Here is a 57,671-nt window from a genome sequence, read left to right on the forward strand (position 1 = left end):
AAAATAAAGTGGAAATCAACTTCAAAAGAATGAGGCGAATGATATGATTGAAATTACTCCTGAACTGGTACGTCAATTAATCCATAGCCAATTTCCCAAGTGGAAAGAGTTAACAATTGCACCCGTAGAAAAAAGCGGACATGATAACCGCACCTATCGACTGGGAAACGATATGACTATTCGCTTGCCGAGTCATGAACGTTACGCCTCTGCTGTGAAAAAAGAGATGACATGGCTTCCTGTTTTCAAGCCTTTACTATCCTTGCCAATCCCGGCCCCTGTTGCAGAAGGTGAACCTACGGAGGAATATCCCCTTCCCTGGTCCATCAACCGCTGGATTGAAGGTGAGACTGTCTCACATGACAATATCGTTGATCTGAACACATTTGCTGAGGATCTTGCAAATTTCCTGACAGAATTAGAAGCAATCGATGCAAGCGAAGGGATACCAGCAGGCATTCAAAACTTTCATCGCGGAGGAAACTTGGCGGTTTACGATTCGGATACCCGATCCGTCATTGACGGTTTATTCGGCCAATACGATCAAAAGCTGTTATTGGAAATATGGGATCTTGCCCTTGCCACAAGGTATGAATCGACACCGTTATGGCTGCATGGTGACGTTGCAGTAGGCAATCTGCTCGTGCAAGATGGGCGATTATGCGGCGTAATTGATTTTGGAACGATGGGCGTCGGCGATCCTTCAAGTGATTTGGTAATGGCTTGGAATTTTTTTAATGATACAAGTAGAGACATTTTCCTCGGGCGGATGAACGCTGACCCAGATATGATAAACCGTGCACGTGGTTGGGCTTTATGGAAAGCGCTTATCACCTATGCTTGGAATGAACCAGATACGGAGTCATCGAACTGGGGAAAACGTGTTATCGATGTTATTATTCGGGACTATAACTCACTTTAAATTCAGAAAAGCACCTGAAGATGCATATAAAAACCGGATTCCTATTAGCGGAATCCGGCTTACTATTAATTCGTATATATTATGACCAACTATGCCAGTCTCATTTTGAAATCCTGATATCCGAATTCCCGAACGACTTCGCAATCGCCGTCTTTTCTTTTTACCGCAATAGCTGGCAGCGGCATGCCGTTGAACGTATTCGTTTTGACCATGGAATAGATCGCCATGTCTTCAAAGACCAAACGGTCGCCCTCTTGCAAAGGTTGATCAAATGAATAATCTCCAATGACATCACCGGAAAGGCACGTTTGCCCGCCAAGACGGTACAGATGCGGTTTCTCTCCTACTTCTCCTGAGCCTACCAGCGGCGGACGATACGGCATTTCCAGCACGTCTGGCATGTGGCAAGTGGCTGAGGTATCCAAAATGGCAATGTCCATGCCGTTTTTGTGGAAATCCAGCACGGAGGTCACCAGATAACCTGCATTCAGCGCAACTGCTTCTCCCGGTTCCAGATATACTTCAAGGCCATATTTGTCCTGCATGCGTTTAATGCATGCTTCCAGTCTTGGAATATCATAATCTTCCCGCGTAATGTGGTGACCACCGCCGAAATTGATCCATTCCATTTGCGGCAGCCATTGTCCGAACTTCTCTTCTACCGCGTTAAGTGTTGTTTCCAGATCGTCGGAATTTTGCTGGCACAACGTATGGAAATGCAGTCCGGAGACGCCCTCCAGCAGCTCTGCTTGGAAATCCTCTTGCTTCGCTCCAAAGCGGGAACCCGGAGAGCACGGATCATAAATCTCGTGCCCCTCCTGGGTAGAGCATTCAGGGTTGATGCGCAAGCCGACCTTACGGCCAGCCTGAAGCGCCTTATCCTTGAATTTTGCCAGTTGGGAGAATGAATTAAAAATAATATGGTCGCAGATGGAGAGAATCTCGTCGATCTCTTCTGCGCGGTATGCCGGAGCAAAGACATGATTCTCTTTACCCATTTCCTCGTGGCCCAGGCGTGCTTCATACAAGCCACTCGCCGTTGCACCGCTCAAGTATTCTCCGATCAATGGATACATCGCAGTCATGGAGAATGCTTTTTGAGCGAGCACGATTTTGGCACCTGTACGCTGCATAACACCGTTCAGGATTTTCAGGTTTTTCTCGATAAGCCCCTCGTCAACAACAAAACATGGCGTCGGTAATTGCTCAAACCGCATTTTAACGAACAAGCTCCGATTCTTTAACTTCTTCTGGCAGCTCATCAACGAGTACCGGGTTGAAGTCTTCTACCCATGGAAGACCCCATTTGTTCAACTCTTCCATGAATGGATCCGGGTTGAACTCTTCAACATTGTATACGCCCGGTTTGTTCCATTTTCCAGTCATCACCATTGCTGCACCGATCATTGCTGGCACACCTGTCGTATACGAAATGGCTTGGGAGCCAACCTCTTTGAAGCACTCTTGGTGATCACAGATGTTGTAAACGTAGTATGTTTTGTCTTTGCCGTCTTTTTTCCCTTTGAAAATACAACCGATGTTCGTTTTACCGACAGTACGTGGTCCAAGGGACGCCGGATCAGGCAATACAGCCTTCAGGAATTGCAGCGGAATGATTTGTTTACCTTCGAACTCGATCGGTTCGATCGAAGTCATGCCCACATTTTCAAGAGCTTTCAAGTGAGTAAGGTAGCTTTGGCCAAATGTCATGAAGAAACGGATACGTTTCAGACCAGGAATGTTTTTCGCCAGAGATTCCAACTCTTCGTGGTACAGCAGGTACATGTCTTTTTCGCCAACTTCCTTGAAGTCGTAGACACGTTTGATTTCCATCGGTTTGGTTTCGATCCATTCGCCATTTTCCCAGTATCTTCCGTTAGCCGAAACTTCGCGGATGTTGATTTCCGGGTTGAAGTTGGTTGCGAACGGATAGCCATGGTCGCCGCCATTGCAGTCCAGGATATCGATGTATTCGATTTCGTCGAAATAGTGCTTCAGGGCGTATGCAGAGAATACGCCAGTTACGCCTGGGTCAAAACCGCTGCCGAGTAGTGCAGTAATTCCTGCTTTTTCAAAACGCTCTTTGTAATCCCATTGCCAGCTGTATTCGAATTTTGCTGTATCTTCCGGCTCATAGTTTGCTGTATCCATGTAATGCGTTTTGGTTGCAAGGCACGCATCCATGATTGTCAGATCTTGATATGGCAGAGCCAGATTCATTACGATATCCGGTTTCACTTCGTTGATCAGGGCAATCAGTTCATCTACATTGTCCGCATCCACTTGTGCTGTCGTAATTTTCGTTTTGCCACCGTCCAGCTTGGCTTTGAGTTCATCACATTTGGATTTTGTACGACTCGCGATACAAATTTCCTCAAAAACTTCGCTATTTTGAACGCATTTGTGTACTGCCACAGAAGCCACGCCGCCGGCGCCGATGATTAGTGCTTTTCCCATTTTCCATTCTCCTATCCCAATATGTAGATTTTTTTTGTTTTTTTGATTAAAACGTCCGTTTCAAGGTCTTCTCATTTTCCAACTTCCGTCTGTTCCTGATACAACAAAAAAAGCAAGGTGAAAAATGCCGCAATCGCGCATCATCACACTTGCTTGTCGATATACATCGTGAAAAAACGTAAAGTCTCCATGACCAAAAAAGTTCCCAAGAACTCTTCTAGCGGAAAGCTCCCTCATGTATATCAATATTAGATCAGAGTCTATATAGCAAATAATTCGCCTTTACCACTCTTATTGACCGTTTCACAAGTTGATGTGCAATTGCACTGGTTGTAAAGTAACCAACTTATAAAATTTGAGCTTTTAACTCAATCAATAAGGCAACATGAAGTTGCCAATCGGCGTTTGACCCGGCTGTCCGTATGGCCTTGACTCCCTAGAGGAAGTGGTCAAAATTATCTGCTGGAAAGTTCTCAATCCAATTGATACATTGGCTTTCCAAAATCACAGGTTAAACAATATCAAACACTCCAAGAAAAATCAAGGCATAATTTGAAAAATATTTTTTCCTCATTTTGGACTGACCTCATCCTGGGTTGGCAGCTCCCTTTTTCGCTCAACTTTCCAGATCTCTTTTAGTATTTCGAATTGATTACTCAGCTGGTTAAATGCATGTTTGTCGTTTGTACAATGTAGCACTAACGAATGACTGGAAATCATCATCACGTGAAGAAAGCTCGTTCATAATTGATATAAAGACATTTCTCAAAGAAATGCACGTTTTCCCTGCTGTTTCAAACACGATAAGTTATCAATGAATTTATATTTATCAATAGGCATTTGTATAGTTACTAAAGATAGCGTATGTTTACACCATTAACCATTTATATTCTTCGACTATTATTTGTACTTATTTACTTGTAGATTGACTATCTCATTCTTCTATTTCGATCTTTCCCGCTACGATTTGAGGTGGATCAGATTGTCCGACAACATAAAACCCTTCTTCATTTACTTTTGGTGAGACTTTAACTTTGTCCCCCACTTCGAGCTGCTCATAGAGCTCGGTATCTTCCACAATATAGGAGATGACCTTAATCTTCTTTTCTCTGAGAGCAGCAAGATTACTGTCAGCTTCTTCTTGAGGTATATTTTCCGCTACCAGGATTCGTTCTTCTTCCTTCAGTATGATATAATCCCCTGTTTCGTTTGCTGAGAAGAAATAGCATCCACTAAGTGAACATAGGAGAGTTAATACAATCGCACCTATGACCGGTTTTCTCAATCGTACTCCTCCTCACAATACAGCTACCTTCTATATAAGACGTTGAAAGTGGAACGTTTGTTGCTTTTTCACCAAACAGCTGCTAACAAATAAAGCCGCAAATATGCGGCTTCGATGCATTCGCTTGAAAATGCTCAAGTACAACTTTACCTACTGTCCCGACATCTCCAAAAGATGGTGAGCTATGCGCAGATTGTCGGCAAAGATCGGCTTCAATTTCTGTGCCATGGTCGTCCGTATGATACCTTGATCCACGAGCCGTGCAATTTCATTCAACAGGTTTCTATTTTTCTAAAATCTGCATGGTCATCGTGGTAATGCGACTTAGCTTTTCCTTTGACACCGATGTCCGTGCCATCACTCTTAATCCTGTTAGAGCATTGTGCAAATACTCAGCTAATTCCTGTGCCTCATATCGATCTGTGAACTCCCCATTTTGTTGTCCCCACGTAACAATCTCCACAAGCAGATGCTCAACTCTTTCGAAGCCTCCAACTGCCTTGGCATCGACGTCTTCATCCCGACAAGCCATTTCCACAGCAGAATTGACGAACATGCACCCAGGTGGAGCATCCTCTTCACCGTTACTCATATAATCAAAAATGAACTGAAGTGCTTCCTTCGCTGTCTTCGATTGCTTGACGCCCGCCCCCAATTTGGCATCGGTTCGGTTCTCGAAGCGCTCCATTGTTTTAAAGAATAAGGTTCGTTTATCTGTAAAAGTATCGTAGATACTTCTGCGATGGATGCCCATGTGCTCGACAAGATCACTCATCGATGTCTTCTCATATCCCTGTTCCCAGAAAAGCTTCATGGCTTTTTCCAGCACTTCGTTTTCTTCAAATTCCTTGCTTCTGGCCATTTAAAGTCCCTCCAATCATCAACCATCACAAGTATATCATTTTGAGAATGATCGATGAAGAATATTGATGGAGTTTTAATTCTGGCTTGGTATCAGGTTAAGAAGATCGTTTAGAATACAACTCCTATTCACGAACCCTGATTTTTTAAAAACAGTCGTTCTATAAACACTAGATTGGTTTGTTTTTCCTGTGAATTCACCCTAACATTATGAGAACGATCAGTAAGTGTTTTTTACCGATTGTTCTCATAATCATTCGGATTGTTTGTGTCCATAGGTATGAGTTTAATATTGTGTGAGCAGAACGGTTTTATTCGTGTTCTTAACCGAAGTAACTCTACTGTAATAGTAAATTGCTAGGAGGAATCAAGATGGGACAATATGTACAGGTAGAAGACAAAGTTAAAATCTATGTTGAAGATATCGGTGAAGGCGTTCCGGTCATCTTCCTTCACGGCTGGCCAGCCAACCATCTCATGTTCGAATATCAATATACATTGCTGGCTTCTCATGGTTACCGGTGTATTGGGATCGATATCCGTGGATTTGGCAAATCCGATGCGCCATGGGAAAGTTATTCTTATGACCGGATGGCAGATGATCTTCGTACTATTATTGATGAACTTCGCTTGGAGCATGCAGCTCTAGTTGGTTTCTCCATGGGTGGCGCTATAGCTTCACGCTATATGGCACGTCATCAGGGCTACGGTATTAAAAGATTGCTGCTGGCCGGTGCTGCCACACCTGTATTTACCCGCCGCCCAGGTATAGAGTATGGTATGGATCCGGATGAGGTAACCTCGCAGCTCATCAACGCTACTTACGAGAACAGACCTGCAATGCTCAATAAATTCGGTCTGAAATTCACGAAAACAAAATCTAATCCGGGTATGCTGGTGTGGCTGGAATCTCTTTGTTATCAGGCATCTCACCATGGTACCATCAAAGCCGCAGCCTCATTAAGAGACGAAGATCTTCGAAATGATCTGGCTTCCATTAACATACCGACAGTTGTGTTCCATGGACAAAAAGATAAAATTGTTGAGCCTGAGCTAGGAGAATTAACGGCACAAAGCATCGCAAATGCTCGCTTGGTGAAGTTCGAGGATAGCGGTCATGCCATGCTCTTCGACGAGCCGGAAAAGTTCAACCAGGAATTGTTAACCTTCCTTGATGGAATGAGTTCAGAATATGTGCAGCTCAAAACGATTGAATCGCCCCGCAGTCTGTAGTAGCGGGCTTTAATATGATGAAGTAGCCAATTAAGATGGCCTCCTGTTTGTATTAACAAACAAGGGGTCTTCTTTTTTAGTTATAGATATGGCTAACTATTATTTTGAATCCATTCACATAAGATAGACAATGCAAAAAAAAGAGCTTGAATTTTATTTCTTAGTCATGTATTTCTTTTTGTAACAATGAGGGTGTGTAAACGTAACGGATTATGGTGGTAGATACTAAGTACGAGATATGGTTTTCTATTGTGAATTTTTCATATGATGAAATGTCATAAAATTAGTCTTTGTATCAGAATTAAAGGCTGGATTTCGTCACGTTCTTTATACTTTTTCAAAAACACTCCTGTTGCTGGCTGAAATTATCAAGCAGTTTTTGGCTGCGAGCGAGTCAGAATGAACGTTTCCGATCTAAACAAGTGAATGGGTGATTTCAAACCTTTGTCCGTATGTTTTGTTTGTAATAGTGAAAGATAGAATTCGATGTGTTTAGTTGATTAGAATTTTTTAATATCGGAGGGTTTCCTTAATGAAGAAACTGTCTCGTGGCTTATTAACTGTAGTTATTAGTGGAGTCTTACTGCTATCTGCATGTGAAAAATCAAGTGAAGCTTACGTTCCTACCAGTAATGAAGAATCGATCAGTGACACAAGTCCAACACCTTCAACCAGCAATACACCAGTAAGTCAAACACCGACATCAAGTACTTCCCCAACAGAATCAGAAATGTTAATTAATCCAGAAGGTTTGGAATTCAAAGAGATTTCAGCGGTAAATTTTGAAAAAGGTATATTCATTGATTTTGACCGATATAAAAAAAGCTTTTTTAACGATGATATTATCTCAAAATTCAAAAGCAATATTGAAGCCGTTGTGGAGAATGATAAAGAAAAATTCAGAGAAAATCTGTATGAAGGTTCTCGGAAAGAATCAATCTTTTTCAGTGAAGAAGACGTTCAATATATGTTTTATGATCTGGATCTCCTGGAGAAAATAAAAATTGATGGACGTGAACAAATTCGAGTGGGCATTCAATATGCCAAGAAATATGCTGATGAGCGTATTGAGAATACAGCTATTACTTACTTCTTTACAAAAAACAAAGAAGGCGAATGGCGTATTGAAAATATCGATTAGTGTTTGATGTAAGAGCACTATAAATGTAAACAAAAAAGGGAGCAGTTGCTTTTGCAGCCTGCTCCACTTACCGAATTAGTTTTAATGTAGATAAGGAATGAGATACTTCAACGTCTTCTTTTTTTAACCTGTTTACTCATCAAAACGCAAGGTGAACACGAGCGCCCATTCCGTTTTGCTTAGTGAATCCTCTGAAAGATCTGGGGCATTTATTTGGTTTGCACTTGTAGCGTGCATACCAAGCACATGAACAGGCTGTTCACCTGTGAACGTCTGTGTTCCCGTATTCTGAATCAAAGCGCTTGCTTTCAACTCTGGATTCCAGGGAAGAGTAAAAGTAGCTAAGCCTGACCCCGTTTTGATTTTGATTATACTCAATTTTTTTGTTCCTCTGTAGAGACTGAATCAATCGATATGATTAAATCAATTTCATTGCTTTTCTCTTGCCCCTCCAAACTGAAAAACAAATCTCCAATCGATCCTGCCGAATCAACTTTCTTCCCATTCTCCCAAATGTCCATATCAAGCCTGGCATAGGGTTTACTTCCCTCATACGCTAATTTAAATGCACCCGACATCATGCCAAGAAAAGGTTTAAACCTCGCTGCTTCCCCTTGGGACAGATCAATGGGAGTTAGTGTTATACGGTTAGGTTTCGAATGATCTGGTGTGATTGTCTCAGTCTTTTCTTTAGAGCAGCCCGTCAATACGAGCAAGAAAATACAAACAAATGAAATTATCCGCAATTCACCACTTCCTTCATTTTAATATTTTTGCAAAAGCTGAATCGCTATATTTACTTGCACAAACCTTTATCCAAATAATAAGATTATAACATACATTTTTTTACAATTTAACCAATTAATATCAAGGAAGGAGTTGGTTATAATTCAAGAAATAATAATGATGGTAATAAGTTTATTTTTATTCGCACTTTTAATGTGGAAGCATAGAAATGTATTGAAAAAGCTATCACCTAAACAGATTCTCCGGGTTACTGTTACTTATGTATTTGCAATTTTGATTGCGTTTATTTGTATTTACATAGGCGGAAATTGGCTAGCAGATTTCATCCCAATCAAATTTATCAGCGTTGGCGCATTCATTCTGATCATAGTAGTAACACTCTCCCTCATACATTTCTGTTTAAGAAAAATTTTATCTAAAATAACAAATGGGATATTAGGTTCTTAATAGATCTCTAATTATAGTTTTGAATCATGATTACCAGGTCCACTCTGAAATTAAAAAAAGCAGCTGATCATAACGATTCAGCTGCTCACATTTAAGCTGTGATTTCTTCGACATTGATATCAACACTGAGAGGTTTACAAGCGTTGACAAAAGCTGAAAATAATCTATGACTATGATCATCGACTTTATAACTGTATTCTGGGTGCCATTGCACAGCCAACACAAATTTTTGGTTCGGCATAACCACAGATTCGACCAGTCCATCTTCAGCAGCTGCCGCTGCAGTTAACTTGTCTGATAACGTCTTGATCCCTTGGTGATGATAACTATTCACTCGGATAATATCTGTTTGTACAATATCATGCAGCAAATTATCTTTTTCAATATGTACCTGATGCACAAGATTGGTATATGGCGGGCTTTGTTTATGGTTAACTGGATCGCTCACATGAACCTGTGTAGGGATGTCCTGATACAAAGACCCACCCAACATTACGTTAAATAATTGTAGTCCGCGGCATATGCCAAAGGCTGGTTTATCGAGCTCTATTACTTTTTGAAAAAGGAGTGCCTCCATCATATCGCGTTCAATACATAACTCCCCACAGGTATCCTCTACCCTTTCATGATAAAGCTCCGGATTGAGATCATGTCCGCCCGTGAACAGAAATCCATCAAACGCATTAGCAAGTGCTGCAATAATCTCGAGGTTTTGGGTCAACGGGAGCATGACCGGAATTCCACCCGTCTCTTCAATGGCGTTCATATAATCTGGAAGCATCCAGTAACTTTCTTTGTTTGAATCATATAACGGCAGGACACCGATCATGGGCTTTTTCATTGGTTTACCTCCTCATTGGTTGAATGCATGGAGATCGCATTTGTGGATTGGGAAATCTTTTCATTCATTTTATCAGAACTCCTCCTATACAAACTCACTAAATTGTTGCACTTTCCTACTATTAAAGTTCTCAGTCTCCGAGCACAAGTAAATCTAGATTTGATTAAAAATAAAAAGACCCAATGTATGCTGAAGTACCATACACTAGGTCTAATCCAAAATGTTTAAATCTACGCCGCGTTTGAAGTGGTTGCTTCTTCCGAATTCAATTGGATGGAACGCTGGCATATTCTCGTAATGGTAAAAGCCAGCAAAGCTAGGACCACAGCAACCGGAGGTACCCAGTTCACACCACCCAAATTGACGGCAATCCCCCCGACTCCGGAGCCGAGCGCAATCCCCACGTTAGCCGCCACAGGCAGCAATGTGGACGCGAACGCTTTTGAATTCGGAGCGATCGCTCCAGATACGTCGAACAAATACAGTTGGGATGCCGCGCTCATGGAAGATGAAAGGCATCCGATCAGGAACAGGAACGCCAATCCGAGCCACAGATTGGACACGGCAAAACTCAGTCCCAAGAAGATAACCGCTTGAATCACGAACAGCCACTTGAGCTTGGGCAAGAAATTGCCCTTGGCTATTTTGGCACCGATCCAGTTGCTCAGAATGCTGCAGGCTCCATAGATGAGGAGTACGGCACTAACCCACCGTGCAGGCACACCCATGGACTCACTCAGAATCGGGGTAATATACGTGAACGTTACGAAGATACAGCTGTTTCCCAGTACCGGGATCAGACAGGCTAGTAAGATCCGCGGCTTCAAAAAGAGAGCCATCTGATCGCTGAACGAACCGGCAACGGTTGTCGTGCGGCGTGGAAGTATCCGGAACATGAACACAAACGGCACGACACCGATACATGCGGTAACGACAAATGTCATGGACCAGCTCAGATGCTGTCCGATGAACGTACCAAGCGGAACACCTAGCACATTCGCGATGGAGAAGCCGCCCAAAATCCACGCGATAGCTTCTCCTCTCCGCTCCCGGTTCACTGCGTCGCTTGCGATCGAGATCGAAAGCGATATCGTAAGTCCACAAGCAACGGCTGATATGATGCGAATCGCCATCAAGGAAGTGAACGTTGTTGAAAACACAGTCAACACATTCAGAGCAAGCACAATGGCAAATCCAATTAAAATCGAGCTTCTTCTGGATATTTTCGCCAAGGAAGCCACAGCGAATGGTGTACCGACTGCATAGGCAATGGCAAAACCGGAAACAAGAGCACCCGCAGCAGCGAGGGACACTTTCATGTAACTTTCAATTTCCTTCAATACACCCACGATCACATACTCGGTTGTTCCCAGTACAAAGCTGACCAGCGTAAGTGTTAAAATAAGTAAATTCTCTCTTGTTCTAGTCATAAATCAGTTCTCACTAATCCTTTCTAATGTTGCAAGCGCTTCAATTTCTAAAACGTTTTCTAACGAGTGTAATTTCTGCATTCCCATCCCTTCAGTTTCGATATATAGTACATATTGGATAGTGAAATTGTACTGTCAGATGTGCCAGGGCGACAATCAAGGTTGTTGTGGTTTTATTTCAAAACATTATGAATGTTGTCATTTCATCATAGAACCTCGAAGGGAAGACACAGATGAATAAACGTCACGAACCCGGCCAATTGAGTGAGGACCAGGATTGCATCATTATTTACGTAGGGAAGCTGGCCGATAACCCCGATTGGAGTTTTCCAACACATAAACACGACGACCTACATGAAATCATTTACGTAAATGAAGGCAAAGGATCCTTCACCATTGATGGTGTGAAGCATTGGGCTCAAAAGGGGGATCTGCTCATTTACAATAAAGGAACACTTCATGAGGAGAAATCCGACCCTGAGTTTCCGTTATCCACCTTTTATTGTGGCTTTCGTTTCAAAGAAGGTGCCCGTGATCATAACGATTGGGTCATTCCTCCAGGGAGCGAACCGATCATTCGAGCAAACCGCTATTCGGACGAGCTTCATTCGTTAATGCAGACCCTGTTCAGTGAATTTTCTATTCGAGAGGATGGATACGAGTCCATTTCCCAATACGTCTTGAAAGCTGTACTGGTGATCATCGATCGAATGTCCCGTCATCTGCTCACTGCAGGTGAAATTGTTCGCAGCAACACGCTTGCCGAGAGCATTAAGGACTATTTGGATACCAACTACCGGCAAAACATCAAACTGAAGGAACTTGCAGATCAATTTCATATTGATTTCTATTACTTGATTCACATGTACAAAAATCACTATGGTACTTCCCCCTATCATTACTTGATCCAGCGAAGAATGGGTGAAGCAACCCGATTGTTAGTCTCAACCAAGAAAAAAATATGGGAAATTTCCAAACTGGTCGGGTATGATAATCCCAATTACTTCACCATTCTGTTTACGAAAACAGTCGGAGAATCGCCGCGAAGTTTCCGGAAACGAAATCAAAAGGACATGTTCGGGGATGCTGCATCCAGTCAGTAAGAGGAACGTGTTATTCTCTACAGCACAAAGGCGCTCCTTTAGGAGCGCCTCGTCTTATCGTATAAACTAACCTTAAATCTAATCTAAAGAGTAAATCGACGAACCAGCTTTTGCATATTCTCAGCCGTTTTGGATAGCTGCACAGATGATGCCGAGATCTCCTCCATTGCCGCCATTTGCTGTTGGGCTGCAGCCGAAGTAGTCTGGGCACTGTCAGCCGACACTTTCGAAATATTGGCCATTTCGGCAACCGTAGCAGAGACCTGCTCCGTACTTGCTGACAGCTGCTCTGATACAGCAGATACATCTTGGATTTGATCCACAATATGCGTTGTAAATTGTTCAATGTTGGATATCGTAGCAGAAGCTTCTCGGCTAATGCGCATTCCTTCACCAACTTGATTGCGTACTTTATCATTCATCAGTGAAGTGGATTTCTCAATCAGATCGAACATTTTGCCAATGGTAGCAGCAATTTGTTCCGCACTTTGTTTGGATTGCAAGGATAACATACGTACTTCACCTGCAACAACAGCAAAACCTTTTCCGTGTTCCCCTGCTCTTGCTGCTTCAATAGAAGCATTCAGTGACAGAAGATTGGTTTGCCGAGAGATATCGGCAATGGCTTCGTTCATTCGATTGGCCTCTGCTGATAGATTGGACAGCTCGTTAATTAAAGCTGAAGTTTCTTCAACGGCTCCAAGAATATGTTCCATCTGTTCTCCGACTTGGTTTATGGTTTTCCCACCGTTTGCGACTGCACGTTCCGTCTCTTCGGCCGAATCAACAATCGCACTCGCAGATTCTGCGATCGTACTGATGCCTCTGGCCATTTCTTCCACTGCGTTCGCGGTTTGTTCCGAATTCTCCGCCCCAATTACAGCTGTTTCGGCAGTCTGCTGCATGGTCTCGGCAACATGTTGAACCGATACGGTGGTTTGTTCTGTGCTTTCCTGTATCAATTGTGATGAATGACTTAGCAACGAGGATGTCTGATTCAGTTCAGTAACAACTGACTGCAGCGAAATGGTCATTTGGTCAAAATCATTTGCCAATAAGCCGAATTCGTCTTTGTTTTTCAGGTTAACTCGTTCCGAAAGATTTCCTTCCCGTACATTGCGGGTTGCCGTTCGCAGCTTTTGCATGGGTATCATAAAAGATCTCAGAATAAAGAATATGATGACTCCGGCTAACAATACAGAAATAATAATTACCGTAAGGCTAGTGACCAGAATTGGTTTCGCTGCGGCGATGAAATCTTCATGGCCCATCAAAGCAATAACATTCCAACCCGTTAAAGCATTGACACCGTTGTAAACCTCCAAGTCATACTCCAGGTCAGTTCTCACAAATTGGGAGAATGCCATTGGTTCATCTGAACTTGAAGCCGTATTGGGATGGACTGGTATTCCGTCAATAAGTGCTCCACCAAGCTCTCATCCCCCACCTTTTGCAATGGCACCGGACCAAGCCGCGATGGTTCGATTGGCATCAACGACGATCAGACTTCCATTGCCTCCAACATCCACATAAGATAGCTCTTTGGCTAGTGGCTCAAGATCAAGTTTAATATTTGCCACACCTTGTTCGTTAGTTAGAGCTTTTGATATCTCTACATAAATTTTTCCGGAAACCGGGTCTTTCGTGATGTCAGAAAAAGTTAGCGCCCCATTGTTGCTTTTACCATTGGTGTACCATTCCGTACTGCGTGGATCGTAGGTTGCTTCCCCTATTTCTGGAGAAGTAATGAAATTGCCCTGCTCATTCCCCACCGTAATGGCGAGAATATCAGGATATGTATCAGCTAATTGGTTTATTTCTGCTTGAACTGCTTCGGTGTTCGCTTCGATGGATGCGGAGCCAAACATGTTATCTAAATAACTCAATAATTGTGCTTTTGCGCCCACCAGATTGTCAATGTGCTGCCCTGTCATTGTTAACATGGTATTCATTGGATCTGTCATTCTTTGTTGAACCTGATCCTGCGCACTGTGATAGGAGAAATATCCGATAAGCGCTGTTGGAATAATGAGTACAGTAAGGAAAGCTGCAATTAGCCTGGTACTCATTAGACGTAAAACAGATGCCCCTTTTTTAACAAAAGTTATTTCTTTCTTTTTATTTTTCTTTTTTTCTTTCAAATGGATCGCCCTCTCCCTATGAATTCAGAACAATACTATATATCGGTATATATAGTAAATACTTTAATTAATGGTATATTTTTATTTCAAAAGTAATAAACAGATTTTTAGAATTGAACTCTTCTCGGTTGAAAAAACACTCGTGAATCTTCAATTTGTTTCTGAAATTAAACACAAAAAAACCCATATATATACACACCCAAAGAAACTTTGGGCATTTATATACATAGGTATTGCCTGAAAAAATCAGTAACAAGCCTTATTTGTTTGTATTATAGCATAAATAAAAAGGATGTGTTAACTATATTCAGGTTAATCGCCAAGATGTACGCGGATCACAATATCCTGGTCATGATTGCCGAATCCAGCCCCATACAAGGTTAATCCCCCGACATTTACCGCTTGTTCCTCAACCGCGAATCGAAGTGTCCAGAATGGTTCACTCAGCTTAATATCATCTAAAGTCACGTTTGACATCTGCTCTCCATCTATGTGTGTTCCTGACGCATCTATTCGAATCGTCTTCAACAAGCCATATTGATTCACGTTACGGTGCCACCATTCCGGTGTATATTTACCGCGTGCCGCTCTTCCAAAATCCGCCGGACTCGTCCAGGTTCCCAGTACAATGCCATTAAACGTAAATGTAATATCCGATGGCCAATCGTCTCTTAAGCCGGGTGCTTCAGAAGCAATCTCCATGGAAATTTCTATAGCCTCGGCTTTCGGGTCGGGGAATAGATAGTTCGGTGTCTTGTACTCAACATAACCTCTCCCGAACCACAGTATGGAAGCTTGCACCCGCTCAGGATCCAGGAAGTAACGAGGATCATCCCATATTCCTATTTCCTTCTCTCGCGTACCCAGTCCGCAAGTTGGATGGATATCAAATGCGGTGTAATGACCAACGGAAATGGTCTGCTCTCTTATATTCGCGACTCTGCTGGCGGAAGGCAGTTCAATTTCAATCTTTTTTTGTTTGAGAAAACACATTTTGTGTGTCCCACCGTTTCGACGCACTCTGCGACTCCCAATGAGTTCTGCTTGTTCGAGTTTTCGTATGTGCATCGTCACAATGGACGGACTGAGTTCGATCTTGGCCGCTATATCCTTGACACTCAATTCTTGATCGGCAATTAACTTCATGATATTCCATCGGACTTCACTAGCCAATGCATCGTATAATGCCATAAATTTGGATTCTCCGTTTGATCGGATCATGTACACACTCTCCTGAGACACTTGTTGAAATCACATTTATATAAATTTATAGAATATTAAAAGAAAATACAACCCATTTATATTGAAATAAAATGGATAGTGGTGTTTAATTTCATTATTCCATGCGGTTAGAATTCTTATTTATATGAATTTATCATTGAGGTGAATGAACAGATGAAATTTAATAATCCGGTCGTTAAAGGTTTTTATCCAGATCCAAGTGTGTGTAAAGTAAACGATACCTATTATCTGATTTGCAGTTCATTTCAATATTTTCCCGGCGTTCCGATCTTTGAAAGCAAAGATCTTATTAATTGGGAGCAAATCGGTCATTGTCTGACGAAGACAAGCCAGGTCCAACTTGAACATGTGAATAGCTCAGGAGGCGTATTCGCTCCTACTCTTCGTCACCATAACGGACGATTCTATATGACGACGACTAATGATACGACACGCCAAAATTTCTATGTATGGACAGATAACATTTATGGCGAATGGTCTGAACCGATTTACGTAGATCAGGGTGGAATTGATCCGGACTTATATTTCGAAGACCATAAAGCGTATTTCATGAGCAACGGCTCTGATGATTTTGGTGTATCGGGTATCGTACAATGTGAAATCGAGATTGAAACCGGCAAGAAACTTACGCCAAGCCGTACGATCTGGCAAGGTACAGGTGGTCGTTATCTGGAAAGTCCTCATATGTATAAGATCAACGGCCTATATTATCTGCTGGCTGCTGAAGGAGGTACAGAGTACGGCCACATGGAAACGTATGCCCGAGGCGCCTCTGTATCCGGTCCCTTCGAAGCGTATCCTCACAATCCGGTCCTAACCAACCGAAATCTGGGCGGTTATGAGCTGCAGGGTGTAGGACATGGCGATCTGGTTCAGGATAATCAAGGGAATTGGTGGCTTTTCCATTTGGGGTTCCGGCAAATTGGACAATGGCAGACCTATCATCATCTTGGCCGCGAAGTTTTTCTGGCGCCTGTAACATTTCATGAGGATGGCTGGTTTACAGCAGGTCATAATGGGACTACTCTACTAACTTTCGAAACAGATCGGATACCCGATTCCGTTGTTCAGGCAGAGAAAAAGTCATTTACGTTTGAAAATACGGAATGGCACAAGGACTGGTGTTATCTTAGACACCCTCATTCGCAGAATTATCTCCTACAGCCAAACAAGCTCACATTGAAAGGGACTGACATTTCGCTGGATCAACCGGATACACCTACCTTCATCGGTATACGGCAAAAAGATTTCAATGCGGTTATATCATGCGATGTCAGCCTCACCGACGGAGAAGCGGGTATCACCCTCTATATGGATGAACATCACCACTATGACATAGCTATAAGGAAAGACAACGATGGCTACAAGGTTATCGAGCGGCTTAATATCGGAGATATCAAATCCGTTGAAAACGAAGTAGACTTGGGAAGCAGTAATCAAGCAACTCTGAAAATCCGGGCGACTCATGATCGCTATACCTTTATACTTCATGCAGATGGCGAGGATATTCACTTGGGCAGTGCACAAACGAAATACCTTTCCTCTGAGGTCGCTGGTGGTTTTACAGGTGTTGTTATCGGTTTATATGCTTACGGACAAGGTGCTTTGGCCAAGTTTTCCGAATTTAAGTGTGACTATATTTAATATACAACTACACCAAATAAGACAAAAAAGAAGTGCCCTTTTCTCGGTTTTCTACGGGAAAAAGGGCGCTTCTTTTTATTAGAGACAAGGTGTCCATTCAAACTAAAAACATTTGAATATACTATTCTGTCACATATAAAAGGAGGAATGGTTTATGACTCAATTTCTGGATGCAAGAACATCCCAAAATGCAAGTTTGGCCAACTCGATTGCTATTCCCATCTTGCTTCTGAATACACCACAGTTATTTGGCCAGATTGGATTGCTGACTGCAGGAGCAGGGCCGAATCTCAGGGTCCAATTCAAAGGAACCGTTTCGGTACAATTACCGCTGGCTCTTGCGGGAATAACAATTACTGTTGTCAGAGGAACTCTGCCAACGGGCCCGGTCATATATTCCGCAACATCCACATTTGGATTGAGTGTTCTGGCGCCACAAGTGATCACCTTCTCAGGAAATGATTTTAATCCACCACTCTTACCCCAATTAACCTATAGTGCATATGTTAGCTCCAATCTGCTTGGTACGGTTCGCGTTGGCCCTGAAAACTTCGATGGATTCGTTGTCTCGGACTAATGAGATCTAAAATCTTTCTAATCATTAAATTCCAGCAAAAAAGTGAGGATGTCCTCAAAGCTAAAGCTTTGGAGACATCCTCGTTTATGGTACAAGTTTGCGTTTAATGAACAACTTACATTGTGCTAATATCAATAACGAATCTGTACTTCACATCGGAAGCCAATACACGTTTGTAGGCTTCGTCAATTTGGTCAGCCGAGATGATTTCGATGTTAGGTACGATGTTATGCTCCGCACAGAAATCCAGCATTTCCTGAGTTTCCCGAATGCCCCCGATCATGGATCCTGCAAATGAACGACGATGTCCGATGAGGGACATCACGTTTACTGCTAACGGTTCCCCGGGTGCGCCTACGTTAACCAGAGTACCATCCAGAGTGAGCAATCCGAAGTAAGCGTTAATGTCAATATTGGCACTTACCGTGTTAATAATCAAATCAAAGGAACCCGCAAGTTTCTCAAAGGTTTCCCCTTCGCTTGTAGCATAATAATGGTCTGCGCCGAACTGCAAGCCATCCTCTTTTTTATTCAACGATTGGGACAGAACAGTTACCTCGGCACCCATGGCGTGTGCAATTTTTACAGCCATATGACCAAGTCCGCCCATACCTACTACCGCTACTTTCTTACCTGGAGCTGCTCCCCAGTGATGAAGCGGCGAGTATGTCGTAATCCCTGCGCAAAGTAATGGTGCAGCGACATCAAGCCCGATGTTGTCAGGAATGCGGACGATGAAGTCTTCGGTCACGACAATGTGAGTAGAATAGCCGCCTTGTGTAGGCTCGCCGTATTTATCAACACCTGCGTAGGTAGGAATATTTCCTTTGAGGCAATATTGCTCTTCTCCACGCTGGCAGTTCTCACATTCGCCACAGGAGTCAACCATACATCCGACCCCTACTCGGTCACCGACCTTATATTTCGACACTTCGGTTCCTACATCCGTAACAATACCAGCGATCTCGTGTCCTGGTACAAGCGGATAATTCACAGGGCCCCACTCACCATGAGCCGTATGGATGTCAGAGTGGCAAATGCCCGCATATTTGATTTCAATCAGGACATCATGAGTATCCAAATCGCGTCGTTTAATTTCAGCCGCCCGGAATGATTGATCCGGACCGTCCACAGCTCGTGCTTTAGCAGTTATCATAATAGTAACCTCCTAAAAATGTTCGTTTTTTAAGAGAAAACGCTCGTTAGGGACAATACATATCAGCGTAAATATTTAATTTCATCCCTGCTTTTTTCTCTTGCAAATTCATCTTAATCCCTCTAGTTAACTCTAGGTCAAATGTCTATTTTAAAAAAATTAAGGGATTTTCAAAATAGCGCTCCATGTCCCTTCATATTTCTCTTAATTTTGACATCCTGAATACAGAGTGATAAAATTCCCCACAGATCCTAGAGTTAGCTCGAAGTCTATGCCAGCAAGAAAAGGAGAAAATGAATGACTTATTCGATCAGTGAAGTTGCCAAAGAATTGAATCTCACCGTATATACATTGCGTTATTACGATAAGGAAGGACTTATGCCTTTTGTAGAACGTACCCCTAGCGGAGTACGCAAGTTCAAAGATTCAGACATCGACTTTTTAAAGATCATTCAATGCCTGAAACTTACCGGTATGCCAATCAAGGATATCAAGGATTTCATCGAATGGTGTTCCGAGGGCGATTCCACGCTGCAGGAAAGGTACGACATGTTTATTGAACGAAAGGCTAGTGTAGAAGCCCAGTTGGAAGAACTGAGAAAGACCATGGAAGTCATTGAACATAAATGCGCATACTATAAAACTGCCCTCGAAGCGGGTACGGAAGAAATTCATAAACAGAATAAGATTAGTCATTCCATGTCCAATTAAAGAGGAACACAAAAACCTAGAATCCTTAGGGATCTAGGCTTTTGTGCAGGGCATCTGTTCTTTATATTCTGTGGGACTGTATCCCGTATACTCCTTAAATACCTTCGAGAAATAATGCTGATCGCTGAATGATAGCAAATCCGATAATTCCTTGAATTTCATGTCGGGTTGGCTTTCCATCAGCCTGCAGGCTTCTTGGATCCTCAGACGGGTGTAATACTGAACAAATGTGCTTTGCGTGATGTTTTTGATCACTCTGCTGACGTAAGATGGACTGACGTGAAACTTCGAGGCGATATCATTGATCGACAAGTGGGAATACTTATTGAGCTTGACGTACTCGTCAATCTGCTCGAAGAGGACCGCCTTACTTTTTCGAACATGTGATTGCAGCATATCAAAGCACTGCCCCGTCCATTCCGTTAGTTCCCGGCAAAAATCAGCGTATGTCTTTTCCTCATAAAGTTCTCTTGCTCTAAGCTCCAGACCCAGCCTGATTCCCGAGCCCTGTTCCTCGTACAGATGAGCAAACGTATCCACCACTAAACCGATAAACCGTTCCACTTCTTTCACATGCACATTGTCCTCCGCCCAACGATTCAGCAGCTCGGACAGTTTCAGAGTGAATCGATCCTTCTGATGATTCTGCATCATATGGACAAAAGCAGATTCCAACGCGGAATCCAGGCAGCCTGATTCCAATCTTGCCATCGAAACAGGATTTCCAGTATCCAGCGCCAATCCTTGCTTCAGCCGCTGCTGTGCCGACAAAATCGACGTTATTTGGTGATAGAGTGCAGGCAAATGGGCGGATTCAGAAGATAGCAGCTGCCCCCCGATGATGGCATCCATATGATAGGAAACCAAATGCCGCCGCAGCGATTCCAGACATTCATGCACTGAAGAATATAATGCAAGAACCCCCTTATTTACGAACATGATAAATTGATAGGGCATTTGACTCTGGAATACATGACATGACTGTGGAGCAAATAAATCCTCCAATATGGCCTGAAGCTTCTGCTGGGTCCACCGCTCATGGTCTGAGGTGAAAGGCTGCTTGCGTACAACGATCATCATTTGTGTAAACAGAGAAAAATCGTTCCCTTGTTGTAATTCAGCATAATACTGTGGATCGACGATCTCTTGCAATTCCTGAAGATTCTTAGACATCTTTTGATCGAGCTGCTCCACGACCCGGCCCATGACCTCCTCCAGCGCCTCTTGCTCCACGGGTTTCAGCAAATAGTCGAACACCTGCAGATTCAAAGCTTTTCGTGTATATTCAAAGTCACTATAGCCGCTGATTAATATGACTTTCAGGTCCGGATTGGCCAGCTTTGCCTGCTCGATCAACGTTAAGCCATCCATTTTGGGCATCCGAATATCTGTTAAGAGAAGATCAATGCGCTCAAGTTGAATCGCTGCCAGGGCATCCTCCCCGTTCGTTGCCGTAGCCACTACCCGAACCGGCAAGGTAAGCGCATCCAAAAGCATCTTAATATTACGCAATATCGGTTTGCTATCCTCAACGATCATGACGTTATACATCGCCTGTGTCTCTCCTTTGCTCAGTAAAAATCTTTTGTCAGCGAGCCGATGATTTGAATGGTTGCTCCTCTTTCCTCGTCCGCATGATTATTGTAAATGTTAAAAAAAAGCCGGTTGCTGTACATCAGTTTAAGTCGGTTGACGCTGTTGAGTATCCCCATATTACCGAGGGACGTTGGATGATGGGGAAGGGGATTCATCCCGGCACCGGATTCCTGAACATTGGCTAAGATTTCCCGGATTTTGTCGGGTGAGAAGCCTTCTCCGTTATCTTTAATTTCAAGCGCCCATAATCCGTTATATTGCTTCACTGTAATTCGAATACGCCAAGGCGGCGCAGTATTGGAAAAGGCATGCTCGATGCAATTTTCCACAAAAGGCTGAATGACCAGCCGGGGCAGCCGAATCTCACTCGCTAACGCGTCAGCGCTGATGTCCCATTCCAGATCTTCCTCATATTTTTGCTGTACTAGCGATAAATAATGTCTGGTATGCTCAAGCTCATCAGCCAAGGTCACATGTGCATAAGGTGAGGATACGATATACCGCAGACTGTCCGAGAGGTGTTTGCACATATCGGATACAAGTTTGGTTTTCCCCTCCTGTGCAGCGATGCTGATTAAATAAAGCACGTTATGGATAAAATGAGGGGCTATCTGGGCTTGCAGCGCTGAGTTCCGCGCCATGACCTCTTCATGCAGTGCCGCTTTTTCACGGTCAATGGATTGCTGCAATCGTTCCATCAGATCCTGAAAAGCCTCGTTCAACAGCAGCAAATCATTATTTTTGGGCCTCTCATCCACTTTGAGATTCATATTGCTGTAGTTGATGCGCCAAATCTGGCTGCGAAGCTTGCGGATGGGAAGCAGCAGATTGCGTGTTGTCAGGAAGATGTACACAAACGAAACCAGCATGAGTGCCGTTATCAACAGAATGGACATACTCTGAACAGATTGGATCGAGCCTAATACCGACATTCTTGGTGTAACGATGTACGTAATCCAACCCGTGCTGGGAGATGTGGCATGCGTCACGTAGTTGTTGTGTTCGTCTACACGCAGTCCTTCGTTAGTTGATGTCTTGGCCCATTTCAACGACTTCGCACCTGTTTCCGAGCCGGTCATCTGCTCACCTTGCTGGTTCAGAATATACACATCGCCAGCTGTAACTCCTTCAGTAAGCTTTTGAATATAAACCTGATCCATCTGAATGCTAAGATAACCGTATACCTTGCCGTTCTGATCGTTGATCGTACGAATAAAGGAGATGGTATCCGATTGCCGGACCAGAATAAATCCGCTCCCCTCCCACTCTCGTCCAACACTGCTGTTTTCCACCATGGTGTTCAGGATCGCCGGAAGATTGCCCGTTCCGAGATACGACGTAAGCAGCACGCCTTGTTTGTCATAGATTGACATGTCCTTGATATTCATGCTGGGCCCGATGGCCTGAAACATAATGTCTTTCAGTTTCCGAATTTGCTTCAACCTTTCATAATTACCATGAGCCGAAGAACTTTTGTCCATCGTGACAAAGATATCCTTGCTGGACAAGATTCGCTGGGACATCTGGTTCTGCTGCTCCACATAGAGATCCACCTGTTCTCTTACCTTTGTCGCAGTCACAAGGGTATCCTGTTCTGTTTTTTGTTTGAGCGGGCGGATAACGACGATGTTCACATAAACGATAAAACAGCCCAGCACGAACAAAAGCAGTGCCAGAAACGTCAAAAAAACCTTGGTTTGCAAACTGAATTGAGTTGCCCTATGTATGAACTTCGCCATTCTTCGTAAGCTCCTCCTGTTCAACATGATCTGACATTCGCAACGTTTATGTCTTACTGTATCATGCACCTGAATGAAATGATAGCGATTTCAAGTTCAGGATTTTACACATCAACGTTCAAGCACAGACATGTACCGGGGACCAATAAAAATTTATAATCAAGTTTGTAAACGGATTCATAAAACGTTTTAGAGGGGGATTTGCATTGAAGACGCATAAGAGAAAAAAAGCAATATCTATTGTTTTAGCCAGTTTGTTATCCATCTCGTTAACCGCTTGCGGATCAGGAAGTTCTGATTCCGGCACGTCTGCTGGCGGAGACAGCAAAAATGCCAAAGTGACCCTGGAACTGGCCATTTCCAAAAGTTCGCAGGACTCTGCCTTTATTCAGCAGGACATTCTGGATGAGTTTGAAAAACAGACCAACATTCGCGTGAATCTGCAGCTGATTCCAGCGGAACAAACAACAACCGTACTGCAAACCAAGCTTGCGGTGGACGAAACACCTGACATCATACAGTACAATCTCGCAAGCGCAGTGACGGATCTGAACCTTGAACGCAACTTTGAGATTCTGGACAACGAGCCCTGGGCGAGCAGAATTGTGAACAAAGACGTCCTGTCTTCCGGTGGTCATCTCTACAGTTTCCATGTCAGCCAGGATACAGGTATGCAAGGGGTTGTTTACAATAAACAGATCTTTGAGGAACTCGGCCTATCGATTCCGACAAACTACGAAGAATTTTTGGCCATTTGTGAAAAGATCAAAGCGAGTGGCATCACCCCCGTATTTATGCCTTACAAAGATGCCTGGGCCGCCAACATCTGGCCTGCAGCAGCTTTTGCCGATTTTGCAGCCAAGAATGAGCCAACGTTTTTTGATGATCTGAACAGTAACAAGAAAAAATGGTCTGATATCCCGGAATTCAAAACATTCCTGGAACAGCAATACGAAATATACACCAAAGGATACACCAATACTGACGTGCTTAGTGACAGCTACGACATGGCCGTGGGTAAATTCCTGAACAAGGAAGTCGCCATGATGTTTATGGGTGACTGGCTGATTGAAGGGGTTGCCCAGCAGGATCCAAACATGGAGCTCGGCGTATTCCCTATCCCGTCTTCTGAGGATGCAAGCCTGGGAGCAAGTCCACTCGGCGGACAGCTGTTCATTCCGAAAAAATCCAAGCATCTGGAAGAGGCCAAACAGTTCCTGGACTTTATCGCCTCCAAAGAAATTGCACAACAGATCGTGGATTCCAAAGGTTATGTATCCAATTTCAGTGATGTTACAACACCGGAGCTGCCTGCCTACAAGCAGGACATCGTGGATAATTACATTACCCCTAAGAAAACCGTGTTAACAACGGATGCCTATATGCTGGTTGACCGCAGTGAGCTGTACCGATTGCTGCAGGATCAGTTTGCAGGCGGCTTGACGCCTGAAGAGGTACTGAAAGCATGGGACGAGAAGTTCAGCCAATTGATGCAAGACAAAGGTGTGGCCGGTTTCTAAGAAGATAAATACAGGTCAGCATAGCACTCCTAAATGTTATGCTGACCAGGCTATAACGGAGCGTGAGACATGAAAAGGGCTAAAAACTTATATTCGTATTACATGATATTTCCGGCACTGCTTATCTACTCCATCTTCTTCGTTATTCCTGCCATGGCAGGTTTCTACTATTCATTTACGGATTGGCGGCTGGACCGACTGGAACTGCAGTTCATCGGCTGGGATAATTTCAAGAAGATCTTCTCCGACAAAACGCTGATCCTGGCACTGCAAAACACGGCGATATTTGCAATCGTCACTGTCATCGGCAAAAATGTCATCGGTCTACTGCTGGCCGTAGGACTTAACATGAGACTAAGAACCAAGAATCTGCTGCGCGCCATCTTCTACTCTCCATCCATTCTGAGTATTCTTGTCATCAGCATTCTGTTTACACCGATGCTGCGCACGGAAGGCACGATCAATCGTTTGTTGGAATCGGTAGGTTTGGATTCATTAAGCCAGGCTTGGCTCACCAATCCATCCATTGTCATCTGGACGATTGCCATTGTCTCCATCTGGCAGAGTGCCGGGTTCCAGATGGCGATCTATCTCGCCGGGTTGCAATCGATTTCCCAGGAATATTACGAGGCTGCCACCATTGACGGGACGAGCTCATGGAAAAGCTTTTTCAAAATCACTCTGCCGCTATTACTGCCAGCCATTAACATCAACTTGATGCTGACGCTCATCGGCGGACTCAAAGTATTTTCGGAAGTGTACGTCATGACCGGCGGAGGGCCTGGTAACGCGTCTCAGGTTGTGGGCACCATTATTCTGCGCTCCTTCGGTGAAGGCAACTGGGGACTCGGTACCGCAGTCAACACACTGCTGTTCGTAGTCGTCACCATTATTGCCATTCCACTGCTGATTTTCATGCGTCGTAAGGAGGTTACCGAATAATATGGGCTATACACGTAAACTGGCCATCCGCAATTACATTGTGGAAGGTTTCCTGATTCTGGCCTCCCTGATTGTTCTATTGCCGCTCGTGATTCTGATCTTCGGTTCGTTCAAAACGAGCGCTGAAGTGCTCAGCTTCTCTCTGAGTCTACCTGATACATGGCAGTTCTCGAACTATGTCCGGGTCTTCGAAGAAGGCGGTCTGTCCCGGGCATTTCTCAATAGTATCTGGATTACAGGCGTTTCGTCCGTGATCAACATCGTTGCATCTTCGGCTGCATCTTTCATCCTGGCACGCCGGGAAACGAAAGTTTCCGGTGCGATCTACATGTACTTCTTCATGGGGCTGATCGCTCCGATGTCGATTATTACGACCATTCGGGTCGTGCAGGGTTTGGGATTTTACGGAAGTATCACAAGCGTCATCCTGATTTATGCTGCTCTTAATACGGCTTTTAGTGTATTTTTGTATAGTGGTTTTATCAAAACGATTCCGAGAGCGCTGGACGAGGTGGCGTTTCTGGAAGGCGCAAGCGTGTTCGGCGTATTCTTCCGCATCGTCACACCACTCATTCTGCCTGTTAACGCTACGGTAGCCATCATGGTGTTCATGTCGGTATGGAATGATATCACAATTCCGGTATACTTCCTGACGGACAGCTCAACGTGGACGATGCCGCTTTCGATCTATAATTTTTACGGCAAATACAGCCGGGACTGGAATCTGATTTTTGCCAATCTGGTGCTTACTTCCCTGCCTGTTTTCATCCTGTACTTATTTGGTCAGAAATACATCGTAAGCGGCCTTACAGCTGGAGCAGTTAAAGGCTGAGCTTCGTGAGGTTAGGAACGTTGAGATAGAAATTCGAAATCTCTCAAATTGCACCAAAAGAAACCCACCCATAAAGGTGGGTTTTCATCTTTTTGGCGTAACCGTAAGCACTTTAATTGTGCTTATGATTCACTTTTCTTATTTACTCGCTTAGGTCTTGTCAGTTCGAAACTATGCTTAATCATTCCATGCACATCCTCTTCGGGCAGTTCACCTTCCACATTAACCGTGTTCCAATGTTCCTTGTTCATATGGTAACCAGGCGTTACCTCCGGGAATGCGTTCCGCAAGAAATCCGAGCGTTCAGGATCACACTTCAAATTCACACACACATGACCGTTGTAGTTGTGTAAAATGAGTGCAAACAATTTTTTGTTTCCTTGGTGGCGTATCGCCGTCCATCCTTCTCCAAATGGATGATCTTCGTATGAACTGGGATAAGACAAACAGTACTCCGTTAATTCTTCCAACGTCATCTTCTATTTTTCCTCCATTGGTGTCTAACTAGATCATTTAATTTGATTTTTTAGATTCTAAACTAGATTCCGTACAAGCTCAAATATTTGCCCTCTGTGGTGAGCCTCATGTTCAACCAAATGATATATAACCCACTCAGGAGTTACGTCATAGCTTTCAAGTTGCCTTGGAGTTCTCCAATTGGTCATATCCATGGTTTTAAAATGAAAAAGCAGCTTGTCGCGCACGGCCTGCAGGCGGTGAAGATGTTGTTCCAAGGTTTGACCCGCAACATGCACCAGCGAACCGTCTTCTGACCTATCTTCTTGCATAAACAGTGAACGAATATCCGTCTCATATTCGGTTTGGAGGACTTCAACATACAACCAATCTGCCTCAATAAGCGCAATATGATACAACAAAGAGCCAATACTGTTCCTTCCATCCATTTTCCGATCGAGCAGGTCAGGATTCAGGTCACTCATCCTTTCCAGAACCGTCCTCCGGACATCCTCCAAACACCAAAGCCACCGGCCGATTTCGGGTGCAAAACCGGGCAGCACGTTGATCTGCAATGAGCGCTTATTCATTCAATAATCACACTCCTTTTCCCCATTTATTCGACATTCAGCATTCTTCTCCCTTCCCATGAAATTCAGACACATAACTCCATGCCACCTCCGGCAGTTAACGAACTAAAATAAAAAGAACCGACACTTTTCATGGTCGGTTCTTCTGAATCAAAAAAACGTGAAGCTATCGCTGATACTATGCTTCTTGTGCAACTGGTGGTGCTTTTTCCGGTGCTTTTTGGTTCATGATCGGCACCATCACCAGGGCGCCAATGAGAAATAAAAATCCTGCTCCGCTATAGATCGTGCTCAGCGAAAAGGCATCCTTTAACGCACCTGCGAAGGACATGGAAATGACCATCATGCCTACGAACATTGGATTAAGAACGCCATTCACCCGACCGACAATGGAAGACTCTGACCATTTCAGAATCATTGTGCTGATCCCAATGTGAATGCAAGGGAACACTAACCCATTCAGAAATTGAACGGTCAGAGTGACAGGAACGCTCGTCGAATACCCAACAATGGCTGTGCAGACCGCACCAGCGATCATGCCTATCGCAAGAAGAACTTGAGGCGGAACTTTCTTCGCAAAAACGGCTACGATCCCGCCACCGATCAGCATGGCTGCACCGTTTACCATTAGCAGGTACTGCAGGAACTCCTCGCTTCTGCCAAGCCGCTCCGTAACGATAAACAGGTTGAGCGCTTGAGCTACGCCAACAGCGAGTCCCGCAAGAATAAACGCGAGTCCAAGCATTCGCAGAACTTGACTTTGCCAAACATAGCGAAAGCCTTCCACGAACTCTTTTCGGAACTGTCCTTTAACCGCAACCGTTTGGGCTTGCATATTGTCCTCTGGCAGACGAATAAGCACGAGTGCGGAGAGCAGAAAAACAACGCCCATGACAGCAATGGACACTTCAAGTCCAAACGTGCTGTAAACGAAGGTCCCGAGCATCGGGCCGAGCACCATGAAGATGGCCATTAGCGATTGAAACAGAGCCATGCCTTGCTGCAGCTGCTCTTCGGCTACATGATACTTAAACAATCGCATGCTTGAAGGTTGGGAGAACTGCGAAAGAATAGCCGAGATGAATGCGACCAGGTAGACGGAATGCCAAGAACCGTAATGGATGGTCAGAAGTACTACAAATACCGATACCGCAGATAATAAATCACACCAGATCATCGTTCGTTTCGGACGCCAGCGGTCCGCAAAGGTACCTCCGATGAACGAAAAAACAAAAATGGGTGCGAATTCTGCTACGCTGATGAGGGAGATTGCATATGGATCATTGTTTGTTGTCTCCGCAACGTACAGGAGGATAGCAAAATTACGTACCCAGATACCGATCTGCAGGAGAACGCTTGATAATAATATCGTCTGAAGGAACCGATTGCGAAACAGGCTAGGTGCATTGGTGCTTTTTTCGTGCCTACTCAATCTCCTCAACCTCCACTTTTTTGATAAAAATGCCCATACAAAATAATGATATGACGTCTCCTTTCACATCATAATTATACGGACATCGTTATCGTACGCCTCCTACTAAAGACTGATTTTATAGCATGTATTTCTTCATGATGATTAGCTTATTTAACTCTTCGGTACGAGTGCACGAAGTTGTTTGTCCAGCCACACGAAAGCAGACTGCAGCTGATCCTGTGGCACGGTTTCATAGCGATCTCCCAGCGAAAGTTCAAATGAACAATGCTCTGTCTCACTGCTTTCATTTAGATAGGAGGTTAAGCCTATCCCAAACTGCTGCGTCATTTTCGAGAAAACAGGTTCAGCTTCGGCCTGAGCTAATGCGATGTGTACATGAAACATATTGGAAACAGGTACTTCTGGCAGGGTCCGAACGGCATGACATTGATTCAGCATAGCAGCTAGCTGCTTGGCATGTTCATAATAGATTCCCATTTTATCCTTGCGCTGATCAAAATAATATTGGGAACTGAGAATGTAGGGATACAGGCCGATCAGATCCCCGCCAAACCGGCGCTTCCATACTCTGGATTCTTGCATCATGTCTGCATCTCCAGCCAATACGGCTCCTGCAATACCACCAATCCCCTTATAAAAGGATACATAGACACTGTCAAACAGGCTGCATATCTCCGCCGCGGACTTCTGATAGTAGGGTGTAATCTCAAACAGCCTGGCTCCGTCCAAATGTAACTTGATACCCTGCTCTCGGCAATAGGCTGAAATGGCTTCAAGTTCTTCATAAGCAGGCAGTTGTCCGCCAATCTCCCGCTGTGGCAGTTCAAGTAATAGACAAGCAATGTTGCCTTCAATGGCTTTTACATCTTCCAATCGAATTAATCGATTCTTCTCCCCTAGTAACACCGCTTCAATCTGATGAAGCTCCTTCAAGGTGTTCTCTTCATGAATCTCAATGTGGCATAATGGATGATAAGCTACGCGCTTCAGTCCCTTCCGATCGCAATAGATACGTAACGCGATCTGCTGAGACATGGTGCCACTCGGGAAAAATATAGCCGATTCTTTGCCCAGCACTTCAGCCATTTGCCGCTGGAACTGTTCAATGGTTTCTCCACTTCCGTAATGGTCGCTGTCCATCTCTCCATCCATGTGCTGAAATGCTTCCTGCAGAACTTTAATTTTGCGGCTGCCATGACCACTGACGATATATTCAGCCTGCTTGAATGCTTCCATCAACGAGCCTGATGTTTCTTTCAAACCGGATCCAGTAGACTCTTCACCGGCTGCATCTGCCAATTCCTCTTCCATTTCTTGACCTGAATGTTGACCCATCACTACCCACACCTCTCGGATAAGCTATATAACTAAAATGATTCTCAAGATATGTTCTGTTCTTTTTATTTCCGCCAAAACGTCGAGCAGTCAGCCTTATCCAAAATGTTAAATTCGATGATTTTCTCAAGCAAAGTGAAGTCGACCGGGAGATTCCATTTTATCCGGATCAATTCCTTTGTATGATCATAACCTGCCTTCACAATCTCTTCTGAAAAATGATGGATGCCTACCTTTTCGGGAGCAACAGCCAGATGCTGTTTGGCTACACTAAAGCCTATAATAAAGGTTTCATGATCAGTAAACATTGGTTGATTCCAAGCAATCTTGGGCTTTAAATTTGGAAATTTCGTAGCGACCCAATGTAAAACTTCTTCTGTTCTTGCCCGGTGTTCTGGGTTATCCATACGTGCCAGGTATTCTTCAAACTCTACCATTGAAACTCCTCCTAAGTGTGATTGTTATTAAACGTGGTTCTCAATGATTCAAATCCCTTGACACAAGTATACACTCTATTTGAAAGACTCCATATAAGAATGCTTTTCATCGTTGCTTCTTTATCGCTTAAACTTCTTGCCGCTAAGCGGACAACTCCTTCCAAAGAGCAGCATATCCTATTGCAAAATGATAGATTGGAGGAATTGCCATGGTACGTACACTTGACGCACGCACATCTTTGGGGTCGGCTGGTATCACCCCGCTCAATGTCCCTCTTGGCCCAAATATGCCTACTCTGCTCGGAATTGTCGGGCTCAATATCGTTAATCCGGGCCCACTCATCCGTGCCCAGTTCAATGGCACATACCGCATTTCGGTGGCCAATTTGTCTTCTTTGCCTTCTTTCGTGCGTTTTGAAATTTTCAGGGGGGCTACCTATACAGGTCAACCGATCTATGTCGTTTCCCAGCCTGTATTTCCAGCTGAAAGCACCATTCTAGCAAGCTTTGAAGGTTCGGATTACAATGTACCTGCACCTGCTAATAATCAGCTTATCTATTCATGCTTTGCGACGTTTGTTCCGGGATCCGCATCGGAGCAAGCCACCCGTCTGGGGCCAGAATGCTTCAACGCGGTCACTTACAGCGACGATTAATCGTCCTTTTAAAAGACTCCGCAGAACTTGAGAAAGGAGGATGTCACATGGTTCAAACGTTAGATGCGCGAACATCCCAGGGTTCTAAAGGTCAAAGCGTGTTAATGCCCAGTTTCACAAACGGCGTTCCGCTATTGTTTGCTCAAGTTGGGCTGCAAATAAACAATCCAGGTCCGATTATTCGGACGCTTTTCTCCGGCATTGTTACCGTTACCGCCAATCAGTTATTCAATAACGGAAACCTTGCCATTGAGGTATATCGTGGATTGGGAGCTGCGCAGCAGCTCGTTTACCGTGCGGAGAGAATAGTCCTTGGTAACCCTTTCTTTAGCCCTTGCGTGCTTAGCTTTACGGGTTCGGATTATAATGTGGCTCCACCGGTAAATGGTCAGCTCGTCTATTCTGTCTACGCTACCTTCTCCTACTTTCCGGATCCCGGCGTCAGCAATGTCCGTCTGGGACCGGAAAGCTTCAACGCAACTGTTTATTCCGACGATTAATAGTCATTTCTATTCCATATACTCTATCACTCGGTTTCTATCGTCAGGTATTCCGTTTTATTGGGGGGCCTTAAATAGGACCCCTTCTACTATTGCTTGTTTATAACGATGGACACGTTATAGTTTGCATGTTCATTTAAACGTACAAGAAATTGATCCAATACTTCATTAGAAGGAAATCTGCACTCCATTAAATAGCAACCGTCCCCGCTCACTTTGTAATTATTCAATACATAATGCGCTTCGTTTTTAATAAAGGACAGAAAAGATTGATGATACGGATTGCTCAGTTTGACCGTAATGAAAGCATGAATCAAACAGTTTAATTTGGCCTGATTTACTTGTACGGTGTATTTCTCAATGATGCCGCTCTCCTCCAGCTTTAACACTCTTGAAGCAGCTGCTTGTCCGGTGAGATGAACTTTCTCCCCCAACTTTTTCATCGTCATACGACTGTTCTGGGACAGCTCTTCAATAATTAACTTATCTATGTGGTCAAACACTTGTAATCATCCCCTTTCATTTATTGTCTTCTTAAATAAAATACCAATTCATGAAATAAGTAAAGTTAACTCTGTTGTGTATACGAACTATTCAATAAAAAACACTTTCAATATTCAAGTGAATGAATGGAAAGACTTGATTTAATGCATGTACGTTAAAATCCACAACGTGTAAGCTATTTATATATTCATGATCAAAGGAGAATTACAATGAAAATAACCCACATTCGAAATGCTACGATTATCGTTGAATATGCAGGACACCAATTCTTGATTGACCCTTTTTTGGCTGACAAGGGCACTTATCCCCCTTTCCCGAATTCGGCAAGACAGGATCAGATGAATCCGTTGGTTAGCCTTCCAACTTCGATTGAAAATATAATCCGTAATATCGATGCCGTCATCGTTACTCACCTGCATTTGGACCATTTCGATGATGCAGCAAAAGAGGCGCTGCCCAAAGACATTAAAATGTTTGTACAGAACGATGCAGATGCCACAGAGGTGAAAAATGCGGGCTTTATCAATGTAGAGGTCCTCCAAGTAAATACTGTCTTCCAGGGAATCGAGCTGGTTAAAACCAAAGGAGAGCACGGCAGAGGCGAAATATTGAAGCTTGCTGGTGAAGTGTGCGGCGTAGTCTTTAAACACACTAGTGAACAAACCTTATACGTCGCTGGTGATACCGTTTGGGTTGAATCTGTTCAGGAAGTGATTCAAACGTACAAACCAGAGGTTATCGTTGTCAATGGAGGAGATAATCAGTTTTTGCAGGGTGGTTCTTTGGTGATGGGGAAAGACGACATTTATGAAGTTTACCAAACGGCATCGGATGCCAAAATTCTCGTTGTTCATATGGAAGCTGTTAACCACTGGGGGCTTTCAAGACAAGAATTAAGAAACTTTTTGAAGGATAAAGGTATGACGCGAAACGTTGCTGTTCCAGAGGATGGGGAATCCTACGTAATTTAATTCAATTGGATAAAAAGAGCACTCCTCTGTCACATAAGTGACCGCCAGGAGTGCTCTTGCTTAGCTTACTTCACCGAAAGCAAGCTATCCGAGATAAATTTCAGTTGCCCTTCTAATGTTATTGGATCATTGTAAGTATCTGAAGTGTTATCAAGCTGGAAGACATGTCCAGCCTTTACAGCAGGAAGATTCTCCCACAAAGTATTGCTGTAAACGACACTGGCATCACTTGTGTCCCCTGACCATGGGCTGGTGAAAATAATGTCGCCTGTATACTCCGGCAGTACTTCCATGGAGATCGAGGCAAAGCCTGTCCCGCTATCAATCGCCTCCGTTTGAGCCTTGGCTGGAGCCTTGAAGCCAAACTCGCCGTATAGGATCTCACCGCCACGACCATAGTTATGACCGAATACGTACAACCCCTTCGCATATGGATTCAGAATTGAGACTGTGCGATCGCCTACTGCTGCTTGTACTTTGGGTTTCAATTCATTGATCTGTGCTTCCCAATTTGTGATCCAGGCTTTGGCGGCGTCTTCTCTATTGGTCAGCTTGCCGAGTTCAAGCATGAGGTCTTTATAATTAAGTTTGCCATACTCAATCTGCACCACTGGTGCAATCTGTGACAACTGATCAAGTCCCTCTGTTCCGGTATAAGCGATGATCAGATCGGGCTTGAGACTCACCAATTGTTCCGCTGTCGGCAGCTCACCCAGATCGGTTGTCCCCTGACTCGTCAGTTGATCCTTGATGTACTTGTTGCCCATTGCACCCGACAGCGCTCCAACTACCGGAACATCCAATGCTACAAAGTATCCTGTCGTAAATGACGTCAGATCAACGATACGATTCGGTGTTTTAGGTACTTGTACTTCTCCTGCATCGGATTGATATGTAACCGTCTCTCCTTCATCAGAAGTAGCTTGTTCAGCTGTAGAGGCTGAGTCGCTTGTCTGCTCAGCAGTACTCGTGTTTGACTCCGTTGCTGTGTTTGACGTCGCAGACTGTCCGCATGCACACAATACCAGAAGTACGGTCAGTGCCAGTATAAGCAAGATCGAATTGGATCGTTTCAACAATGTAAACCCACCTCTTTTTTAATTGATATTGATAATCGTTATCACTTTATCATGATACAGAAAGTTTGACAAGATATTTACTACATTAAAAAAGCCGCCAATGGCGACTATTGAAGAAACTTTTTTCTGTGGGTTAAAATGATGCAACGACTCTGTATTCAACTCTCACTTATTGGAATATGATCAACGACGGTCCACTTGTTATCCTGATATTCCAAAGTTATTCTCGAAGAAAAAGAACCTTCATTAGAGCGATATTTGCTTGCCTCAATATTGACTTTATTCTGTTGCTCCGACTGTTCCGGTTTTGCCATTTGCAGTAATATCCCTTTCAGGTTGGATTGATCACCATCATATAAGCCTTGCTTAACCAATTGCTTGTATGTCAGCTTATAAATCTTCACTTTGTACTTCTGGTGTAGGTATTCCACAATGTTTTTTCGGTCAGAAACACTTGGTTGAATGGTTTGATCGAAAACTACAGATATATACTCCATGTTTGCGTTAAGAGCTTTATCTGTGGACATGATCTCATCCAATGCTGCACGATAAAGTCCATCTAGGCTGTTTATTGCCTCAGCATCTGCAGACCTGCCCGAACAAGCTGATGTCAGACAAACTACTAAACTAACCAAAACACAATATAATAGCTTTTTCTGTATGATCTTCCCCTCCTAGTCATTCATTATTTAAATAACGAAACCCAAGCTGTACTTGTTGCAAGAACAAAAAAGCAGTCCCTAAGGACTGCCTATTCCAGACTACATATTCACTTCAAATGTAAACTGCTCCAACTCTTCTTCGGCTTCACGCAACAATTCCAATAACTGATCTGCGTATTCTCCAAGGGCTGCCCTGCTGGCCTCAAAATGAAGCCATTGAATGGTAAGTGGCATTGAAATGCAACCGGTCAGACCATCCCACAACGCATCCAAATTGCGTCCATAAGATTCTCCTAATCCTAGCTTCGCCTGAAGAATGTCATGTAATTCTTCTTTTCCATGAATGTCATTTCCATTAATGATTACTGTTTTCATACCATCCTACCCTTGGTCATTTGATTTGTTCAAACGTGCGATAATGATCGGTTGTTTTATAGATTAAGCCATCACTGGAGTATAGAATTCGGTCGCTTCCCCGGGTTCCTCCTGAATAATTAATATCTGCTTCATACCAGGTCCTCCCTTTTTTCTTGGGCAGCAACCCTTCACGATTCTGAAATACATCACCGCCGATACTTTTGCCTGGAGCGACGGTTTGCAGATTACCTTCACTTGGTTCCCAGCCTAGAGCTCTGGCTTCTTTCTTCGTTATATAATTCTCCGGAAGTTCTTGATGGTCGATAATATAATTGGCAACTTCATCAAATTGGGTCAGGACAGCATTCTCCTGAGTAGGATCATCCAATGAAATCGATTCGAGCGAACAACCTGCGAACAGCATGGTTGCCAGAATAATAAGTAACGTGCCTAACCATTTTTTAATAAGCATTGCGATTTGTCTCCTTTTGATCTTTTCATCGCTCCCATAGTGCTGTGATTGCAATAACGTGAGCTAATTTATGGCCTGTTTCGCCATCCATTCCCTTTCATCAGCATCGCCAATTCAGGATTATGGTACAAAAAAGTATATACCAATCAAAAGTATTGAACAATTTTTCAAATTGAAGTACGATCGGATTATATTGTAATGGTCGTATGTAACTGGCGAACACGGTGAACCGTGAGGGAGCATATGATTCTAATCAGCCGTACGCCTGGGCAGAGGTAAGGAATATTTATTTCCTTGCCTCTTTTTAGTTGGAAAGGGCGATGCAAAAGATGACTACAGATCAACTCATTTTAAACGGTCAAACGGTAGTGGACTATCTGAAGGAAGAAATGGTTGCAAAAGTTGCAATGATTAAGGAGAAAGGCATCCTCCCTTGTCTTGCTACTATTCTGGTCGGCAATGACCCTTCCTCAGAAACGTACGTACGCATGAAAGGAAATGCGTGTGCCCGTTTAGGTGTACACTCCATTAAGGTTGTTCTGCCGGCTGAAACGACAACAGAGGAATTAATTCAAGAAATAAACAAATTAAACGAAGACTTCTCCGTACATGGCATTCTCTTACAGCACCCAGTGCCGCATCATATCAACGAAAGAGCCGCATTTGATGCGATCAGCATTGAGAAAGACGTTGATGGGGTTACGACCCAAGGCTATGCCTTAAATGCTTTTGGGGCAGCCGCCTTCCCTTCCTGCACTCCACAGGCGATTATCCGTATTCTGGATTTCTATAAGATTCAAATCGAAGGCAAACATGCCGTTGTCATTGGTAGAAGTCCAATCTTGGGCAAGCCTGTTTCAGCCATGTTACTAAACCGGAATGCTACGGTGACAACCTGTCACTCCAAAACCGTCAATCTGGACGAAATTGTGAGGTTGGCGGATATTGTGATTGCTGCTGTTGGCAAACCGCTGTTTGTAAAAGGAACCTGGATTAAACCTGGCGCTGTTGTGATTGATGCCGGCTACAATAAAGGTAACGTCGGTGATGTGGACTATTTATCCTGCTTGGTGCAGTCCTCTGCCATTACACCAGTACCGGGTGGAGTTGGCCCCGTGACTATTGCTACCCTTATTGATCACACTATCCAGTCAGCCTTTATGCAGTCTGAAAGATCATAGTTGTTATAACAGCACACAAGCCCACTCTTGCTGATGAGGGGCCTGTGTGCTCTTCTTTTATTTTCTTGTGGAAGAAAATTAGCTCGTTACTACACTTTTTGGTGATAAGTTCTGGTGTGATCGTCAATTCCCCTGGTTTTTCATACGCTCTTATCCTCTCTACGATTTTACATATTGCAAAATAGCCGTCGCTGCAAGGATTCTCAAGTCTGCATCTTCACTACGCAATGCTTCTTTCAAAACATCGAGTGCTTGCTGAATGATCCTTTCGTCTACCCTAACGGTATCGTGATCTGGCATTTCAGTTTTGGGAGCCAATGAAAGCCATGGATCCAGTTGAGCCTGTGACAGGGGAAAATCGAATTTTGCAACAACAGAAGAATCACTAAGCAGTGCACGTACCTTGTCATTTATCGCTGTCAGAGGAATGCGCCCCAACCAGGTAACTCCTCGCCGGTGACATATCGAGTCTTCACCCGTACCCGAGGAATCATCATAAAAATAATCACCCACATCCCCAACGTATACCCACTCATCATCGTCTATCAAGATAAAGTCCCCATCCTGTATGATGTTTACAAAAGTGCGAAGAGTCTCCAATGCCCGGTTCAGCTCCATTTCATTAAGCGCATAGCGTTGTACGAGTTGCTCTCTCCATTCTTCAGAAGTCATTTGCTCCAGATCCCCTGTAGCTGGCCAAACGATACCGATAAAGTTATTCTCCAGAAACGAAGTGGTTCTAACTATACCGTGTAATGTAGATTGTATATGATAAAGGTTCATGTCGAATTTCTCCCCTCCAACCGTTTTATTTGCACACTTCTACATATATTTTAATGATGTAATCATCGGGATTATTCTCCGTAAAATAACTGAGCAATTCAACTGCATATGCATGTCCACAGATGGTTAGACTTTGTGCTTGAATATATTGTTTGAGCAGGGCATATGTAACCGGCATGCTTTCGTATGATCCGCGATGCTCCATGACAGCATACAGTCCTGCGGGTTTAATAAAGACCGATTCCCCTTCGATCGTGGCCTCTGTTTTATTACCAAAATAATCAGGATAGTACTGGTCAGCCTCAAAGTGATCCTGGGAAACGATGGTCCATAATGGAAACTCGTAGTTAATCTGATCCGATTCACATCTGTTGCGATGTTCAATCAGTTTATATGAAAACTCTTTGTCTCCTTCCCCTTCTTCCAATCGAACGACAATAAAAAATTCTTCCTCTGTCTCTTCCAAATAAGGCCTGTCCGGTGAGGCTTCCGCAGCTTGCTGCGTCATTTCAATGGCTCCTGTTAGCAGCCTCTGCATCTGGTTGATCCGATGGCGTTCCACCTCCAAATCTTTCAGCTTCAGTTCAAACAGTTCAATCAGCCGGGACTTGTTCTGGTTTTGAATAAACGATTTAATTTCCTGCAGCGAACTTCCGGCACGCTTCAGCACATGAATTACGTCAACAATGTAAAACTGCTGGAGGCTATAGAAGCGGTATCCTTTCGAATTCGTATAATCCGGTTTCAACAATCCAATATCATCATAATGAAATAGTGTATGTTTAGTCACACCGCACATTCTTGCAAACTCGCTGGTCGTGAAATGCTGTGTATACTTTTCGGCCATGATGATCTCCTTCCCGAGCAAGAGGATATCTTTTTATCTCAGAACCCCCATTATAGATGGTTCACTCATGTTTGACTATAGGGTAACCCGATAGTTTAATGTTGAAACGGTTAGAACATTAAATCATATCATCGGAGGGCAACATGTCGAAATTCAAACGTTGGATGGTTCTTGCTATTGTATCAAGCGCGCTTTTACTCATTGTCATGGATATGACCATCCTTTATACTGCGCTACCCAGCTTAACTCATGATCTAGGTGCTACAGCTTCAGAGAAGCTATGGATTTTGAACGGATACTCTCTGGTCATGGCAGGACTGCTTCCTGCAATGGGAACGCTAGGAGACCGACTGGGTCACAAAAAGATATTTACACTGGGATTGCTGGTATTCTCCGCAGCCTCTGTAGTAGCATCATTTTCACCCGTGCCGGCGGTACTGGTTATGAGCAGGGTTCTTCTCGCGGTCGGCGCCTCAATGATGATGCCCGCAACGTTATCCATTATCAGATTAACCTTCACGAATGAACGGGAGCTTGCACTGGCCATTGGCATTTGGGGTTCAATCGCATCAGGTGGCGCAGGACTGGGTCCGATTGTTGGCGGGCTTCTGCTTCAACATTTCTGGTGGGGTTCGGTATTTCTTATTAATCTTCCCATTGCCATTGTCGCGCTAGGAATTGCTATAAAACTGGTTCCTGACCATCAAGGGGACCCGTCGAAGAAATGGGATTTTACCAGTTCAATTCAGATTATGATTGCCATGGTAGGAATCATATACTCCATCAAGGAATTTACGAGACGTGAAGGATCTCTGGAACTGGCTTTCATTGGTGGGATTATAGGTCTGATAGCTCTATTTATTTTTATTCGTCGTCAGATCAACAGTTCGAGTCCCCTTCTGGATCTGTCTTTATTTAAGATCACCAGATTCAGCACAGGGTTTATTACAGCACTTGTGGGTCTGTTTGCGCAGATGGGTGTGCAATATATGGTCACACAGCGTCTCCAGCTCGTGGACGGCATGTCCCCGCTTCAAGCTGGATTATTCACCGTAGCCATACCTGTAGCGGCTCTTGTTGCCGGGCCTGTTACGGGAGTCCTCATGCATCGTATGGACGTTGTTGGTATCAAGAGCATATCCCTTCTCATCGCCGGCGCGGGTATGGGAATTTATCTGATGCAGTTCAATGCTGGTTTTGCTGGACAAATTTTAGGATTGACACTACTCGGTGCGGGACTTGGATCAGGAATGACAGCTGCGTCCCATTCCATTATGAGTTACGTTCCCCCTCATAAAGCCGGTATGGCTGCATCGATTGAAGAAGTCGGTTATGAACTGGGTGGGGCATCAGGAATAGCCATTATCGGAAGTGTATCAACGCTTGTTTATACTCTTGCCATGAAGATTCCAGCAGGAATGAATGCACCTGAACAGGTGAAGGACAGCTTAGACGAAGCACTTTTGGCTGCAGAGCAGCTCCCCCTTGAACATGCGTATACACTCAAAAAAGCTGCATTTGAAGCGTTTAACCAATCCTTTTTTGTTGTAATTGCCGGCGTCTCTGCATTTTTAATCATTGCAGGTCTGTTCATGGGCCTGGTGGCCTTTCGTTTGAATCAGATGAAGAGAAACAACTTAGAAACGTAATTTCTCAAGAGAATATAAGGAGGTGGTTTCTTATGTGGTTTGCAATCATCGTCGGAAGCGTAATCATTGTGGGGATCATCACTATTTTCATGATTGTCAGGAAACTTTCAGAAGATGGCCATTAAGCCGATTAACAAACCAAAGGAACTGCGACATCGCAGCTCCTTTGGTTTTGCCCTATTTAACACATCCCCTTATGAATCCTTGCTCCTTGGTGATTCGGCTCCAATTGCAGCGTTTCTTCAAATCGTGCTTTCGCTTCAGCTGCTTTTCCTAGGCCTAACAAACCCAAGCCCAGCATGAACAGGCAGTGAATTCGATTGCGTTTGTTTAAATCATCCTCAAACACGAGAAAATCAGGTAATGATACGGCAAAATAATCTATTTTTACGTCATCAAACAGGTGTCTCTCTGCAAAATCAATCAGCTTGTTAAAGCGGCGTTTGGCTTCTTTCTCATTGTTTAATTGCAACCAAGCCAAGCCTTGATAGAAAATCATCTCTGGAGGCTGATCGTTATAATACATGGCGCTGGCTGGCTCCTCCAAACCTTGAGAAGCAACTGTCCAGTGGTATACTGCTTCTTCATTCTGGCCTAATCCGTTCAATGCATGGCCAAGCTCGTAGTGAACGTTATTCTCCTGAGCACCGTCCAGCTTGCCCTCGCCCAAATTCTCGGGATAATGGAGCGCACGTTTTAATAACGAAGCAGCTTCCTGGAACTTCCCTTGCTGATTGGCTTGTCTGCCGAGCTCCACAAGTGCAAGCACATATTGTCCCGTAACTTTGCCTTCTCCACCCTCCCAAGGATGAAATTGACGCTGCAGCAGAGCTGATAACGCTTCTTCGTGCTGACCGAGCATGTTGAGCAAGGACACATATTCGAGGTAAAGGTCATCCCGATGATGTGTGAGCTGCATGTGCTGCTGAAGCTGTGCCATTCGCTCCGGAGCGGAAACCCCCACCTTTTTGTGCAGCTGATCCAACTCATAGAATACACGGGCATCTGCCGAATTGCATTGAAAAGCCTTTTCAAGCGAAGACAGTGCGGCCGTTGAATCATTCCGTTTATTATAATAAGCCAGGGCAAGATTACGATGTGCCGTTGCAAAGCGATCATCTAATTCCACGGATCGTTCCCAATGATGAATGGCGTCTTCCGCACGCTTTTTGTCATAATACAGGTTGCCCAGATAGTAATGAGCCTTGCTGTCCAGCGGATGCGCAGCAATCGCATGTTCCAACACTTGCAGTTCGAACAGACTGTTCGGAAAACAACAGTCGGATGAGGCGGTTTGAGCCAACTGGCGCTCCCGGGCTGCTTCTTCCGGACAATCCATTTTGTCATACACGTAAGCGAGTGAATAATGCACCATCGGATAGGTGTGATTGCCGTGTGCCAAACGAATCTGCACCAGTACGTCTTTCGCCTCCTCGAACATGCCGCTTTCAGCATAATCCGATGCCAGATTCAAATAATTGTGCACATCGTTTCTCATGAATTTTTCAAGAGTTGTTCGTGTCTCCCTTGCCTCCTCATGACGTCCTAACAAATTCAAGGCGAGGGCTTTCTCGTACGCTGCTCCAAAATCCCCAATATCCAGCTTCAACGTCTTCTCCGCAAACAGAGCCGCTTCCGCATATCGTCCAAGCTTGCGCAGAACCGCAGTTTTCAGGAGTCTCGACTTGTAGTTTCTAACGTTCCGCACCAAAGCTCTGTCTACAAGTTCCAATGCGTCAGCATAGTCCCCTCGTTCACAGGCAATTTGGCTTAATGCATAGTAACCGCTGTCCTGATAAGCGGCAGACCATACCGCCTTATAAAACGCTGCGTACGCTTCATCGTTTCGCGCCTGCAGCCTGAGTGCCATCCCGAGTTGATAGTAGGCTTCGCTGTCGTACGGATTCGGGTTACGCCAGGTCAACGAATCTATTGCTGTCCGAAAATGTTCTTCCGCCTGCTTGAACCATCCCCTGCGGAGCAGCAACGTACCATAAGCAACATTCAGCCGAATGTCGGAGGCATCCCTTCTCAATCCTTCCTCATAATAATCCTCAGGTTCAAAGGTAGCATGCCGATACTGTTCCAGGTGTAAACCTGCCAGATACAGCTGCTCCGTACTCTTAATCTCCTTCGGAAGAGGAAGCGGTTTGGCTGGATCGGGAACTTGTTCAATACGAGGTTTTGCCGGACGATAGGATATCAGATGATGGCCATTCGCATCCTGAATGGTTACGAATAAATCATGTGGCTGGTCTTCTTCGTCTAACGTAACAACTGTTTTATAGGTCAGTTCCGGTGAGAGCGTCGCTGTATCTTTCAAATAGGTCCTCTTCCGGCCCTTCAACTGAACGATTGCCCCCCCGAACAAGGATGTGGCATAGGCCATTACAGTCGCAGTGCGAAGCGATTCGTCCACCTCCAGATTCACCGCTGCATCGATCGATGCATTTTTCACGACTCCAATATTTTTGTATGGCATGAAATACTGTGTAAACGATTTTTCCTCGTACGGCTGAAGCCAAGTGAAGTCTGGTTGGTTGTCCGTGAATACGCCTGTCATCAATTCGATATATGGCCCGTCCTCATCGGTCAAACTGCGATCCCACGCTTGCCCAAATTCCCCATTGCCCCACGTCCATTGTTTCTTCCCCGGGGACACATGATGGTTCGCTACGTGAAGCAGCCCTGCTTGAACGCCATGATCGTATCCTCCAACGAAATTGTAATCTGATTTATAGGCCATATATGACGTGGGCACAGGTATATTTTTGTATCGAGAAATGTCTACGCCTTCCGAATAATCCATTTTATAATAGGTTCCCGTTGCAATGGGAAATCTCGACACATCGCGCTTGCCGTGGTCGAACACTGCCGTGACGTCAGGCGGAAATACCGTTTGAGTGTGGTCATTGACCGCAACAGCCGGATTGGCCCACCACAGGAACGTTTGCGGCTCCGAAGTCCGGTTATACATCTGTGCCTTAATTTCAAGGTAGGCTTTTCCCGGAAGCAGCGTGAATCCTGTTGTTACCTTTGTTCCGTACATTCGGTCGATCTCACTGACCCATACGGTGGCGCTGCCGTCCTCATTCTCGGTTAAGGCATGCTCTACGGGACCAAAAGTGTTTGGACGATGGTGCTGCGGCCAGTTAAATTCTATACCGCCCGAAATCCAAGGTCCAGCAAGGCCTACAAGCGCAGGTTTAATAACACGGTTATAGTAAACAAAGTCATAATTGTTCGTTTTGTCCAATGCCCGGTAGATACGGCCACCGATTTCGGGCATGATTTCAATTCTCACATATTCATTCTCGAGTATGGTCATGCGATAGGACTTCATTTCCTTTTCGTCCATGATTTTATCGATTACAGGATGCGGATAGACGCGTCCCGACGAGCCCTGGTAGACACGCTTCTCCAGAAACATAGGATTTTTGTCAGGCTCTCCGGTGCCATAGGTAGGAATCTCAACATGTTCCTCCCAGACGCGAACAGCATTTGAAACGGGTAAAGTTGACTCTCTCGTGCTCATTAATCTTTTCCTCCTCATGTGAACTGTCGGTGTATCCATAGTAAGAAAAATGAACAGCGAAGGGCCATTCAATATCCTCTGAATTTCATGGACTATATGGGGACACACCTCACCGATCACTGTTGAGGGCTATTTTTTCGTTTTCGGAACGCAGACGGCGTCTCACCGAATGCTTCGCGGAACTTTCTTGTAAAATGAATGCCGCAGTCGAATCCAACATCCGTCGCGATTTCGGCAATTTGCCGATTGGTGCCGTTCAGGAGCTGCGCCGCCTTTTCCAATCTGAACTTATGAACTGTATTCAGGATCGTGTCACCCACCTGCTCCTTAAACAGATGAGACAGGCGTGACGTGGATAAACAACATCGGCTCGCCAGCTCGGGTATGCTTACTTTCTGGGCTGGGTACATCTGCAAATGTCGCATCATCTCCGCAATTCTGGGATCCATTGTCGCCGGAACATCTGGAGGAAACGTCTGTTGAATGCGAATCAACGTCTCTTCCAGGGCAAGCTCAGCTAATCGGCGATGGAGTTCGGAACTTCCTTCCGAACGTCCGTGACGCACCAGCCTTTGAAGAGCATTATGCACATCATGCTGCAGCTCTTCTGAAGCGATCTGCTGAAAGAAGAAACGATCGGACATTTCAGGCAGTTTCAACCACGTACTCCAGTTGGGGTCGGGAATGAAATGAACCCATATAAATTCCCAATGCTCCTGCTTCGTTTCATAATGATGTGGAAGTCCCGGCAAGAGGATGGCTACATCCCCAGACGTACAGGAGATTGAATTTTTACCATGCTGTATCACGCCTTCACCAGAAAGCGTATACATCAATAACCAGTCAATACTCCCGGACGGACGATGAATCTCGTATCCCTTCTTTTCCTCATAGTGTCCTGCGATTAATATCCCAAAAGGCCGGGTTTCATGTATAGCATAATCCGCATGTTTTTCAGCCATTATCACACTACCTCGCCATATCGTATTCCGTATAAAATGTAGCTATATTGATACTTCTTGTATTTGCTATAAACAGTAGAATTCATCGTAAAGAACATATCACAAGGAGGGTATTCCAACAATGATTCAGGTATCTAAATTATCTTTAAAAAACGTAGGTGACAAGGAAATCTATCCAGGAAAATTGGGTGAGAATGGCGGAGCAAACCCACAAGGTGAATCCTTTGGATTTACGAATTATTATATGACGCGTAACGGGGAGCCCTTCATCCCTATTGTCGGTGAATTTCACTTCTCCAGATTTTCATATTTACATTGGGAAGAAGAACTTCTCAAGATGAAAGCTGGAGGGATTCACATTGTCGCAACGTATGTATTCTGGAATTTTCATGAGGAAGAAGAAGGGATTTTTGAATGGGGCGGTCGTCGAAACCTTCGCCACTTTATCGATCTGTGCGCCAAGCTCGATTTCCCCCTAATGCTTCGCATCGGTCCATTCTGCCACGGCGAAGTTCGCAATGGTGGAATTCCGGATTGGGTACTCTCTAAGCCGATCGAGATCCGCTCCAATGATCCCGAATATCTGAAACTCGCCCGCAGACTCTACCGGGAGATTGCCGTTCAGATGAAAGGCAGCCTGTATCAGGATGGAGGACCCGTTATTGCAGTGCAGCTTGAAAATGAGTTCATGCACGCCGGGGCGCCCAATGATGCCTGGGGTTACAAAACAGGCAAGTTTCTGTCTTCCGGTACGGGCGGCACAGCTCACCTCGCCGAGTTGCGTCGCATTGCGGAGGATGCCGGCATTCGTCCTCTATTCTTCACGGCTACCGCTTGGGGCGGTGCAGCCGTTCCGGAAGAAGGTTTTTTGCCCATGCTGGCAGGTTACGCCTACACGTCTTGGATACCAGCCCAGCCACCAAGCACGGAATTTTTGTATCGCGATCTTCATGATACACCAGCGGAACCCGTTCATTTTGATGTGCCCGAATACCCCGTTGCATATTGCGAGATGGCCGGCGGCATGCAGGTCAGTTATAATGTGAGGCCGTACGTTCCGGAGAACAGCATTGAGGCCATGACTCTTGTCAAGCTGGCCAGCGGCAGCAATCTGCTCGGTTATTACATGTACCATGGCGGCTCCAATCCTGTCGGCAAGAAGGGTTACCTGAATGAGCAATTCCTGCCGAAAATCACGTATGACTATCAGTCTCCCTTGGGTGAATTCGGCAGAGTCGGTGCATCCTATGACCGCATCCGCGCGATTTCTATATTCCTTGAATCCTTCGGATCGATTCTTGCGCCGATGAAGACGGTACTGCCTAAGGGTCAATCCACCATAGATCCGACAGACACAGAGACATTGCGTTGGTGTGTAAGACATCATGACGGTTCCGGCTTTGTTTTCTTGAATAATTTTCAGGACCAAGTCAACCTGCCCAGCCGTAAGATCCGAATCGAATTGGAAACCATTAAGGGTCTTGTTGCGTTCCCGGCTGAAGGTGAACTTGAGCTCCCTGGCGGAATCGGGCTGATGCTGCCGTTTAATCTGGAGCTTCATGGTGTGTCTCTTATCAGCGCAACGACTCCATTGTTGACGGAGATTGAAACGGGCAAAGAGAAAACGATGTTCTTCTATGCACATGAAGGAATGGCACCGGAATACGTCGTATCCAAAACGAACCTGACGGATGTGCACGCTGGAGAAGGCATATTAACGGACAAAGGTTCTTATTACGTGATCCAGCCGAGCGTAAACAAGCTTGATTCAGTCCACTTCCGTACAACCGATGACCGAAGTGTACGGTTTGTAACGTTATCCAGAGAAGAAGCGCAGAAAGCATATACCTTCGAACTATGGGGGCAAAAAACGCTCGTGGTCAGCGATTGTCCCGTGACCTTCAGCCATCATCAGCTTGTCTGCACATCGATGGGAGCCCCCCGGTTTGATGTTTCGCTATATCCAGCACCTGCGCACGATTTACAAACAAAGAACGGAAACTCCATCCCTTGTCAAAGGAAAGGATCAGCACTCTTCGCTACCTACACGTTGGAGCTCCCTGAATATACGCCTGACGTGCTGGTTACGAAGCCTGCGGAGAAATCGGCTCTCCTGCAGTTTGCGGGAGAATGGCCCTCTCATGTTCATGATGTGTGGCTCGAGGTAGATTATGAAGGTGATGTCGCTGAAGCCTTCCTGAATGGCCGGCTTATTACGGATCACGTTTATTATGGGAAGACTTGGTCCATCGGCCTGAAGGAATTCTACACGCAGCTTGAATCCTCTACCCTGCACTTATCGATCACGCCACAGCGCCGGGGAACGGTCCATACTTTTGTCAATCAGGCGCAAATTGAGCGCTTCGAAGGTGTCGAGATTGCCGAGTTCCACCGCATTGAGGCCATCCCGCAATATCAGGTTGCCTTGTATCCTGTCAAAACTCCAGCTGCGGTTGAACATTCCCCTGTTCCACTCTCATAAAAAACAGCCCTGAAATCGTTCGATTGGAGCGATCTCAGGGCTATTCTGTTCGTTGCCATTGCTACATCATATTCTATTGTTGAAAATAGTTAGCTCCATGGTATCCTTGAGTAGAAAATACAGGCAGGACATTTATCAATAATACGAATAATGAAAAAGGAGGAGATTCATTTGATACAACCGATTTGTTTTGGAATTATAGGTTTCGGTTGGAGAGCGGAAGCTTATTTGCGAATTGCGAAGCAGCTCCCCCATCTGTTCCGAATCAGCGGCATAGTCGTTCGAAATCCGGCCAAGTACCAGGAAGCTGCCGATCAATGGGGTGTAACACTTTACGAGTCGCCAAATGAAGTGGCCCGTCATAGTGATTTTCTTTTGGTTGCTGTTTCCAAAACTTCCGTACCCGCCGTTCTTGAAGAACTTGCTTTACTGCACGTTCCCCTTCTGGTTGAAACGCCTCCGGCTTTCGATGAAGAAAGCTTGGCGTTAATGTCCAAGTTTGCCGAGGCAAACGCACATATTCAAATCGCAGAACAATATCCACTTCAGCCGCATCATATGGCTCGTATGGCTCTTATTCGTTCTGGAAAACTGGGTCAGGTTCATCATGTTCAGGCGTCATCAGGGCATGGCTATCATGGAATCAGTCTCATTCGTAACTGGTTATCGATATCGGATATCAGCTGCGAAATCGTTGCCCGCCGCTTCGAACTTCCGATTCTGGAAGTCCCCTACCGTGGTCGACAAGTTCAGGATCAGATCGAGAACGAAGTACAAGATATCGCCATGCTGACGTTCCAGAACGGCAAGAGTGCTTTGCTCGACTTTACTCGGTCTCAATACTTTTCACCCCTTCGTCAAAACCGGGTCCTGATTCGTGGTTCCCATGGAGAGATACGGGATAACGAAGTTACAATCAGCGTGGGTGCTGAAGCGTTTGATACATACTCGATCCATCGAATTCAGAGCGGTATGGAAGGAAGCCTCGGGCCGCTGTCATTACGTGAGCTTCGTGCTGGGCAACAGTGCCTTTACCGTAATCCCTTCTCTTCTGCCCCATTTTCCGATGAAGAGCTGGCCATGGCTGAAATTTTAACACGAATGTCGACTTATGTGAGAGAGAATATCCCTTTTTATTCCCTGACAGAAGCTCTTAACGATGTACGTTTGTCCCTTGCCATTGAGAAGTCAATCGCAACTCAAGCCCCTGTATGGGTATGAGATAATGACTTGGAAATCTCTACTAACTTCTCTATTAAATTTTAATGAAATGAATGCAAGAAAGGTGTATTTTAATGTTTGCCATGATAGCCACAGGTTCACTTCTGCTTTTTGCTGGAATAGGGTATGTCATATATCTCGTATCCAAACATTCCAAAGACCCAGATCGGTCGTCGGCTCGAGTCATAAGATTTGTCTTAGCACTATCCGCTATAGTCCTGTTTGTTCAAGACTACATATTCAAAGAAGTACATTCTAATTCAATCATGATTTTATTTTTTATTGTCGTTTTAATAATCACCAGTTCATTGTTTATCAAGAATGAAGAGAAGAACAATTAATGATCTTGTATAGAGCCTATTTAAAAAAACGAACTTACTCCCTGACAGGAATAAGTTCGTTCGTTTTTGACTACTCATTTAAAGTTACGGACCAGTTAGGGTCGTTATATCGTTTATCAACTACTTCCCTTTCCAGAATGAGCTCCTCCGGCACATGATCTAACCCTTCAATTCGGAATTTATAAGGATTGTTCATGATACGATCTCCCATGCTGATATAACCTTCTTTCCAACCATCGGGCAGACTACTTTCCAGCCCTGATACCCCTCTCATACTCACATTATACTGCTTACTTGCCGAATCATATGCTTTCCATACCTCATAACTAATTTCATTATCCATTTTCCCATAGAATAAGACAGCCAGTTCATCTGTTTTGTCTCCTCTTTGCGATTTCTCCATCGAAGTCCCAATCAGTTCGAATCTATCTTTTAAGATCGTAAAATCTTTGGGCTCTGATAACTCCGCAGGTCTAAAAGAAAACTTACTTCCATCCACTTCAGCAATAGAGTATCCGTCCAATACAAAACGGTAAGGTTCATTCTCAGGAAGATACTTAAAAGTGTAACTCCAACGCATTTTCCCATCTCCAATCACGGTATAATCAGATGTCATCAGGCTGTTCATGTAACCGGATTTTCTGGGGTTTACTGAATGTATCTCCTCGTTATCCAAGGTTTCAAAGTGAAAGCTCAACATTTGTTTTTCCCACAAATCACCGGGGGATCTTGCCATTGCTGCATCATCTAATTCGGTCTCCAATTCGAACCGTACTCCCTGTACCATTCGTGTGATCCTTTTTAAATTGACAGTCATTCCATGTGGTGTTGTATAAGTTCCAGAGAGTTCCTCAACTCGGGTCTTGCTATTTGCCTCTTTCATATCCAGGTCAAAGCTGAAATTCCAATTTCCTTCTATGGAAGGTACATTTCTGTTTCCAAGCGTATTAATATTCCCCTCGATCGTAATCTTGTCCGTCTGCAGCGGCTCACTAAAAAATTCGACCATATAATAAAAATCATTAGTATATCCCATATCATACATGCTGCCCACTATGTTTCCTTTATCATCTTTAATCGTTATGTTGTTTGGTTCTCCAAGAATAAGCATTTCACGTTCATGCTTTCCCTTTTTATCAAAAAGCTGAAGTGCAACTGTCACTCGCGTAGGATCTGCTACAGCTTCCTCAATGACAAGCGTATAACCTTTGTCCTTCACCTTAATATGTGGATTATGCACCAATCCCAGTTCCTGCGCTCGAAGAAGCCCGATATCCAGGTTGTCCTTGGCAAACAAAGATCGGATCATTTCAGCAAACGTTGGTACGGTATAGATCGTAACTGCCCCTATGGCAAAAAAGAGTGCTATTGCTGCGGCAGCCCATCTCCACTGTTTAAAGTACGATTTCTTTTTCGTCTTTGGCTCAGAAAGTGAAGAAAGAGCGTTCTCCACCGCTAATTGGACTGTATCAGGGAGGACCACGTCTTGTGTTTTTGGCTTAAGAAATTGTTTTATCTGGTGATCAACTGGATCATGATAACTCATATTTGTCTTCTCCTTCCCCTAATACGAGCTTGGATAGCTGCTTTCTTGCCCTGAACAAACGTGACTTTACAGTACCTTCCGAAACTTCGAGCACGTTGGAAATGTCCTTGACCGACATATCCTCGATATAAAATAACGTGACGATGGTTTGAAGCTGTACATCCAGTTCGTCGATCACCTCAAACAGCTCAATTTTTTCGTACTCATCCTTATAGGATGTCTTTCTTAAATCGTAAGGAATGAGGGATACCCGCTTCTTTTTTCTATTGATCTGATTGCACTCGTTAATCAATATCCGAATAATCCATGTTTTAAAATAAGCAGGCTCTTTCAGTGTATGTACATTAGAGAATGCTTTGGCAATGGTCTCCTGCATCGCATCTGCACAATCTTCGTTGTTCTTTACAATTGATCTTGCTATAACAAAGAGGCTCTGCTGTATCGCTCGTACTAATAACACAAATGCTTCCTTGTCCCCTTTTCTCGCAAGTTCTGCTTTCTCAGTCAAATCCACGAAGATCTCCCCTCCTTCTCAAACTATTTATTCATTAGATACTCAAAGACTTCATTTGGTTCACAAAAGAATTCAAATATTTTCCCGGTAAACTATACCTTCCTTATTATCCAACTAAAAAACAGCCGAACATAGGAAGTCCGGCTGTTTTCTTATATCACTTATCTATCTCAAAAATGAAAACACCATATGCAGACATTTTGATCTCATTCTTATAGGATGTTCCCGACAGCAGCTCTTTGGCTTCCTTCTTGAGCTTGATAGCTACCTGTTGGTCCGAGAAGTTAAGTAAAAATAAATATGCCTTATCGTTCGATGAACGGATACCAAGTTCAACTTCGGATGGTACCTCCACCAAGTCATCCACAGGTGAAGTTAGCCCTATTTCGTCCATGATTGCATCAACGACCGGTTCATTGTAGGCGGCCCCATAATACCACACTTCTCCTTGACCTACGGGACGTTTGGTCATAGCTGGACTACCTGCATAGTACTCTGAAGCATACTCGGCTACGACCTGCACTTCGGGATTCTCCACCTGAAGAACCTCATTGAATCCGACCGTTTGCGCTCCCGCTTTCAGTTGCTCACTTTTGCCTTTCCACTGCAGTTCGGCTGCGGAAACGGTTCCTTTGACTAAGGTAAAATCCTCCACGGTCACTCCGCATAACTCTGCAACCGCTCCTGGAAACGGTCTCATATAACAATGTCCCTTGAGATCCTTATATCCGGTCCGGGCACCGAACAACAGGGTTCCACCTTGACTGACGTACGTTTGCAGAAGTTCTGCGGTTTCGTCTGTCATAATTGCCGGGTGAGCGTAGATGATTACCTTATATTTGGACAGGTCTTCCAGAACGGTTGATGATCGCAGTGTAACAATATCCGTGGGAATATGGCGATATTGCAGCTGCTTATACCAAGCACGAGTGCTCTGTTGGTGCAGCGGACCATGCCACTCGTCCTACTCACCATCCCACATATTATCGTAATCCTGTAGGATGGCAACGTCCGCTTGATAAATTGCACCCGCAATAACGCGCCCTATTCTGGCAAACTCTTCACCCACCTGTGCAACTTCGCGTACTCTTCTGTTGGGTTGATTGTGGTAATCATTGATGCCGTGCCAGTACAACTCGGTTCCAAACGTCGCCGTCCGCCAGCGGAAGTATACGAGCAGGTCTGTTCCATGAAGAACGGATTGATATGACCATAATCGGATCTGACCGGGTCGTGGAGTACCCATGCCGATACTGTCGACCCAACCGCCAGGCCCTGACTGTTGTTCCATTACACAAAAATTCGGGGACATGTTACGTACATTGGACAATTTCATACTCCATGCCCGGTCTTGGAGTGAATGATCATCCGCTCCAGGAAATATCGTTGCAAACTGCGGATAGGAATCATAGGAAAAGAAATCCAGGAGATGATCCGTCATTTCATGATTATCTAAATGTCCGAACGTACCGTTTGTCGTGATCCAATGCTGCGGATCCAATTCACGAATGATATCCACTTGAAGCTTGGCAAACGAAATGGTATTCGCCGATATGAATCTCTTTTCATCCAATGCCAAGTGAGGATTTGGTGATTGATTAACCATGTTCCGTGTAAGATAAATTTGTTCCCATTCGGTATAGGTCTGACTCCAAAATACGGTTCCCCAAGCTTGGTTCAAGTTTTCTAACGTGTTATAACGACCCTTCAGCCACTCGCGAAACGCGGTATGATCTGCCTCCGCATAGAAAACATCCATATGACAATTGAGTTCGTTATCGATCTGCCAGCCAATGACAGCCGGATGATCTTTATATGCGTTCACCATATTCCTTACGATTTTTTCACATTTTTGCCTATAGATTGGGCTGCTGTAGTTATTGTGACGTCGCATGCCGTGCCGATATAATACACCGTCCTTATTGGCATTCAAAACTTCAGGATACTTTTCAGTCAGCCACGCTGGTGGAGTAGCCGTCGGTGTTCCCAGAATGACGCTCAAGCCGTATTGATGTGCCAGATCCAAAGCCCGCCCAAAAAAGCTAAAATCGAACTGGTCTTCCTGCGGTTCAAAGATGGACCAAGCGAATTCGGCCATCCGAATAACTGTAATATTCATCTCTCGCATTCTTCGGAAATCGTCCTCCCACAACTGCTCCGACCAATGCTCAGGGTAATAACAGACACCCATTTTCAATTCATCCATTTGGATTGATTTCGCCAACTTTATTGCCCCCTTAACGTGCCATACTGCCTCCATTCTATGGGATACTTCACGTATAATAAATGACAAGATTATGCGACTTATAATAAAATATTGTCATCAATCATCGTTCGAACTACGATTCCTTAAGTTCTTTACTGTTGATTACATAAAAATATTGCGTTCAAATGGAGGCTGCACGTGAAAGAACACATCTTTCTCCCGAAACCGGTTTTCCCGAGACATGTTTGCTTTCCCGATTTTGTTGGAGGTTACAGTGACTTTCCGAAGCATAGTGTGAATCGGGAATATCGGAGCAAAGAAATTAATTTGGATCAATGCTACAATTTGCACTTGGTACTTGGCGGTAAAGGATTCCTGCATACACCAACCAATAGTTATGAGTTAACACGTGGACAGGGATTCCTCTACGGCCCCGGTCTTAGACAAACGTATCATTCGGACTCCGATGATCCGTGGAGTATTCGTTGGGTTCACTTTTACGGAATTCGTCTCGAAGAATTGCTGAATGGAAAAGGAATTGACGAGCCATGGCTGTTTCAATGTTCCAACTTCCCACTTGTTACAGCGCTGATGGATAGATTACTTCAGTTAGGAAGGGAATATCAAGTTGAGGATGAGCACAGTATTGCAGCAACGTTATATGAACTGTTGACAACATTACAATCCGCAGCGAACCAAATTAATGTGCCTGTGAATCAAACCGCCGAGCGAATACGTGAGGCCGCAAACTACGTTCGTTCGCATAGCAATGAGCACATCACGCTTGAGCAGGCTGCTGGAATTGCCGGGTACAGTACACCCTACTTCAGCCGCAAATTCAGTCAGACGTTTGGAATGCCTTTTCCGGAATTCCTAATGGAATCCAGGCTATTGCATGCGAAGCATCTGTTAGCTACAACCAACCTATCCATTAAGCAAATTACGCTGGAGACCGGATTTTCCCAATCGAGTTACTTCATCCGGTGTTTTAGGAGTCAAGAAAACCTAACACCTTTGCAATTCAGAAATATTCACAATCATACTGTAGGCAGATAAATACTCTGGTTGTTTGAAAGTTTGCAGATGTTCCTCAATACAGAGCGCACAAGAAGACCCTACACATCTAGTGTAGAGTCTTCTTCTCTTGTTCTCATGTTTTGTTTCCGGTCACGGGTGATTAACCGTGTCTTCATCTTCGTCAGCTCTATATTCCAAAATATCTCCAGGCTGACATTCCAGCGCTTTGCAGATTGCGTCCAAAGTTGATAGTCGAATGGCTTTTGCCTTTCCGTTTTTCAATATTGAAATATTGGCAATCGTAATTTCAACTCTCTCTGCAAGCTCGGTAACCGTCATTTTCCTCTTTGCTAACATCACATCAATATTGATTATTATGGCCATATTATTCACCTCAAACTATTAGGTCATTTTCCGATTTGATATCGATAGCTTCTTGTAATAGTCTTTGGAGAACAGCAGAGAACACTGCAATGACCAGTGAAGCAAAAATAGGAACCGTTCCGAAGATAATGAGACCTGGGGCATCATCTTTTTCGGCTACAATAAAAACAAATGGCAGCATCACGGTATACAGGCTACTGATTACAATAGCACAATATTTTATGATTTTTAAAGATCTGACAGAAATTAAAGAGAACGCTTCGTTCTTGTCGATATAGCTCAGAAGACGGAATGACTGGTACAGCGCAATGATAAACGGTATGACGGAGACATACATCATAATCACAATGGGATACAGTGAGCCGGCATAGTTTGGATTCACTGGATTATTCACTAACCAAGGTATGCCGTATATACATAAGGCAAGAATGGGAACGCCAACAAGCAAAACAGCCATTTTCAAAAAAATCGTTGAACCTCGTTTCACAAAAAGCACCTCTCTTGTTTTAAGTGATTTGAATTTATCATACAATTTATCGTTTTACAATAAAAACTTATCGAATATCATTGTTTAATTATTGTTATTCAATTCATTCTTCCTGAAACATCGTAATAAACATATCTTTATTTGTTCATCACAGTTTACTCTTGGCCTTCCATTAACAAACGATCCAGTATGGAGAAGATTTGTGATATAATAACGACCAGCTAATACGAAAAAAATGGAATATAAGGCGGGCCTTACTCATGAAATTGGAGCGATTGATCTCGATGATCTATAAGCTGCTGAACAACGAAGTTGTTTCTGCTTCCGTGCTGGCTGAAGAGTTTCAGGTATCCCAAAGAACCATTTACCGGGACATTGATGTGATCTGTGCTGCCGGCTTTCCAGTCGTATCCTATCAAGGGATGAACGGTGGATTTGGCATGATGGACGGATACAAAATGGACAAAAGCTTGCTCGGAACGTACGATGTCAATTCCCTGATTACTGTCCTGCACAGTCTCTCTACTGTGTTTGAAGACGAGCGTGCTCAGGGCACGATTGAACGATTGAAAACAGTAGGGACTGAACATCAGACTCCCAGCTTAGCGGTGAACTTGGAAACTCACCGTACCGACCACGATGCGCTCCGCCTTCTGCGTAAAGGCATTACGGAACATATCCTTGTCCGTTTCGATTACATTAACACTAAGAATGAACGTACAACCCGTGAGTTGGAACCGGTGATGCTTTATTATAAATATCGTAATTGGTACGTTTATGGATTCTGCCGAGCACGCCAGGATTATCGGGAATTCCGTTTATCCCGCATGATGAATCTGTCCCTGGCATCAGAAACATTTCAACCGCATCTTGAGGTACCGAAAGAGACTGTTTTGCCAACCAAAGAATGGCAAGATCAGGTAAGTGATGTGGTGTTTCGGGTTTCCCCAGAGGCATTGGCGGAAGCGCTGGATCACTTTCAACAGGCAGATAAGCAATTCAATGATGACGGGAGTATGACCATGCGTATTCCCGTTTATCAGCCACTCCAGGCGCGATGGCTTTGGTCCTTTCTGCTAGGTTTGGGCAGTGGGGCTGAAGTTCTAGAACCGCTTGAGCTGCGCGGAATCCTGAAAGAACAGCTTCAACATGCACTCCAGATGTACGAAGAAGTATGACACGCTGTTGTCATACTTCTTTTTTTATAATGACAACAGATTCAAAAACAAATCCATTGCAAAGCCAAAGGAGAAGATACGAATGACGAATTATCCAATTGAAATGTTTAATTACCACACATGGGCCAACCAAACCATTCTTGGCAGAATCAAGGAACTGCCCCCCTCTGTACTGAGTCAGAAAGTGAACAGCTCGTTTCCCACCATCGCTCATGCCCTTAGCCATATCCATGCTGTTGATCAGATGTGGTATCTGGTTTTATCAGGAACGGCGATGCCTGAGGCGTTCCAGGCGTGCATGCCTTTAAATTCCAAAGTACTCCTTTCCGTGGATGAGTACATCGATACCTTTGCCGAGCTATCTAAACGATACAATGAATGGTTCCAGCACCAAACCGACTTGGAGCAAACGATACTACTTGATAATCCATTCGCTGGCATCCGCGAAACGAGTCTTTCCGAAATGGTACTGCATGTGGTTAATCACGGGTCCTACCACAGGGGCAATGTTTCCACAATGCTGCGTCAATTGGGTCATGCGTCCATCATGAACGACTATTCTCTTTTTTGGTATCAGGAACCTGTGCAATCCTTCTAATCTGCAGCACATTTTGATCCAAGGAGCAGATCATATATTTAATGGAAATTCAAAATTTAATTTCGGTAAACTCAAGGGAAAATTTCAGGTCGTGGTTGCAGGCGAATTCCAGGAGTGAGCAATCCTGTTGGGTTGTAGTGAGTATGACGCCAAAACCCAATACATTGCTTTATTTGGACGTGGTAGAGGAATCCCTGTGCTTTGGTTGGATCGATGGAATTAAAAAGAAAATATCGGAAACAGAGCTCGCACAACGATTGTCACCCAGAAGCAGAAGCAGTTCGTGGACCGAATTGAATAAAGAACGTGTAAGGCGTCTTGAAAAGTTGGGGCTTATGAGGGACGAAGGAAGACGGGTGCTACCGGACATGGAGATCGACTCTTTTCGCATATTTAAGGATATTGAGATCAGGCTTAAGGAAGATAAACAAACTTATGAGAATTTCATGGCCTTCCCTTCCCTATATAGAAGAGTCCGTATCGACACAATTCAGAGCGTAAAAAATCAGCCGGAATTGTTCAAACACAGATTGGATAAATTCATTACAAACACAAGAGCAAACAAAATGATTGGTCAATGGCATGATCATGGACGCCTTCTGAATTATTAGATTTTGCCATCTTGGCCTATCACATGGAAGGGGTGTTGGACAGTCACCTTTTTGCCTTTGGACGATATCCTATAGGTAAAAGGAGGACTGTTCATGTCGCTTTTGTTT

General features: G+C 44.3%; 55 protein-coding genes, 1 pseudogene and 1 riboswitch (1 of these 57 running past the window's edge). Of the genes and pseudogenes, 22 read left to right on the plus strand and 34 right to left on the minus strand.

Features of this window, described 5'->3' with window-relative positions; all coding sequences use genetic code 11:
- The first annotated feature begins 43 nt into the window (after nucleotides 1–43).
- On the plus strand, nucleotides 44–922 hold the full coding sequence (locus AB3N00_RS03880; RefSeq protein ID WP_413033388.1) for an aminoglycoside phosphotransferase family protein: 879 nt from the start codon (nucleotides 44–46) through the stop codon (nucleotides 920–922).
- 89 nt (nucleotides 923–1,011) lie between these two features.
- Here the strand turns inward: AB3N00_RS03880 and nspC are convergent, their stop codons facing one another.
- From nspC to AB3N00_RS03905, 5 genes are all read right to left on the minus strand, one after another.
- Complete coding sequence (nspC, locus tag AB3N00_RS03885; RefSeq protein WP_413035182.1) at nucleotides 1,012–2,139, minus strand: carboxynorspermidine decarboxylase; 1,128 nt, start codon at nucleotides 2,137–2,139, stop codon at nucleotides 1,012–1,014.
- A 1-nt stretch (nucleotide 2,140) separates the two neighbouring features.
- Nucleotides 2,141–3,379 (minus strand): saccharopine dehydrogenase family protein, encoded by a 1,239-nt coding sequence (locus AB3N00_RS03890; protein ID WP_413033389.1) that lies wholly within the window; start codon nucleotides 3,377–3,379, stop codon nucleotides 2,141–2,143.
- Nucleotides 3,380–4,313: 934 nt separating this feature from the next.
- On the minus strand, nucleotides 4,314–4,664 hold the full coding sequence (locus tag AB3N00_RS03895; RefSeq protein ID WP_413033390.1) for a DUF3221 domain-containing protein: 351 nt from the start codon (nucleotides 4,662–4,664) through the stop codon (nucleotides 4,314–4,316).
- A 150-nt stretch (nucleotides 4,665–4,814) separates the two neighbouring features.
- A complete protein-coding gene (locus AB3N00_RS03900) occupies nucleotides 4,815–4,940 on the minus strand; it encodes a hypothetical protein (RefSeq protein WP_413033391.1) in 126 nt (41 codons plus the stop codon).
- Nucleotides 4,941–4,947: 7 nt separating this feature from the next.
- Nucleotides 4,948–5,526 carry a TetR/AcrR family transcriptional regulator gene (locus AB3N00_RS03905; protein WP_413033392.1) on the minus strand — a complete coding sequence of 193 codons (579 nt, stop codon included), beginning with the start codon at nucleotides 5,524–5,526 and terminating at the stop codon, nucleotides 4,948–4,950.
- Between the two features lie 371 nt (nucleotides 5,527–5,897).
- Between AB3N00_RS03905 and AB3N00_RS03910 the strand changes: the two genes are divergently transcribed.
- Nucleotides 5,898–6,758: an alpha/beta fold hydrolase gene (locus tag AB3N00_RS03910; protein WP_413033393.1), complete on the plus strand. Its 861-nt coding sequence runs from the start codon at nucleotides 5,898–5,900 to the stop codon at nucleotides 6,756–6,758.
- A 532-nt stretch (nucleotides 6,759–7,290) separates the two neighbouring features.
- Nucleotides 7,291–7,899 carry a hypothetical protein gene (locus tag AB3N00_RS03915; RefSeq protein WP_413033394.1) on the plus strand — a complete coding sequence of 203 codons (609 nt, stop codon included), beginning with the start codon at nucleotides 7,291–7,293 and terminating at the stop codon, nucleotides 7,897–7,899.
- Nucleotides 7,900–8,031: 132 nt separating this feature from the next.
- Here the strand turns inward: AB3N00_RS03915 and AB3N00_RS03920 are convergent, their stop codons facing one another.
- From AB3N00_RS03920 to AB3N00_RS03935, 4 genes are all read right to left on the minus strand, one after another.
- Nucleotides 8,032–8,277: a hypothetical protein gene (locus tag AB3N00_RS03920; RefSeq protein ID WP_413033395.1), complete on the minus strand. Its 246-nt coding sequence runs from the start codon at nucleotides 8,275–8,277 to the stop codon at nucleotides 8,032–8,034.
- Nucleotides 8,274–8,477, minus strand: coding sequence for a hypothetical protein (locus AB3N00_RS03925; RefSeq protein ID WP_413033396.1), 204 nt, complete (start codon nucleotides 8,475–8,477; stop codon nucleotides 8,274–8,276). Before AB3N00_RS03925 ends, AB3N00_RS03920 begins: the two co-directional genes overlap by 4 nt.
- Nucleotides 8,478–9,184: 707 nt before the next feature.
- Entirely contained in the window at nucleotides 9,185–9,934 is a 750-nt protein-coding gene (locus AB3N00_RS03930) for a gamma-glutamyl-gamma-aminobutyrate hydrolase family protein (RefSeq protein ID WP_413033397.1), read from the minus strand.
- 230 nt (nucleotides 9,935–10,164) lie between these two features.
- Nucleotides 10,165–11,364 (minus strand): MFS transporter, encoded by a 1,200-nt coding sequence (locus AB3N00_RS03935; protein ID WP_413033398.1) that lies wholly within the window; start codon nucleotides 11,362–11,364, stop codon nucleotides 10,165–10,167.
- Nucleotides 11,365–11,597: 233 nt separating this feature from the next.
- Between AB3N00_RS03935 and AB3N00_RS03940 the strand changes: the two genes are divergently transcribed.
- Entirely contained in the window at nucleotides 11,598–12,467 is an 870-nt protein-coding gene (locus AB3N00_RS03940) for an AraC family transcriptional regulator (protein WP_413033399.1), read from the plus strand.
- Between the two features lie 83 nt (nucleotides 12,468–12,550).
- Here the strand turns inward: AB3N00_RS03940 and AB3N00_RS03945 are convergent, their stop codons facing one another.
- The 3 genes from AB3N00_RS03945 to AB3N00_RS03955 form a co-directional block, all read right to left on the minus strand.
- The gene (locus tag AB3N00_RS03945) at nucleotides 12,551–13,816 is read right to left on the minus strand and encodes a methyl-accepting chemotaxis protein (protein ID WP_413033400.1); all 1,266 of its coding nucleotides are present in this window, start codon (nucleotides 13,814–13,816) and stop codon (nucleotides 12,551–12,553) included.
- 87 nt (nucleotides 13,817–13,903) lie between these two features.
- Nucleotides 13,904–14,608 carry a cache domain-containing protein gene (locus AB3N00_RS03950; RefSeq protein WP_413033401.1) on the minus strand — a complete coding sequence of 235 codons (705 nt, stop codon included), beginning with the start codon at nucleotides 14,606–14,608 and terminating at the stop codon, nucleotides 13,904–13,906.
- 312 nt (nucleotides 14,609–14,920) lie between these two features.
- A complete protein-coding gene (locus AB3N00_RS03955) occupies nucleotides 14,921–15,829 on the minus strand; it encodes an ArsR/SmtB family transcription factor (RefSeq protein WP_413033402.1) in 909 nt (302 codons plus the stop codon).
- 174 nt (nucleotides 15,830–16,003) lie between these two features.
- Here AB3N00_RS03955 and AB3N00_RS03960 point away from each other — a divergent pair, with 174 nt between their 5' ends.
- Together AB3N00_RS03960 and AB3N00_RS03965 are read left to right on the plus strand one after the other, a co-directional pair.
- Entirely contained in the window at nucleotides 16,004–17,494 is a 1,491-nt protein-coding gene (locus AB3N00_RS03960) for a glycoside hydrolase family 43 protein (protein ID WP_413033403.1), read from the plus strand.
- Nucleotides 17,495–17,648: 154 nt separating this feature from the next.
- Nucleotides 17,649–18,071: a hypothetical protein gene (locus tag AB3N00_RS03965; RefSeq protein ID WP_413033404.1), complete on the plus strand. Its 423-nt coding sequence runs from the start codon at nucleotides 17,649–17,651 to the stop codon at nucleotides 18,069–18,071.
- A gap of 115 nt (nucleotides 18,072–18,186) precedes the next feature.
- On the opposite strand, the gene AB3N00_RS03970 is transcribed toward AB3N00_RS03965, so the two are convergent.
- Nucleotides 18,187–19,227, minus strand: a complete 1,041-nt coding sequence (locus AB3N00_RS03970) for an NAD(P)-dependent alcohol dehydrogenase (RefSeq protein ID WP_175394807.1) — start codon at nucleotides 19,225–19,227, stop codon at nucleotides 18,187–18,189.
- Nucleotides 19,228–19,524: 297 nt separating this feature from the next.
- On the opposite strand from AB3N00_RS03970, the gene AB3N00_RS03975 reads away from it, so the two are divergent.
- Entirely contained in the window at nucleotides 19,525–19,938 is a 414-nt protein-coding gene (locus tag AB3N00_RS03975) for a MerR family transcriptional regulator (RefSeq protein WP_413033405.1), read from the plus strand.
- Nucleotides 19,939–19,971: 33 nt separating this feature from the next.
- Here AB3N00_RS03975 and AB3N00_RS03980 read toward each other — a convergent pair whose 3' ends face one another.
- Nucleotides 19,972–21,489: a response regulator transcription factor gene (locus AB3N00_RS03980; protein ID WP_413033406.1), complete on the minus strand. Its 1,518-nt coding sequence runs from the start codon at nucleotides 21,487–21,489 to the stop codon at nucleotides 19,972–19,974.
- Between the two features lie 20 nt (nucleotides 21,490–21,509).
- Entirely contained in the window at nucleotides 21,510–23,273 is a 1,764-nt protein-coding gene (locus AB3N00_RS03985) for a sensor histidine kinase (protein WP_413033407.1), read from the minus strand.
- 206 nt (nucleotides 23,274–23,479) lie between these two features.
- Here AB3N00_RS03985 and AB3N00_RS03990 point away from each other — a divergent pair, with 206 nt between their 5' ends.
- From AB3N00_RS03990 to AB3N00_RS04000, 3 genes are all read left to right on the plus strand, one after another.
- The gene (locus AB3N00_RS03990) at nucleotides 23,480–24,793 is read left to right on the plus strand and encodes an ABC transporter substrate-binding protein (protein WP_413033408.1); all 1,314 of its coding nucleotides are present in this window, start codon (nucleotides 23,480–23,482) and stop codon (nucleotides 24,791–24,793) included.
- Nucleotides 24,794–24,862: 69 nt separating this feature from the next.
- Nucleotides 24,863–25,735 carry a carbohydrate ABC transporter permease gene (locus AB3N00_RS03995; RefSeq protein ID WP_413033409.1) on the plus strand — a complete coding sequence of 291 codons (873 nt, stop codon included), beginning with the start codon at nucleotides 24,863–24,865 and terminating at the stop codon, nucleotides 25,733–25,735.
- A gap of 1 nt (nucleotide 25,736) precedes the next feature.
- The gene (locus AB3N00_RS04000) at nucleotides 25,737–26,567 is read left to right on the plus strand and encodes a carbohydrate ABC transporter permease (RefSeq protein ID WP_095287216.1); all 831 of its coding nucleotides are present in this window, start codon (nucleotides 25,737–25,739) and stop codon (nucleotides 26,565–26,567) included.
- A 122-nt stretch (nucleotides 26,568–26,689) separates the two neighbouring features.
- Here AB3N00_RS04000 and AB3N00_RS04005 read toward each other — a convergent pair whose 3' ends face one another.
- The 5 genes from AB3N00_RS04005 to AB3N00_RS04025 all read right to left on the minus strand — a co-directional run bounded on the left by AB3N00_RS04005 (nucleotide 26,690) and on the right by AB3N00_RS04025 (nucleotide 30,820).
- On the minus strand, nucleotides 26,690–27,043 hold the full coding sequence (locus tag AB3N00_RS04005) for an MmcQ/YjbR family DNA-binding protein (RefSeq protein ID WP_413033410.1): 354 nt from the start codon (nucleotides 27,041–27,043) through the stop codon (nucleotides 26,690–26,692).
- Nucleotides 27,044–27,100: 57 nt separating this feature from the next.
- Nucleotides 27,101–27,613 (minus strand): DinB family protein, encoded by a 513-nt coding sequence (locus AB3N00_RS04010; protein WP_413033411.1) that lies wholly within the window; start codon nucleotides 27,611–27,613, stop codon nucleotides 27,101–27,103.
- 178 nt (nucleotides 27,614–27,791) lie between these two features.
- Nucleotides 27,792–29,045: an MFS transporter gene (locus AB3N00_RS04015; RefSeq protein ID WP_413033412.1), complete on the minus strand. Its 1,254-nt coding sequence runs from the start codon at nucleotides 29,043–29,045 to the stop codon at nucleotides 27,792–27,794.
- 153 nt (nucleotides 29,046–29,198) lie between these two features.
- Entirely contained in the window at nucleotides 29,199–30,284 is a 1,086-nt protein-coding gene (locus AB3N00_RS04020) for a threonine aldolase family protein (protein WP_413035183.1), read from the minus strand.
- A 164-nt stretch (nucleotides 30,285–30,448) separates the two neighbouring features.
- Entirely contained in the window at nucleotides 30,449–30,820 is a 372-nt protein-coding gene (locus AB3N00_RS04025; protein WP_413033413.1) for an iron chaperone, read from the minus strand.
- Nucleotides 30,821–31,029: 209 nt separating this feature from the next.
- Between AB3N00_RS04025 and AB3N00_RS04030 the strand changes: the two genes are divergently transcribed.
- Together AB3N00_RS04030 and AB3N00_RS04035 are read left to right on the plus strand one after the other, a co-directional pair.
- Nucleotides 31,030–31,476, plus strand: a complete 447-nt coding sequence (locus AB3N00_RS04030; RefSeq protein WP_413033414.1) for a hypothetical protein — start codon at nucleotides 31,030–31,032, stop codon at nucleotides 31,474–31,476.
- Between the two features lie 47 nt (nucleotides 31,477–31,523).
- Nucleotides 31,524–31,976: a hypothetical protein gene (locus tag AB3N00_RS04035; RefSeq protein WP_413033415.1), complete on the plus strand. Its 453-nt coding sequence runs from the start codon at nucleotides 31,524–31,526 to the stop codon at nucleotides 31,974–31,976.
- Nucleotides 31,977–32,065: 89 nt separating this feature from the next.
- Here AB3N00_RS04035 and AB3N00_RS04040 read toward each other — a convergent pair whose 3' ends face one another.
- Nucleotides 32,066–32,479, minus strand: a complete 414-nt coding sequence (locus AB3N00_RS04040) for an Lrp/AsnC family transcriptional regulator (RefSeq protein WP_413033416.1) — start codon at nucleotides 32,477–32,479, stop codon at nucleotides 32,066–32,068.
- A gap of 210 nt (nucleotides 32,480–32,689) precedes the next feature.
- Between AB3N00_RS04040 and AB3N00_RS04045 the strand changes: the two genes are divergently transcribed.
- Nucleotides 32,690–33,451: an MBL fold metallo-hydrolase gene (locus AB3N00_RS04045; protein WP_413033417.1), complete on the plus strand. Its 762-nt coding sequence runs from the start codon at nucleotides 32,690–32,692 to the stop codon at nucleotides 33,449–33,451.
- Between the two features lie 65 nt (nucleotides 33,452–33,516).
- Here AB3N00_RS04045 and AB3N00_RS04050 read toward each other — a convergent pair whose 3' ends face one another.
- From AB3N00_RS04050 to AB3N00_RS04065, 4 genes are all read right to left on the minus strand, one after another.
- Nucleotides 33,517–34,530, minus strand: coding sequence for an ABC transporter substrate-binding protein (locus AB3N00_RS04050; protein WP_413033418.1), 1,014 nt, complete (start codon nucleotides 34,528–34,530; stop codon nucleotides 33,517–33,519).
- Nucleotides 34,531–34,688: 158 nt separating this feature from the next.
- A complete protein-coding gene (locus AB3N00_RS04055; RefSeq protein WP_413033419.1) occupies nucleotides 34,689–35,057 on the minus strand; it encodes a hypothetical protein in 369 nt (122 codons plus the stop codon).
- A 234-nt stretch (nucleotides 35,058–35,291) separates the two neighbouring features.
- The gene (locus AB3N00_RS04060; protein ID WP_413033420.1) at nucleotides 35,292–35,567 is read right to left on the minus strand and encodes a barstar family protein; all 276 of its coding nucleotides are present in this window, start codon (nucleotides 35,565–35,567) and stop codon (nucleotides 35,292–35,294) included.
- A 16-nt stretch (nucleotides 35,568–35,583) separates the two neighbouring features.
- Nucleotides 35,584–36,021, minus strand: a complete 438-nt coding sequence (locus tag AB3N00_RS04065; protein ID WP_413033421.1) for a ribonuclease domain-containing protein — start codon at nucleotides 36,019–36,021, stop codon at nucleotides 35,584–35,586.
- Between the two features lie 198 nt (nucleotides 36,022–36,219).
- Nucleotides 36,220–36,299, plus strand: a riboswitch (ZMP/ZTP riboswitch).
- 51 nt (nucleotides 36,300–36,350) lie between these two features.
- Between AB3N00_RS04065 and AB3N00_RS04070 the strand changes: the two genes are divergently transcribed.
- Entirely contained in the window at nucleotides 36,351–37,202 is an 852-nt protein-coding gene (locus AB3N00_RS04070; RefSeq protein ID WP_413033422.1) for a bifunctional 5,10-methylenetetrahydrofolate dehydrogenase/5,10-methenyltetrahydrofolate cyclohydrolase, read from the plus strand.
- A gap of 159 nt (nucleotides 37,203–37,361) precedes the next feature.
- Here the strand turns inward: AB3N00_RS04070 and AB3N00_RS04075 are convergent, their stop codons facing one another.
- Together AB3N00_RS04075 and AB3N00_RS04080 are read right to left on the minus strand one after the other, a co-directional pair.
- Nucleotides 37,362–37,985 carry a hypothetical protein gene (locus tag AB3N00_RS04075; protein WP_413033423.1) on the minus strand — a complete coding sequence of 208 codons (624 nt, stop codon included), beginning with the start codon at nucleotides 37,983–37,985 and terminating at the stop codon, nucleotides 37,362–37,364.
- A gap of 25 nt (nucleotides 37,986–38,010) precedes the next feature.
- Entirely contained in the window at nucleotides 38,011–38,832 is an 822-nt protein-coding gene (locus AB3N00_RS04080) for a MerR family transcriptional regulator (RefSeq protein ID WP_413033424.1), read from the minus strand.
- Nucleotides 38,833–38,975: 143 nt separating this feature from the next.
- Between AB3N00_RS04080 and AB3N00_RS04085 the strand changes: the two genes are divergently transcribed.
- Complete coding sequence (locus AB3N00_RS04085; protein ID WP_413033425.1) at nucleotides 38,976–40,481, plus strand: MFS transporter; 1,506 nt, start codon at nucleotides 38,976–38,978, stop codon at nucleotides 40,479–40,481.
- A gap of 181 nt (nucleotides 40,482–40,662) precedes the next feature.
- Here the strand turns inward: AB3N00_RS04085 and AB3N00_RS04090 are convergent, their stop codons facing one another.
- On the minus strand, nucleotides 40,663–44,016 hold the full coding sequence (locus tag AB3N00_RS04090; RefSeq protein ID WP_413033426.1) for a DUF5107 domain-containing protein: 3,354 nt from the start codon (nucleotides 44,014–44,016) through the stop codon (nucleotides 40,663–40,665).
- Nucleotides 44,017–44,132: 116 nt separating this feature from the next.
- The gene (locus AB3N00_RS04095; protein ID WP_413033427.1) at nucleotides 44,133–44,978 is read right to left on the minus strand and encodes a helix-turn-helix domain-containing protein; all 846 of its coding nucleotides are present in this window, start codon (nucleotides 44,976–44,978) and stop codon (nucleotides 44,133–44,135) included.
- 121 nt (nucleotides 44,979–45,099) lie between these two features.
- On the opposite strand from AB3N00_RS04095, the gene AB3N00_RS04100 reads away from it, so the two are divergent.
- Entirely contained in the window at nucleotides 45,100–47,460 is a 2,361-nt protein-coding gene (locus AB3N00_RS04100) for a beta-galactosidase (RefSeq protein ID WP_413033428.1), read from the plus strand.
- Nucleotides 47,461–47,631: 171 nt separating this feature from the next.
- A complete protein-coding gene (locus tag AB3N00_RS04105; RefSeq protein ID WP_413033429.1) occupies nucleotides 47,632–48,681 on the plus strand; it encodes a Gfo/Idh/MocA family protein in 1,050 nt (349 codons plus the stop codon).
- Nucleotides 48,682–49,092: 411 nt separating this feature from the next.
- Here AB3N00_RS04105 and AB3N00_RS04110 read toward each other — a convergent pair whose 3' ends face one another.
- The 3 genes and pseudogenes from AB3N00_RS04110 to AB3N00_RS04120 form a co-directional block, all read right to left on the minus strand.
- Complete coding sequence (locus tag AB3N00_RS04110) at nucleotides 49,093–50,568, minus strand: DUF4179 domain-containing protein (protein WP_413033430.1); 1,476 nt, start codon at nucleotides 50,566–50,568, stop codon at nucleotides 49,093–49,095.
- Nucleotides 50,555–51,082, minus strand: a complete 528-nt coding sequence (locus AB3N00_RS04115; RefSeq protein ID WP_413033431.1) for a sigma-70 family RNA polymerase sigma factor — start codon at nucleotides 51,080–51,082, stop codon at nucleotides 50,555–50,557. Before AB3N00_RS04115 ends, AB3N00_RS04110 begins: the two co-directional genes overlap by 14 nt.
- Nucleotides 51,083–51,239: 157 nt before the next feature.
- Nucleotides 51,240–53,306, minus strand: a pseudogene (locus AB3N00_RS04120) (beta-galactosidase).
- A gap of 180 nt (nucleotides 53,307–53,486) precedes the next feature.
- Between AB3N00_RS04120 and AB3N00_RS04125 the strand changes: the two are divergent.
- Entirely contained in the window at nucleotides 53,487–54,344 is an 858-nt protein-coding gene (locus tag AB3N00_RS04125) for an AraC family transcriptional regulator (RefSeq protein ID WP_413033432.1), read from the plus strand.
- A gap of 111 nt (nucleotides 54,345–54,455) precedes the next feature.
- On the opposite strand, the gene AB3N00_RS04130 is transcribed toward AB3N00_RS04125, so the two are convergent.
- Both AB3N00_RS04130 and AB3N00_RS04135 read right to left on the minus strand, forming a co-directional pair.
- Nucleotides 54,456–54,689 carry a helix-turn-helix domain-containing protein gene (locus AB3N00_RS04130; protein ID WP_413033433.1) on the minus strand — a complete coding sequence of 78 codons (234 nt, stop codon included), beginning with the start codon at nucleotides 54,687–54,689 and terminating at the stop codon, nucleotides 54,456–54,458.
- Nucleotides 54,690–54,699: 10 nt separating this feature from the next.
- On the minus strand, nucleotides 54,700–55,176 hold the full coding sequence (locus AB3N00_RS04135) for a DUF2975 domain-containing protein (protein WP_413033434.1): 477 nt from the start codon (nucleotides 55,174–55,176) through the stop codon (nucleotides 54,700–54,702).
- A gap of 260 nt (nucleotides 55,177–55,436) precedes the next feature.
- Between AB3N00_RS04135 and AB3N00_RS04140 the strand changes: the two genes are divergently transcribed.
- From AB3N00_RS04140 to AB3N00_RS04155, 4 genes are all read left to right on the plus strand, one after another.
- On the plus strand, nucleotides 55,437–56,354 hold the full coding sequence (locus AB3N00_RS04140) for a helix-turn-helix transcriptional regulator (protein WP_413033435.1): 918 nt from the start codon (nucleotides 55,437–55,439) through the stop codon (nucleotides 56,352–56,354).
- An 82-nt stretch (nucleotides 56,355–56,436) separates the two neighbouring features.
- Nucleotides 56,437–56,952, plus strand: a complete 516-nt coding sequence (locus AB3N00_RS04145; protein WP_413033436.1) for a DinB family protein — start codon at nucleotides 56,437–56,439, stop codon at nucleotides 56,950–56,952.
- Nucleotides 56,953–56,993: 41 nt separating this feature from the next.
- Nucleotides 56,994–57,563, plus strand: coding sequence for a YdeI/OmpD-associated family protein (locus AB3N00_RS04150; RefSeq protein WP_413033437.1), 570 nt, complete (start codon nucleotides 56,994–56,996; stop codon nucleotides 57,561–57,563).
- A gap of 93 nt (nucleotides 57,564–57,656) precedes the next feature.
- Nucleotides 57,657–57,671, plus strand: the start of a protein-coding gene (locus tag AB3N00_RS04155) for a YqcI/YcgG family protein (RefSeq protein WP_413033438.1). It continues 735 nt past the right edge of the window; only the first 15 of its 750 coding nucleotides appear in the window; it begins with the start codon at nucleotides 57,657–57,659; its stop codon lies beyond the right edge, outside the window.

The organism is Paenibacillus xylanilyticus (genome assembly GCF_047246825.1).
In the GTDB taxonomy this organism is placed as follows: domain Bacteria; phylum Bacillota; class Bacilli; order Paenibacillales; family Paenibacillaceae; genus Paenibacillus; species Paenibacillus xylanilyticus_B.

Excerpts from the sequence above, each read along its gene's own strand:
- AB3N00_RS03880 (WP_413033388.1), top strand. The coding sequence starts at position 44 with ATGATTGAAATTACTCCTGAACTGGTACGTCAATTAATCCATAGCCAA.
- nspC (WP_413035182.1), bottom strand. The coding sequence starts at position 2,139 with ATGCGGTTTGAGCAATTACCGACGCCATGTTTTGTTGTTGACGAGGGG.
- AB3N00_RS03890 (WP_413033389.1), bottom strand. The coding sequence starts at position 3,379 with ATGGGAAAAGCACTAATCATCGGCGCCGGCGGCGTGGCTTCTGTGGCA.
- AB3N00_RS03905 (WP_413033392.1), bottom strand. The coding sequence starts at position 5,526 with ATGGCCAGAAGCAAGGAATTTGAAGAAAACGAAGTGCTGGAAAAAGCC.
- AB3N00_RS03910 (WP_413033393.1), top strand. The coding sequence starts at position 5,898 with ATGGGACAATATGTACAGGTAGAAGACAAAGTTAAAATCTATGTTGAA.
- AB3N00_RS03915 (WP_413033394.1), top strand. The coding sequence starts at position 7,291 with ATGAAGAAACTGTCTCGTGGCTTATTAACTGTAGTTATTAGTGGAGTC.
- AB3N00_RS03925 (WP_413033396.1), bottom strand. The coding sequence starts at position 8,477 with ATGTCGGGTGCATTTAAATTAGCGTATGAGGGAAGTAAACCCTATGCC.
- AB3N00_RS03930 (WP_413033397.1), bottom strand. The coding sequence starts at position 9,934 with ATGAAAAAGCCCATGATCGGTGTCCTGCCGTTATATGATTCAAACAAA.
- AB3N00_RS03935 (WP_413033398.1), bottom strand. The coding sequence starts at position 11,364 with ATGACTAGAACAAGAGAGAATTTACTTATTTTAACACTTACGCTGGTC.
- AB3N00_RS03940 (WP_413033399.1), top strand. The coding sequence starts at position 11,598 with ATGAATAAACGTCACGAACCCGGCCAATTGAGTGAGGACCAGGATTGC.
- AB3N00_RS03955 (WP_413033402.1), bottom strand. The coding sequence starts at position 15,829 with ATGATCCGATCAAACGGAGAATCCAAATTTATGGCATTATACGATGCA.
- AB3N00_RS03960 (WP_413033403.1), top strand. The coding sequence starts at position 16,004 with ATGAAATTTAATAATCCGGTCGTTAAAGGTTTTTATCCAGATCCAAGT.
- AB3N00_RS03965 (WP_413033404.1), top strand. The coding sequence starts at position 17,649 with ATGACTCAATTTCTGGATGCAAGAACATCCCAAAATGCAAGTTTGGCC.
- AB3N00_RS03970 (WP_175394807.1), bottom strand. The coding sequence starts at position 19,227 with ATGATAACTGCTAAAGCACGAGCTGTGGACGGTCCGGATCAATCATTC.
- AB3N00_RS03975 (WP_413033405.1), top strand. The coding sequence starts at position 19,525 with ATGACTTATTCGATCAGTGAAGTTGCCAAAGAATTGAATCTCACCGTA.
- AB3N00_RS03980 (WP_413033406.1), bottom strand. The coding sequence starts at position 21,489 with ATGTATAACGTCATGATCGTTGAGGATAGCAAACCGATATTGCGTAAT.
- AB3N00_RS03985 (WP_413033407.1), bottom strand. The coding sequence starts at position 23,273 with ATGGCGAAGTTCATACATAGGGCAACTCAATTCAGTTTGCAAACCAAG.
- AB3N00_RS03995 (WP_413033409.1), top strand. The coding sequence starts at position 24,863 with ATGAAAAGGGCTAAAAACTTATATTCGTATTACATGATATTTCCGGCA.
- AB3N00_RS04000 (WP_095287216.1), top strand. The coding sequence starts at position 25,737 with ATGGGCTATACACGTAAACTGGCCATCCGCAATTACATTGTGGAAGGT.
- AB3N00_RS04005 (WP_413033410.1), bottom strand. The coding sequence starts at position 27,043 with ATGACGTTGGAAGAATTAACGGAGTACTGTTTGTCTTATCCCAGTTCA.
- AB3N00_RS04010 (WP_413033411.1), bottom strand. The coding sequence starts at position 27,613 with ATGAATAAGCGCTCATTGCAGATCAACGTGCTGCCCGGTTTTGCACCC.
- AB3N00_RS04020 (WP_413035183.1), bottom strand. The coding sequence starts at position 30,284 with ATGGAAGCATTCAAGCAGGCTGAATATATCGTCAGTGGTCATGGCAGC.
- AB3N00_RS04025 (WP_413033413.1), bottom strand. The coding sequence starts at position 30,820 with ATGGTAGAGTTTGAAGAATACCTGGCACGTATGGATAACCCAGAACAC.
- AB3N00_RS04030 (WP_413033414.1), top strand. The coding sequence starts at position 31,030 with ATGGTACGTACACTTGACGCACGCACATCTTTGGGGTCGGCTGGTATC.
- AB3N00_RS04035 (WP_413033415.1), top strand. The coding sequence starts at position 31,524 with ATGGTTCAAACGTTAGATGCGCGAACATCCCAGGGTTCTAAAGGTCAA.
- AB3N00_RS04045 (WP_413033417.1), top strand. The coding sequence starts at position 32,690 with ATGAAAATAACCCACATTCGAAATGCTACGATTATCGTTGAATATGCA.
- AB3N00_RS04055 (WP_413033419.1), bottom strand. The coding sequence starts at position 35,057 with ATGTCCACAGATAAAGCTCTTAACGCAAACATGGAGTATATATCTGTA.
- AB3N00_RS04060 (WP_413033420.1), bottom strand. The coding sequence starts at position 35,567 with ATGAAAACAGTAATCATTAATGGAAATGACATTCATGGAAAAGAAGAA.
- AB3N00_RS04065 (WP_413033421.1), bottom strand. The coding sequence starts at position 36,021 with ATGCTTATTAAAAAATGGTTAGGCACGTTACTTATTATTCTGGCAACC.
- AB3N00_RS04070 (WP_413033422.1), top strand. The coding sequence starts at position 36,351 with ATGACTACAGATCAACTCATTTTAAACGGTCAAACGGTAGTGGACTAT.
- AB3N00_RS04075 (WP_413033423.1), bottom strand. The coding sequence starts at position 37,985 with ATGAACCTTTATCATATACAATCTACATTACACGGTATAGTTAGAACC.
- AB3N00_RS04080 (WP_413033424.1), bottom strand. The coding sequence starts at position 38,832 with ATGGCCGAAAAGTATACACAGCATTTCACGACCAGCGAGTTTGCAAGA.
- AB3N00_RS04085 (WP_413033425.1), top strand. The coding sequence starts at position 38,976 with ATGTCGAAATTCAAACGTTGGATGGTTCTTGCTATTGTATCAAGCGCG.
- AB3N00_RS04090 (WP_413033426.1), bottom strand. The coding sequence starts at position 44,016 with ATGAGCACGAGAGAGTCAACTTTACCCGTTTCAAATGCTGTTCGCGTC.
- AB3N00_RS04095 (WP_413033427.1), bottom strand. The coding sequence starts at position 44,978 with ATGGCTGAAAAACATGCGGATTATGCTATACATGAAACCCGGCCTTTT.
- AB3N00_RS04100 (WP_413033428.1), top strand. The coding sequence starts at position 45,100 with ATGATTCAGGTATCTAAATTATCTTTAAAAAACGTAGGTGACAAGGAA.
- AB3N00_RS04110 (WP_413033430.1), bottom strand. The coding sequence starts at position 50,568 with ATGAGTTATCATGATCCAGTTGATCACCAGATAAAACAATTTCTTAAG.
- AB3N00_RS04130 (WP_413033433.1), bottom strand. The coding sequence starts at position 54,689 with ATGGCCATAATAATCAATATTGATGTGATGTTAGCAAAGAGGAAAATG.
- AB3N00_RS04140 (WP_413033435.1), top strand. The coding sequence starts at position 55,437 with ATGAAATTGGAGCGATTGATCTCGATGATCTATAAGCTGCTGAACAAC.
- AB3N00_RS04145 (WP_413033436.1), top strand. The coding sequence starts at position 56,437 with ATGACGAATTATCCAATTGAAATGTTTAATTACCACACATGGGCCAAC.
- AB3N00_RS04150 (WP_413033437.1), top strand. The coding sequence starts at position 56,994 with ATGGAAATTCAAAATTTAATTTCGGTAAACTCAAGGGAAAATTTCAGG.